General features: G+C 32.4%; 53 protein-coding genes and 1 riboswitch (1 of these 54 cut by a window edge). Of the genes, 31 read left to right on the top strand and 22 right to left on the bottom strand.

Features of this window, described 5'->3' with window-relative positions:
* Window positions 1–79 precede the first annotated feature (79 nt).
* Window positions 80–217: a zinc ribbon-containing protein gene (locus tag ACJDT4_RS19445; protein WP_406789256.1), complete on the bottom strand. Its 138-nt coding sequence runs from the start codon at window positions 215–217 to the stop codon at window positions 80–82.
* 124 nt (window positions 218–341) lie between these two features.
* On the opposite strand from ACJDT4_RS19445, the gene ACJDT4_RS19440 reads away from it, so the two are divergent.
* A complete protein-coding gene (locus ACJDT4_RS19440) occupies window positions 342–1352 on the top strand; it encodes a DUF2971 domain-containing protein (RefSeq protein WP_406789255.1) in 1011 nt (336 codons plus the stop codon).
* Between the two features lie 825 nt (window positions 1353–2177).
* On the opposite strand, the gene ACJDT4_RS19435 is transcribed toward ACJDT4_RS19440, so the two are convergent.
* Window positions 2178–2630, bottom strand: coding sequence for a helix-turn-helix domain-containing protein (locus ACJDT4_RS19435; RefSeq protein ID WP_406789254.1), 453 nt, complete (start codon window positions 2628–2630; stop codon window positions 2178–2180).
* A gap of 722 nt (window positions 2631–3352) precedes the next feature.
* On the opposite strand from ACJDT4_RS19435, the gene ACJDT4_RS19430 reads away from it, so the two are divergent.
* The 19 genes from ACJDT4_RS19430 to ACJDT4_RS19340 all read left to right on the top strand — a co-directional run bounded on the left by ACJDT4_RS19430 (window position 3353) and on the right by ACJDT4_RS19340 (window position 25403).
* Window positions 3353–4834, top strand: coding sequence for a HAMP domain-containing sensor histidine kinase (locus ACJDT4_RS19430; protein ID WP_406789253.1), 1482 nt, complete (start codon window positions 3353–3355; stop codon window positions 4832–4834).
* Window positions 4835–4851: 17 nt separating this feature from the next.
* The gene (locus ACJDT4_RS19425) at window positions 4852–6174 is read left to right on the top strand and encodes an efflux RND transporter periplasmic adaptor subunit (protein WP_406789252.1); all 1323 of its coding nucleotides are present in this window, start codon (window positions 4852–4854) and stop codon (window positions 6172–6174) included.
* 22 nt (window positions 6175–6196) lie between these two features.
* On the top strand, window positions 6197–6886 hold the full coding sequence (locus tag ACJDT4_RS19420; RefSeq protein ID WP_406789251.1) for an ABC transporter ATP-binding protein: 690 nt from the start codon (window positions 6197–6199) through the stop codon (window positions 6884–6886).
* A 209-nt stretch (window positions 6887–7095) separates the two neighbouring features.
* Complete coding sequence (locus ACJDT4_RS19415) at window positions 7096–8265, top strand: ABC transporter permease (protein ID WP_406789250.1); 1170 nt, start codon at window positions 7096–7098, stop codon at window positions 8263–8265.
* Window positions 8266–8728: 463 nt separating this feature from the next.
* Complete coding sequence (locus ACJDT4_RS19410; RefSeq protein WP_406789249.1) at window positions 8729–9421, top strand: response regulator transcription factor; 693 nt, start codon at window positions 8729–8731, stop codon at window positions 9419–9421.
* Window positions 9422–9719: 298 nt separating this feature from the next.
* Window positions 9720–9825: riboswitch (SAM riboswitch) on the top strand.
* Between the two features lie 208 nt (window positions 9826–10033).
* Window positions 10034–10861, top strand: coding sequence for a nitrogenase iron protein (nifH, locus tag ACJDT4_RS19405; protein ID WP_406789248.1), 828 nt, complete (start codon window positions 10034–10036; stop codon window positions 10859–10861).
* A gap of 473 nt (window positions 10862–11334) precedes the next feature.
* Window positions 11335–12852 (top strand): nitrogenase component 1, encoded by a 1518-nt coding sequence (locus ACJDT4_RS19400; protein WP_406789247.1) that lies wholly within the window; start codon window positions 11335–11337, stop codon window positions 12850–12852.
* A 53-nt stretch (window positions 12853–12905) separates the two neighbouring features.
* Complete coding sequence (locus tag ACJDT4_RS19395) at window positions 12906–14186, top strand: nitrogenase component 1 (RefSeq protein ID WP_406789261.1); 1281 nt, start codon at window positions 12906–12908, stop codon at window positions 14184–14186.
* A 93-nt stretch (window positions 14187–14279) separates the two neighbouring features.
* Window positions 14280–14504 (top strand): DUF1659 domain-containing protein, encoded by a 225-nt coding sequence (locus tag ACJDT4_RS19390; RefSeq protein ID WP_406789246.1) that lies wholly within the window; start codon window positions 14280–14282, stop codon window positions 14502–14504.
* A gap of 15 nt (window positions 14505–14519) precedes the next feature.
* Window positions 14520–14732 carry a DUF2922 domain-containing protein gene (locus tag ACJDT4_RS19385; RefSeq protein ID WP_406789245.1) on the top strand — a complete coding sequence of 71 codons (213 nt, stop codon included), beginning with the start codon at window positions 14520–14522 and terminating at the stop codon, window positions 14730–14732.
* Window positions 14733–14910: 178 nt separating this feature from the next.
* Window positions 14911–16149, top strand: coding sequence for an EAL domain-containing protein (locus ACJDT4_RS19380; protein WP_406789260.1), 1239 nt, complete (start codon window positions 14911–14913; stop codon window positions 16147–16149).
* A 189-nt stretch (window positions 16150–16338) separates the two neighbouring features.
* A complete protein-coding gene (locus tag ACJDT4_RS19375) occupies window positions 16339–18381 on the top strand; it encodes a PAS domain-containing sensor histidine kinase (protein WP_406789244.1) in 2043 nt (680 codons plus the stop codon).
* A 115-nt stretch (window positions 18382–18496) separates the two neighbouring features.
* Entirely contained in the window at window positions 18497–19159 is a 663-nt protein-coding gene (locus tag ACJDT4_RS19370; protein WP_406789243.1) for an RDD family protein, read from the top strand.
* A 113-nt stretch (window positions 19160–19272) separates the two neighbouring features.
* A complete protein-coding gene (locus tag ACJDT4_RS19365; protein ID WP_406789241.1) occupies window positions 19273–20142 on the top strand; it encodes a sulfide/dihydroorotate dehydrogenase-like FAD/NAD-binding protein in 870 nt (289 codons plus the stop codon).
* 2 nt (window positions 20143–20144) lie between these two features.
* Entirely contained in the window at window positions 20145–21530 is a 1386-nt protein-coding gene (gene gltA / locus ACJDT4_RS19360) for an NADPH-dependent glutamate synthase (protein ID WP_406789240.1), read from the top strand.
* Between the two features lie 136 nt (window positions 21531–21666).
* Window positions 21667–23490, top strand: a complete 1824-nt coding sequence (locus ACJDT4_RS19355; RefSeq protein WP_406789239.1) for an LTA synthase family protein — start codon at window positions 21667–21669, stop codon at window positions 23488–23490.
* Window positions 23491–23865: 375 nt separating this feature from the next.
* Window positions 23866–24300 (top strand): hypothetical protein, encoded by a 435-nt coding sequence (locus ACJDT4_RS19350; RefSeq protein ID WP_406789238.1) that lies wholly within the window; start codon window positions 23866–23868, stop codon window positions 24298–24300.
* Window positions 24301–24320: 20 nt separating this feature from the next.
* Complete coding sequence (locus ACJDT4_RS19345; RefSeq protein WP_406789237.1) at window positions 24321–24866, top strand: GNAT family N-acetyltransferase; 546 nt, start codon at window positions 24321–24323, stop codon at window positions 24864–24866.
* Window positions 24867–24899: 33 nt separating this feature from the next.
* Window positions 24900–25403 carry a hypothetical protein gene (locus ACJDT4_RS19340; RefSeq protein ID WP_406789236.1) on the top strand — a complete coding sequence of 168 codons (504 nt, stop codon included), beginning with the start codon at window positions 24900–24902 and terminating at the stop codon, window positions 25401–25403.
* A 16-nt stretch (window positions 25404–25419) separates the two neighbouring features.
* Here the strand turns inward: ACJDT4_RS19340 and ACJDT4_RS19335 are convergent, their stop codons facing one another.
* On the bottom strand, window positions 25420–25779 hold the full coding sequence (locus ACJDT4_RS19335; protein WP_479723309.1) for a YibE/F family protein: 360 nt from the start codon (window positions 25777–25779) through the stop codon (window positions 25420–25422).
* 92 nt (window positions 25780–25871) lie between these two features.
* Between ACJDT4_RS19335 and ACJDT4_RS19330 the strand changes: the two genes are divergently transcribed.
* The 4 genes from ACJDT4_RS19330 (at window position 25872) to ACJDT4_RS19315 (ending at window position 29753) form a co-directional block, all read left to right on the top strand.
* A complete protein-coding gene (locus tag ACJDT4_RS19330) occupies window positions 25872–27875 on the top strand; it encodes an alpha/beta hydrolase family protein (protein ID WP_406789234.1) in 2004 nt (667 codons plus the stop codon).
* A gap of 319 nt (window positions 27876–28194) precedes the next feature.
* A complete protein-coding gene (locus ACJDT4_RS19325) occupies window positions 28195–28602 on the top strand; it encodes a GNAT family N-acetyltransferase (RefSeq protein ID WP_406789233.1) in 408 nt (135 codons plus the stop codon).
* Between the two features lie 2 nt (window positions 28603–28604).
* Window positions 28605–28994 (top strand): DUF1284 domain-containing protein, encoded by a 390-nt coding sequence (locus ACJDT4_RS19320; protein ID WP_406789232.1) that lies wholly within the window; start codon window positions 28605–28607, stop codon window positions 28992–28994.
* An 81-nt stretch (window positions 28995–29075) separates the two neighbouring features.
* Window positions 29076–29753 carry a FadR/GntR family transcriptional regulator gene (locus ACJDT4_RS19315; protein ID WP_406789231.1) on the top strand — a complete coding sequence of 226 codons (678 nt, stop codon included), beginning with the start codon at window positions 29076–29078 and terminating at the stop codon, window positions 29751–29753.
* Between the two features lie 31 nt (window positions 29754–29784).
* Here the strand turns inward: ACJDT4_RS19315 and arsA are convergent, their stop codons facing one another.
* The 8 genes from arsA to ACJDT4_RS19275 all read right to left on the bottom strand — a co-directional run bounded on the left by arsA (window position 29785) and on the right by ACJDT4_RS19275 (window position 36041).
* On the bottom strand, window positions 29785–31539 hold the full coding sequence (arsA, locus tag ACJDT4_RS19310) for an arsenical pump-driving ATPase (protein WP_406789230.1): 1755 nt from the start codon (window positions 31537–31539) through the stop codon (window positions 29785–29787).
* A 69-nt stretch (window positions 31540–31608) separates the two neighbouring features.
* Entirely contained in the window at window positions 31609–31971 is a 363-nt protein-coding gene (gene arsD / locus ACJDT4_RS19305; RefSeq protein ID WP_406789229.1) for an arsenite efflux transporter metallochaperone ArsD, read from the bottom strand.
* Window positions 31972–31983: 12 nt separating this feature from the next.
* Window positions 31984–32394: an arsenate reductase/protein-tyrosine-phosphatase family protein gene (locus tag ACJDT4_RS19300; RefSeq protein ID WP_406789228.1), complete on the bottom strand. Its 411-nt coding sequence runs from the start codon at window positions 32392–32394 to the stop codon at window positions 31984–31986.
* Window positions 32395–32497: 103 nt separating this feature from the next.
* Window positions 32498–33547: an ACR3 family arsenite efflux transporter gene (gene arsB, locus ACJDT4_RS19295; protein WP_406789227.1), complete on the bottom strand. Its 1050-nt coding sequence runs from the start codon at window positions 33545–33547 to the stop codon at window positions 32498–32500.
* Window positions 33548–33558: 11 nt separating this feature from the next.
* Window positions 33559–33942 carry an ArsR/SmtB family transcription factor gene (locus ACJDT4_RS19290; RefSeq protein ID WP_406789226.1) on the bottom strand — a complete coding sequence of 128 codons (384 nt, stop codon included), beginning with the start codon at window positions 33940–33942 and terminating at the stop codon, window positions 33559–33561.
* Window positions 33943–34273: 331 nt separating this feature from the next.
* A complete protein-coding gene (locus tag ACJDT4_RS19285) occupies window positions 34274–34771 on the bottom strand; it encodes a GNAT family N-acetyltransferase (protein ID WP_406789225.1) in 498 nt (165 codons plus the stop codon).
* A 16-nt stretch (window positions 34772–34787) separates the two neighbouring features.
* A complete protein-coding gene (gene arsM / locus ACJDT4_RS19280; RefSeq protein ID WP_406789224.1) occupies window positions 34788–35588 on the bottom strand; it encodes an arsenite methyltransferase in 801 nt (266 codons plus the stop codon).
* 12 nt (window positions 35589–35600) lie between these two features.
* Window positions 35601–36041 carry a MarR family winged helix-turn-helix transcriptional regulator gene (locus ACJDT4_RS19275; protein ID WP_406789223.1) on the bottom strand — a complete coding sequence of 147 codons (441 nt, stop codon included), beginning with the start codon at window positions 36039–36041 and terminating at the stop codon, window positions 35601–35603.
* Window positions 36042–36458: 417 nt separating this feature from the next.
* Here ACJDT4_RS19275 and ilvD point away from each other — a divergent pair, with 417 nt between their 5' ends.
* Window positions 36459–38177: a dihydroxy-acid dehydratase gene (gene ilvD, locus ACJDT4_RS19270; RefSeq protein ID WP_406789222.1), complete on the top strand. Its 1719-nt coding sequence runs from the start codon at window positions 36459–36461 to the stop codon at window positions 38175–38177.
* A gap of 189 nt (window positions 38178–38366) precedes the next feature.
* A complete protein-coding gene (locus ACJDT4_RS19265; RefSeq protein WP_406789221.1) occupies window positions 38367–39683 on the top strand; it encodes a gluconate:H+ symporter in 1317 nt (438 codons plus the stop codon).
* A gap of 56 nt (window positions 39684–39739) precedes the next feature.
* Here the strand turns inward: ACJDT4_RS19265 and ACJDT4_RS19260 are convergent, their stop codons facing one another.
* Both ACJDT4_RS19260 and ACJDT4_RS19255 read right to left on the bottom strand, forming a co-directional pair.
* Window positions 39740–41155: a HAMP domain-containing sensor histidine kinase gene (locus tag ACJDT4_RS19260; protein ID WP_406789220.1), complete on the bottom strand. Its 1416-nt coding sequence runs from the start codon at window positions 41153–41155 to the stop codon at window positions 39740–39742.
* Window positions 41145–41825, bottom strand: a complete 681-nt coding sequence (locus ACJDT4_RS19255; RefSeq protein WP_406789219.1) for a response regulator transcription factor — start codon at window positions 41823–41825, stop codon at window positions 41145–41147. Before ACJDT4_RS19255 ends, ACJDT4_RS19260 begins: the two co-directional genes overlap by 11 nt.
* 182 nt (window positions 41826–42007) lie before the next feature.
* Between ACJDT4_RS19255 and ACJDT4_RS19250 the strand changes: the two genes are divergently transcribed.
* Together ACJDT4_RS19250 and ACJDT4_RS19245 are read left to right on the top strand one after the other, a co-directional pair.
* Window positions 42008–42907, top strand: coding sequence for an ABC transporter ATP-binding protein (locus tag ACJDT4_RS19250; RefSeq protein ID WP_406789218.1), 900 nt, complete (start codon window positions 42008–42010; stop codon window positions 42905–42907).
* Window positions 42904–44028: an ABC transporter permease gene (locus ACJDT4_RS19245; RefSeq protein ID WP_406789217.1), complete on the top strand. Its 1125-nt coding sequence runs from the start codon at window positions 42904–42906 to the stop codon at window positions 44026–44028. Before ACJDT4_RS19250 ends, ACJDT4_RS19245 begins: the two co-directional genes overlap by 4 nt.
* Before the next feature lie 33 nt (window positions 44029–44061).
* Here ACJDT4_RS19245 and ACJDT4_RS19240 read toward each other — a convergent pair whose 3' ends face one another.
* Entirely contained in the window at window positions 44062–44997 is a 936-nt protein-coding gene (locus tag ACJDT4_RS19240; protein WP_406789216.1) for an alpha/beta hydrolase, read from the bottom strand.
* A 135-nt stretch (window positions 44998–45132) separates the two neighbouring features.
* Window positions 45133–46035: an ArsR/SmtB family transcription factor gene (locus ACJDT4_RS19235; protein WP_406789215.1), complete on the bottom strand. Its 903-nt coding sequence runs from the start codon at window positions 46033–46035 to the stop codon at window positions 45133–45135.
* A 177-nt stretch (window positions 46036–46212) separates the two neighbouring features.
* On the opposite strand from ACJDT4_RS19235, the gene ACJDT4_RS19230 reads away from it, so the two are divergent.
* Entirely contained in the window at window positions 46213–47691 is a 1479-nt protein-coding gene (locus tag ACJDT4_RS19230) for an alpha-N-arabinofuranosidase (RefSeq protein ID WP_406789214.1), read from the top strand.
* 198 nt (window positions 47692–47889) lie between these two features.
* Window positions 47890–48147: a DUF6171 family protein gene (locus ACJDT4_RS19225; protein WP_406789213.1), complete on the top strand. Its 258-nt coding sequence runs from the start codon at window positions 47890–47892 to the stop codon at window positions 48145–48147.
* 567 nt (window positions 48148–48714) lie between these two features.
* Here the strand turns inward: ACJDT4_RS19225 and ACJDT4_RS19220 are convergent.
* The 5 genes from ACJDT4_RS19220 to ACJDT4_RS19200 are packed head-to-tail and all read right to left on the bottom strand — an operon-like array spanning window position 48715 to window position 53915.
* Window positions 48715–49527, bottom strand: a complete 813-nt coding sequence (locus tag ACJDT4_RS19220) for a hypothetical protein (protein WP_406789212.1) — start codon at window positions 49525–49527, stop codon at window positions 48715–48717.
* The gene (locus tag ACJDT4_RS19215; protein WP_406789211.1) at window positions 49524–50255 is read right to left on the bottom strand and encodes a metallophosphoesterase family protein; all 732 of its coding nucleotides are present in this window, start codon (window positions 50253–50255) and stop codon (window positions 49524–49526) included. The genes ACJDT4_RS19220 and ACJDT4_RS19215 overlap by 4 nt, the downstream gene beginning before the upstream one ends.
* Window positions 50256–50258: 3 nt before the next feature.
* Window positions 50259–51923 carry an ABC transporter permease gene (locus ACJDT4_RS19210; protein ID WP_406789210.1) on the bottom strand — a complete coding sequence of 555 codons (1665 nt, stop codon included), beginning with the start codon at window positions 51921–51923 and terminating at the stop codon, window positions 50259–50261.
* A gap of 17 nt (window positions 51924–51940) precedes the next feature.
* Window positions 51941–52951 (bottom strand): ABC transporter substrate-binding protein, encoded by a 1011-nt coding sequence (locus ACJDT4_RS19205; RefSeq protein WP_406789209.1) that lies wholly within the window; start codon window positions 52949–52951, stop codon window positions 51941–51943.
* Window positions 52944–53915 carry an ABC transporter ATP-binding protein gene (locus ACJDT4_RS19200; protein ID WP_406789208.1) on the bottom strand — a complete coding sequence of 324 codons (972 nt, stop codon included), beginning with the start codon at window positions 53913–53915 and terminating at the stop codon, window positions 52944–52946. Before ACJDT4_RS19200 ends, ACJDT4_RS19205 begins: the two co-directional genes overlap by 8 nt.
* Window positions 53916–54077: 162 nt before the next feature.
* Here ACJDT4_RS19200 and ACJDT4_RS19195 point away from each other — a divergent pair, with 162 nt between their 5' ends.
* Complete coding sequence (locus ACJDT4_RS19195) at window positions 54078–54950, top strand: LysR substrate-binding domain-containing protein (RefSeq protein ID WP_406789207.1); 873 nt, start codon at window positions 54078–54080, stop codon at window positions 54948–54950.
* Between the two features lie 200 nt (window positions 54951–55150).
* On the opposite strand, the gene ACJDT4_RS19190 is transcribed toward ACJDT4_RS19195, so the two are convergent.
* Both ACJDT4_RS19190 and ACJDT4_RS19185 read right to left on the bottom strand, forming a co-directional pair.
* Window positions 55151–55777, bottom strand: coding sequence for a type 1 glutamine amidotransferase family protein (locus ACJDT4_RS19190; protein WP_406789206.1), 627 nt, complete (start codon window positions 55775–55777; stop codon window positions 55151–55153).
* Window positions 55778–55876: 99 nt separating this feature from the next.
* Window positions 55877–56811, bottom strand: the 3' portion of a protein-coding gene (locus ACJDT4_RS19185) for a helix-turn-helix transcriptional regulator (protein WP_406789205.1). The gene runs 28 nt beyond the window's last position; 935 of the gene's 963 nt are visible here — the last part of the coding sequence; its start codon lies off the right edge, out of view — the gene reads right to left on this strand; the stop codon is at window positions 55877–55879.

The raw sequence follows: 56811 nt of genomic DNA, 5'->3' as shown, positions 1-56811 counted from the left end.
CCTTAAGGCATAATGCTGGTAATGTGCCCTTATAGGGCTTAAGGAAAAACCACCAGCTAAGCTGGTGGATATTTATTGCTTATAATTTGTTGTAAGTAGTTTTATGACATTTTGGGCATGGTGGTAAAGTATCAGTATCATCATCAAGAACTACAATTTCACCGCAAGTAGTACACTGGTAAGTACCTTTTCCTGGTTTTTCCCCTGTTTCGTACATAAACATCGCCTCCTTGAATAGTAATTTTCTACAACAAGTGTTAATTTCCTTCAAAAAGTCGAATGATTTAGGATGGATTTTTATTATTTTGTAGAATATGGAATATAAAGTAAGGGGGATAAATATGAGTGATGGAAATTACAATAGAGCTTTTAATATATGCTTATTTTATTTGAAAAATTTGCAAGATATAAACAAAGGCGACAATTTTATATACCACTATACTTCTCCAGAAGGACTTAAATCTATTATAGAAAATTGTTCTTTATGGTTTTCAGATTATCAGTTCTTAAATGACAAAAGTGAATTGACTTATTTTAAAGATATTTTTATAACGCAATTAAATAATAATAAGGAAAAGTTTAATAAAAATTATTTTTACACAGTTATTAACAATTATTTTAATGATGATGATTTTTTTAATAAAATTAAAGATTATTTAATAAGCTTTGATAAAAATAAAAATAAGGCGTATTCTTTAGGTAATGAGGGATATAACTATTATATAGCTTCGTTCTCTACATGTTCTGATGAACTATCAATGTGGAATTATTATTCTAAAACTTATATTAGTGATGGATACAACTTAAAAATTAATTGTAAAAAATTATTAGGTAATGTGAAAAAACAGGTTAGTGATTTTTCTAACAAGTATATAGAATCCAAAGATAGTAGTGGTGAATTAGCTAAAAGAACTGTTTATTATGGCAAAGTTAACTATGAATCTGACAATCAGAAGAATATAGCTATTAATATATTAAATGAATATTTTGAAATAAGCTTGAAAGTTGATCAAGAATATTTTGAAACATATATTCTTCAGTTTATAAGGGAATTATTTTTGGTATTTTCGTTTTACCAAAAATCTGATAAATTTCAGAATGAATCTGAGTACAGAATTGTTTTACAGTTACCTAAAAGTGTTTCTCAATATAGTTCTCCGGAGGAAACGTTAAAAATGCAATTCCCAATTAAAAATGGGTGTTTTTCACCCAAATTAGAAATGAAATTTGATACGTGGAAAAATGTAATTGAGCTTATAAGAATTGGACCTAAGAATAAAACTGATTTTGAAGAATTAGGTCGTAGGAATTTTATAGATTACAATGATTTAAAGGAAGTAAAAATAAAATGATCGGATATACCTGTAAGGTTTTAAATATAATATATGATAGAAAAAGGTCAAAGAGGGATAAACAAGGGTAAAAAGAAAAGGTTCAAGATATGATTAATTATATGTTTAAATATAAAATTACTTATAACTTTCAAAAGTTTATATCATTGAAATTTGAGAATAGGAGTATTTTAACAAATTCATTATCTAAAGTAGCTTTAATGATACAGGCACCTATGTATAAAAAAATGTGATTAATTAAGAAATCAAGTTGTGGTGACAGATATTTAATGGAAGATATTTATAAATAGATAAATATATATTATTTTAGTATTATTCCCTTAGTATTCTTCCTGCGCTCAGCATGTCTAATCTCATAAGGTACTTTTGGCGCTTCTAATGCGACACTATCTTCGTCAGGTTATGGTTTATAATACTGACGCTTAGGATTTAATTCAATATGGCAAAAAAATAGCATGCCTCCATCCATAATTTTAAGAATGGAGGCATGATTTATAGATAAGCAACTTGGAATATTAAAATTAGCTGAATTCTATTTTGGAACATGTTGGTTATATGAACATATATCAGTTGACAATGGACAATTGACAGAGGACAGTTAAGGTTGACTTTCTTCCGTTTTACTACAGAAAGTCTTAAACTTAATGCTAAAGCCAATTTTTTTAGCTTATAGATAAACCATTTCAACTATTGAAATTCATATGCACCATAATGCCCAGAAGACGGCATTTTGGTACAAATAAATTTAAAGTTTCAAGGTGGTTTATCTTTAAAACTTCTGTACTACTTACTCTCTACTCTGCTTTTTACGTTGTTTATCCATATTCATTTTAGACAATCTTCATAAGACATGTTTCTATTATTACCTAGAAGCATGTCCTCTAATTTTTTATAATCATAATTTCTCTGGTAATATGCGTTAAAATTTGATGCTTTTTTACCAAATTTAGCTTCAGCCTTATGAGGTTTCAGCTTTTCTTTAAAAAATCCCTTTAGCTTTGAAACAGTGTTTTTGCTAGTTTTATCAACTATCTCGTATTCATTGCTTATGGAGCCTCTTCTCCTTTTTCTTATAAGTCCCTTTGATATGAGTTCTACTAAATATCTTTGAATGGTTCTTACACTTTTTTTAAGCTTAGCTGCAAGGGTATTTTGTGAGGGAAAGCAAATAGACTTGTCCCCAAAACAGTAGCTAGAAAGAGTTATGTATAATCTTACGGCTCCATCACTTACATCTGCCTCAAGTATATCATTATCCACCATAGTAAAATTTTTCATGTTTATCACCCTCCTAAATAGTTAATATGCAATTTTTTCAAAAATGCTAAGAAAAATTTAAATTTTTTTCTTGCACCACTGTGGGAGTGAAGTAATAATGCTGAAGGAGCAATTTAAAAAAATTCTAATAAATCTTGGCTCAAAAATTGTAAAATACTTAGATATTTCAATTGTCTGAGCGTATGCGAGTAAACATACACGGGGCATGGGCTAATATATAGATGACTAATACAAGTTAAAGAAGGATAATGGGATTACATCCCAAACCCCGTATACGATCGTTATCCTTCTATAACCAAAAGCAAGCACTCGCTTAGAATCACCACTTAGATTTATAAAATTTATTATCAAAAGTGCCTTTATATAGTTCTAGAAGGGCAATGGGATTACATCAAAATTCCGTAGGAACGGAGGAATTTTTTCCTTGCACCACTGTGGGAGTGAAGTAACAATGCTGAAGGAGCGATTTAAAAAAATTCTAATAAATCTTGGCTCAAAAATTGTAAAATACTTAGATATTTCAATTGTTTGAGCGTATGCGAGTTATTGAAATATCTTAGTATTTTATGATTTTTGAACCTTAGATTTATAGAACTTTTTTAACGCGACGAAGCATTGTTACTTCACTCTTTTTTTATAGAATTTTTAGATTTAGTTTATTTCAAATTTATAAGGTAAGGTTAATATATAAATATACTCTTCAATAAGGGAGGAGAAGATAATTGTCAATAAAGGGAAAGCTGATTTTATCTAATATAGCCATGTTTCTTGTACCGCTGTTTTTATGTATTGTAGTATTTTTAGGAATTCAAAACTTGTATTTAAAAAAAATTCACAGTGAATATGATGTAAGTACAAACTTAAAAAAAAGAAGTTTTATTATGAATCCATATGGAGAACTTAGATTTATAAATTTAAAGAAAATTAATAATGTTGCAGCTAAGCTTGAAAGATCACCTGAAAAGCTTGAAGACATTAATTTTCTTAAAAATGTAAACAGCGAGTTCTCAAAGAAGAATTCCTATATTATTGTGAAAAAAGAAAAGAAGACAATATTTGATGGCGGCAAAAATGAAAGCGGCAGCACAGATGTAAATTTAAAGTTGTCACAATCGAATGACAGGATTACAAAAATGCCGGAGTTCTTTATGTCAAGTGGTGAACTTATAGGAAGAGAATTTTCCATTCACCTTTCTGATGGAACTCAGGCAAGTATGTTTTTTATAGTAAATACCAGCAAACTTTTTAGTATATATAGGGAGTTTATAACAGCACTCATAGCTTCTGCAATATTAATAATAATTTTTATAAGTGGTCTTCTTACTTTCTTTGTATCAAGGTCAATATTAATACCATTAAAATCATTAAAAAAAGGAACGGAGAATATAAAAAATGGAGATTTAGATTTTGAAGTCAAATCTAATTCAAAGGATGAAATAGGGGACTTGTGTGAAGCTTTTAACGACATGAGAAAGAAGCTTAAAGAATCTATTGAACTTCAAAATCAATATGAAAATAACAGGAAGGAGCTTATATCAAACATTTCCCATGATTTGAAAACACCTATAACCTCGATAAAGGGCTATGTAGAGGGAATAAGGGATGGTGTGGCAGATACACCAGAAAAAATGGAGAAATATATAAATACAATTTATACAAAATCCCAAAGCATGGATTACCTAATAGATGAGCTTCTTACCTATTCTAAACTTGATATGAATAAAATGCACTTTGATTTTCAAAGAATTGATATTAAAAGCTATATGGAAGATTTGATGGAAGAGATAAGATTTGATGTTGAAAAGAAAAAAATAAACTTTAGTTATACAAACAATATCAAGGAAAAGGCGTATGTAAAGGTAGATGTCCAAAATATAAATAGAGTTATTATGAACATAATTTCAAATTCTATAAAGTATATGGATAAAAAGGAAGGCAGCATAGCTGTAAGCATGAGCTTGAAGGAGGGAGAGGTGATTATTGCCATAAAAGATAATGGAAAAGGAATCTCCAAGGAAGCTCTAAACTATATTTTTGATAGATTTTATAGAGAAGATTATTCAAGAAACAGCTTAACAGGTGGAAGCGGCTTAGGTCTTGCAATATGTAAAAAAATAATAGAAGAGCATGGAGGTAGAATATGGGCTGAAAGTGAGGAAAACGTTGGTACAAATATGTGCTTGGCTATAAAAATTTGTGATTAAAATTGGAGGATAAAAATATGAAAAGTAAAGTTGTAAAAATTGTAAGTGCAGTTGTAATTGTATGTTTAATAGGTGGCGGAGGATATTATTTTTATAATAAATCATCAAAAGCAAAAGCAGCTAGCAATACAGCTAAATATTATACGGTAACAGCTGAAAAGTCTAATATTGATGTTACAGTTTCTGCCACAGGAACAGTTGAGGCAACGCAGACTAAAGATGTAGTTGCAAATAACAGCGGAACAGTTCAAAACTTAAATGTAAAGCTTGGAGATACAGTGAAAGAGGGAGATACTATTGCAAAGGTTCAAAGTGATGATATAGATGCAGCAGTGAACAAGGCTAATTTAACGGTACAGCAGCAGCAGCTTCAAGTTAATAACGCAAAGAATGCTAATGATCAGGCAATGCAAAGTTTATCGCTTCAATCAGCTCAAAATGATTTAAGTAATAAAATAGAACAGCAAAACAAAATGACATTAACAGCACCTATAGGTGGAGTTGTAGTAGCTAAAAATGATAACAATGGAGATAGTGTTCAAGCAGGAAAAGCTCTAATTACAATTGCAGATTTAAGCTCTATGAAGATAGATGTTCAAGTTGATGAGCTTGATATATCTAAAGTAAAAACAGGACAAACAGCAGATATTACTTTTGATGCCATAAGCGGAAAAACATATACAGGTACTGTAGACAGCATATCTCAAATGGGAACAACAACAAATAATGTGACAACTTATGATGTAATTGTAGATATAAATAATCCGGATGGAGTAAAAATAGGAATGAACGGAAATGTAAGCATAAAAGTAACTTCAAAGTCTGATGCACTTACAATTCCTGTAGAAGCTCTTATTGAGAGAAACAATAAAAAATATGTAATGCTTAAAACAAGCGGCAGCACTGCAGACTCTAATACTCAAGGGTCTTGGAAAAGAAAGAGCAGTGGGACTAACAGCGGCTATCAAGGTAATGGTTCAAATAGAAGAGGTGGAAACGGTAGTTTAAGAATGTCAGCATTAGGAGGGAAACTTGTAGAGGTTGAAACAGGTCTTGAAAATGAAACAACAGTTGAAATAACTTCAGGAATTAAAGAGGGCGATGAAGTTATGATACAGTTACCTCAGACAACTAGCACAAATTCACAAAAATCAAGTGGCTTTGGAGGTTTCGGCGGCGGCAGCTTTGGTGGACTTGGCGGTGGAAGTAGACAAAGTGGTTCTGGTAGCAAGAATAACAGTTCAAATGGAAATAATGCAGGGAATTCAGGTAATAATACATCAAATAGTGGTACAAGTTCATCAGGTAATTCAGGAAATGGTGCTGGAGTAGGTAAATAAAATGTAAAGGAAGGGAAAAGATATGGCTTTAGTTATTAAAATGAGGAATATAAACAAAGTATATAAAATGGGTAAAAATGAGTACAAAGCCTTATTTGATATAAACCTCGATATAAAAAAAGGTGAATTTGTATCGATAGTAGGACCTTCTGGAGCAGGAAAGTCAACTCTTATGAATATCATAGGTTGTCTTGATAATGCTACCTCTGGAGAGTATTTTTTAGATGATGTGAATACAAATTGCAATGATAACAAGCTTGCGGAAATAAGAAATAATAAAATTGGTTTTATATTTCAAAACTACAATTTGCTTTCAAAGTTAAGTGTTATTGAGAATGTAGAATTGCCTCTTGTATATCAGGGGATTAAGAGCAGCGAAATAAAGAAAAGATCTATGGAAGCCTTAGATAAGGTTGGGTTAACATCTCATATAAAGCATAAACCTGCTGAATTATCAGGGGGACAAAAGCAAAGGGTCGCTATTGCTAGAGCGCTTGTTACTAAACCGGAAATAATATTGGCGGACGAGCCTACTGGAGCTTTAGACAGTAAGACAGGAAAAGAAGTAATGGAAATGATTAAGGAATTAAACAAAGAAGGAAATACAATAATACTTATAACTCATGATATGAGTATTGCAAAGCAGGCAAAAAGGGTAGTAACAGTAAAGGATGGAAGAATAACCTCGGATGAAATAAATGAAGCTGTGTAAGAATTAGATAAAGATAAACCACTTTAATTAAGGAAATTTATTTGTACCATAAAGCCTAGAGTAAGGCATTTTGGCTTTGTATAAATATAGTGAAGCCTAAACTATTTATGTTCCCAAAAACCAATCTTCAAGGAATTATGGTGCATATATAGTTTGTAGTTGGACTAGTTTTACTTATAGGTGGTTTATCCATAAAAGGAGGCTAAAATATGCAATTTACAAGACTTGTGAAGATGGCAGTACAGTCGGTATGGTCAAATAAGATAAGATCATTCCTCACTATGCTTGGCATAATAATCGGTATATCTTCTGTTATTGTACTTGTGGGAATGGGACAAGGAACAAAGGAGAGTGTATCACAGCAAATAGAAAGTCTGGGAACAAATTTAATAACAGTTAGTATAACAGGCAATAGAAGTAAGTCATTTTCATCTAAGGAACTTAATCAAATAAAGGCAAAGCCTGGTATAAAGGATATAGCACCGGAGCTTTCATCTACTGCTAATGTAAAAGCTGGAGATAATACGGCAAGTACTAGTATGGAAGCAAGCACTCCAAGCTATGCAGAAATAAGAAATTTAACTGTAAGTTCTGGAAGATTTATAAATCAAAGAGATCAGGATAACAGATATAAGGTTGCTGTAGTTGGAATTGATGTTGCAAATGAACTTTACAGTTCAACTGATGTTGTAGGTCAAATAATAAATGTAAATGGTGTTGATTTTAAAATTGTTGGTGTACTTGCAGCTCAGGGCAGCTCTTCTACGGGCTCTGGTGATGATAGAATTATAGTGCCATTAAGTACTGCTCAAAGGCTTACAAAAACTACAAGTGTAAGAACCTTTTATGTTGAAGCAAAGAGCAAAGATACAGTAGACGAGGCAATGGGATATTTGCAGCTTTTTCTAAATACCAAGTTTGGAGCAGCCTCAAACAGCTATAGAATTTTTGATCAAACAAGTATATTAGATACAGTAAACAAAACTACAAGCAGCTTAACCACAATGCTTTCAGGTATAGCAGCAATATCCTTGCTTGTAGGAGGAATAGGTATTATGAATATAATGCTTGTTTCTGTAATTGAAAGGACAAAAGAAATAGGTATAAGAAAGGCCATAGGTGCAAAAAGAAGAACAATACTTTTTCAATTCCTTTTAGAGTCTGCGGGAATAAGTGCTATTGGGGGAATGCTTGGCGTAGCTTTGGGATATGGCCTAGCATATATTGCACAAAGACTTCTTAAAATGAATGTATCAATATCCTTAAATGTAGTTTTAGGAGCAGTTGCGTTTTCAGTTGCAGTTGGAGTTATTTTTGGAATGTATCCAGCAAATAAAGCTTCAAAGCTTAGCCCAATGGAAGCACTTAGGTTTGAGTAATTAAAAATATACATTTAAATTTTAGGTTGGTGTATAATATAAAGATATTGCGAATTAACATCATCTTGGAATATTAAATAAAATTAATAAATCTAAGCGTCAAATTGTTAAAATCTTAAGAGCTTTCAATAACTCGCTGAAAAAATGCTCAAACAAATTGAAATCTCTAAAGCTTTTAACAATTTGCCACTAAGATTTACAAAATTTTATTTAAACTATTCCTTCAATGACGTTACTTCGCAGGGCGGAAAATCAAGGAATATTTTTCTCCGCTTCTCTACGAAAAATGCGCTGTAAAAATGGTTAATCAATGTAAACTGGTGTTGGTATACATATATTACAAAAAATTAATTGATTAACAAATATTCACGCCTAAAATTCCGTAGGTACGGAGGAATTTTTTCATTGCACAACCGTGGGAGCGAAGCATTGTTCCTTCGCAATTTTTATATGGGGTGAGTTTATGAAAAAGATTTTAATTATAGAGGATGAAATAAGCATAGCGGAGCTTGAAAAGGATTATCTTGAGCTTAGTAATTTTGATGTAGACATAGAAACTTCGGGAAAAAGCGGTCTTGAATACGCAAAGTCAAGGGATTATGACCTCATAGTATTGGATTTAATGCTTCCGGAAATAAGTGGATTTGATATTTGCAGGGAAGTCAGAAAGGTTAAAGATATACCAATTTTAATGGTTTCTGCAAGAAAAGAGGATATAGATAAGATAAGAGGACTTGGTCTTGGAGCGGATGATTATATGACAAAGCCATTTAGTCCCAGTGAACTTGTTGCAAGAGTGAAGGCACACATAAATAGATATGAAAGATTAACACAGGGAAATAAAAACTTTGATGATGAAGATATACAAATCAGAGGTCTTAATATAAATAAAGCATCTAGAAAGGTGTTTGTAAATGGAAAAGAAGTAGTGTTTACTACTAAGGAATTTGATTTGCTGCTATTTTTGGCTCAAAATCCAAATAGAGTTTTTAGTAAGGGAGAACTTTTCGATAGAATATGGCATATGGATTCTATAGGTGAGATAGCTACCGTAACCGTACATATAAAAAAGATAAGAGAAAAGATAGAGAAAGATACCTCCAATCCAGAATATATAGAAACCGTATGGGGAGTTGGCTACAGGTTTAGGGGATAATATAGATAAATAAGCTGAAAGCTTAAAATAGCTGGTGTTATAATTTTACAAGTAATATTTTGTATGCCTTAATCAGTTGACAATGGACAGTTGACAATTGATAGTTAAGGATGATTTACCTTTTGCTTTGCTCAGGTAAATCTTAGAACTTGATGGTGTCAGCTGTGCTCGACACTTTATTTAGATTGAAACAATTAAAAATATATTGACATGAAGAGTATAGGTGGTATAATTAATATTATAAATTAGAATACTAATCCTATCTGAGTGATAGGTAATAACTTAATAGTTGTTTAGAGTCTTATCAAGAGAGATGGAGGGATTGGCCCGATGAAATCCAACAACCTGAATAATTGTTTTATTTAAGGTGTTAATTCCAGCAGGAGTAACCTGAGAGATAAGAGACGGTAGAGTTTAACTTTCTGTAGCTTATTACGGAAAGTTTTTTTATATGAACAACTTAGTTTATAAAAAATATTATATAGATATTCTGTTGATTGACTGGATAAACCAGAGGTCAAGTTTTATATCGCATGGAAATGCTTCCTGAGATATGAAACTTGGCCTTTTTAATTTTAATAAAAGCAAATAAATTTAGGAGGAGTATATATTATGAGGCAAATAGCTATTTATGGAAAAGGTGGAATAGGTAAATCTACAACAACTCAAAATTTGACTGCAGGTTTATCTGAAAGAGGAAAAAATGTTATGGTAGTTGGCTGCGATCCAAAGGCTGATTCTACAAGATTGCTTTTAGGAGGACTTGCACAGAGAACAGTATTAGATACCTTGAGAGAAGAAGGAGAGGATGTAGATTTAAATTATCTAATGAAAAAAGGCTTTAAAGGAATAAGATGTGTAGAATCCGGTGGACCTGAACCGGGTGTAGGATGTGCTGGCAGAGGTATTATAACTTCTATAAGCATGCTTGAAAGGCTTGGAGCATATACAGAAGATTTGGATTATGTTTTTTATGATGTTTTAGGTGATGTTGTTTGTGGTGGCTTTGCTATGCCAATTCGTGAAGGTAAGGCAAAAGAAATATATATTGTAGCTAGTGGGGAAATGATGGCACTTTATGCAGCAAATAATATATCAAAGGGAGTACAAAAATATGCCAATAAGGGCGGAGTTAGATTGGGTGGAATTATATGTAACAGCAGAAAAGTAGACAACGAGAAGAAACTGCTGGAGGCATTTGCAGAGGAATTAGGTACACAACTTATTTATTTTGTACCAAGAGATAATGTAGTTCAAAGGGCAGAAATTAATAAACAAACTGTAATACAATTTGCTCCAGAATCAAATCAAGCAAATGAGTATAGATCGTTGGCAGAAGCAATAGAAAAAAATAAAAATTTTGTGATTCCAAAGCCAATGACACAAAAAAGACTTGAAGAAATAATTTTGACACATGGCTTAATAGAACAGGCAATATAAGCTACTGTAGATAAACAAGCGGAAAGCTTTAAATTACTAATACCAAATTTATCCTTATAAACTTGAATTTGAAGAATAGTAGAGAGCAAGGAGTAGAGAGTAGAGTGAATGTGGATTTGCCTTTCGCTTCTCTCAGGTAAATCTTAGAACTTAATAGTGTCAGCTTTGCTGGACACTATATTTTAAGTGCCTTGGGCGCAATAAGTTTTAGATTTTTCGAAGCATAGCAGAGAAAAATCATCCTTAACTGTCCTCTGTACTCTAAGCAAAATCTTAGGTTTACGGGATAAACTTGATATTAGTCATTTGAAACTTTCATGTTGTCTATCTATATAGATAAACCGCTTCAACTATTTAAATTCATGTGCACCATAATGCCCAGAAGATGGCATTTTAGTACAAATAAATTTCAAGTTTCAGAGTGGTTTATCTTTATTAAGATTTTTATTTAAGTTTAGGAGGAGGTAAATTCAATGAGATTTGATCTTAAAACTTCAGTGGTAAAAACCCGTGAAAAGCGCCTTGGAACTATAATTGGCTGGAGAACTGGAAAAGCTTCAGAGTTGTCTAAGGATTCCGCATTTACCTGTGCTGGTTGTAAGGGAAACGGAGGAAAGAAACTTTGTGAAGCTGTAGGTCCATTTACACAAGGTTCAACCTGCAGTGAGCAGATGGTTGAGTGTCAGGCTGGAAATGTGAGAGATGCAGTTTTAATTCAGCATTCACCAATAGGCTGTGGAGCTGGTCAAGTATCATATAACTCCATATATAGAAATGGTTTAGCTATTAGAAACTTACCAATTGAAAATATAAAGATAATAAATACTAATATGAAGGAAACAGATACGGTGTTTGGAGCACTTGATAAATTAGAACAATCTATAAGAGATGCGTGGGATAGACATCATCCAAAAGCAATTTTCGTTGGAACCTCTTGTGCTGCAGGAATAATTGGAGAGGATATAGATAGTATAACAACTAAAATGCAGGAAGAACTTAAAATACCAATCATTCCAATACCCTGCGAAGGATTTATGTCAAAACATTGGAGTACAGGTTTTGATGCAACACAGCATGGAATTTTAAGGCAGATAGTTAATAAACATCCCAAGAAACAAGAAGATTTGGTTAATGTAATCAATCTCTGGGGAAGTGATGTTTTTACACCAATACTTAAAGAACTAGGTCTTAGGGTAAATTATGCTGTAGACCTGGCAAGGGTGGAGGATCTTGAAAAGCTTTCAGAAGCAGCAGCTACTGTTACATTTTGTCATACTTTATCATCTTATATTGCAGCTGTTTTAGAAGAACAATTTGGAGTACCAGAGGTTAAAGCACCACAGCCATATGGAATTGCGGGTACAGACGCCTGGATACGAGAACTTGCTAAGGTCACACATAGGGAGGAAAAGGCAGAGGCTTATATAGAAAGAGAACACCAAAGAATAGCTCCAAAATTGGGAGAACTTAGAACGCTTTTAAAGGGTAAAAAAGGTTATGTTGCAACAGGTTCTGCATATGCGCATGGGCTTATTGCAGTGCTTAAAGAGCTTGGAATTCAGGTTGATGGCTCCCTTGTATTTCATCATGATCCTGTGTATGACAATAATGATGAAAGTAAGGATTCTTTAGCTTTTTTGGTAAAGCACTACGATGATGTTCCCAATTTTAGTGTAAGCAACAAACAGCAATATCAATTTTATGGATTGCTTAAAAAAGTAAAGCCCGATTTTATACTTATAAGACATAATGGGCTTGCTCCACTTGCTTCGCGTATGGGAATTCCAGCAGCGCCACTTGGTGATGAACATCATGCTGTAGGTTATCAGGGGATTTTAAATTTAGGTGAAACAATTCTTGAAATACTTGCACATAAAAAATTTCATGAAGATTTATCTAAGCATGTAAAACTACCATATACAAAGTGGTGGCTTGAGCAAACAGATCCATATATACTTGAAAAGCAAAATTATGCTGTGGGGAAGGAGTGAGGATAGTGTCTAATTCAATTGAGCAGGTTAGGTATGGCTGTGCTATTGGGGCAATGCATAGTGCTTTTGCAATTCCAAGAGTAATTCCAATTACTCACTGTGGACCAGGTTGTGCGGATAAGCAAACTGCAAATATAAGCTTTTATAATGGATTTCAAGGTGGAGGATACGGAGGAGGTTCTGTTGTACCTAGCACTAATATACATGAAAAAGAAGTTGTATTTGGAGGTGCCAATAGACTTAGAGAACTAATTGAAGCTTCCTTCAAGGTTTTGGATGCAGATTTATTTGTGGTTATGACGGGCTGCATTCCAGATATTGTAGGAGATGATGTTGGCGCTGTAGTTAGTGAATTTCAAGACAAGAATTTTCCGGTAGTATATGCGGAAACGGGAGGATTTAAAGGAAATAATTTTATAGGTCATGAACTGGTAACAGAAGCTATTATTGATCAATATGTAGGTGATTATGATGGCCCTAAGCAAAAGGGACTTGTAAATGTGTGGTCACTTCTTCCGTATCACAATACTTTTTGGAGAGGTGATCTTACAGAAATTAAGAGGATTTTAGAGGGTGTAGGCTTTGAGGTAAATATTTTATTTGGGCATGAAAGCAAAGGCATTTCGGAGTGGAAAAATATCAAGAAAGCACAATTCAATTTAGTTTTATCTCCATGGCTTGGACTTAAAACTGCAGAGCATCTAAAAAGCAAATATAATCAGCCATATTTGCATATTCCTGTGATACCAATAGGGGCTAAGGAAACCAGTGAGTTTTTAAGAAAAGTGGTTGATTTTGCGGGGATTGATAAAAGTAGGGCTGAGAAATTTATTGAAGCTGAGGAAAAAAGATATTATCAGTACTTAGAGGATTTTTCAGATTTTTATGCAGAGTACTGGTGGGGGCTTCCAGCTAAGTTTGCCATTGTAGGGGATAGTGCATATAACTTAGCTATAACAAAGTTTTTAGTGAATCAGCTTGGATTGATACCTGCAAAACAAATTATAACTGAAAATCCGCCTCAAAAATATAGAGATATCATTAAAGAAGAATATAAACATATAGCAGAGGATGTTTCATTAGACGTGGAATTTGAAGAAGATAGCTACACAATTCATGACAAAATAAGAAAAACTGATTTTGGACATAAACCACCAATTATATTTGGAACTACGTGGGAAAGGGATTTGGCAAAAGAATTGAAGGGTTCTATAGTTGAAATAGGGTTCCCAGCATCCTATGAGGTTGTTATATCAAAATCCTATATAGGATATAAAGGAGCACTTACTTTGCTTGAAAAAATATATACTACTATAGTTAGCGCAAGCGCTTAAAGCATATGCTGAGTAATTTATAATTGATTTTTTAAAAGTTTTTTAGCATTTTTAAAATTTAATCATATATACAAGGTGAAAGGGGTTGATAATATGGCAGCAAATGCTACTAAATTTCAAACAGCAATTCAGCTTGTATATTCATTAGGTAAGGGAGCAGACGGAAAGGATAAAGAAAAAGCAGTTAAGTTTTCTAATGTAGATGTTTCGGCTTCAGATGATGATATTTATTCAGTAGGTAATGTTTTGGCATCACTTATGTCTGTAACAGTAACAGGAATAGAAAAAATAGATCACAGTAAAATTGTGAATCAATAATAGGGAGGGATTTAAATGGCTAAGAGTTTAACTATGACTTTTTTAACTGATGGAGGAAAAAAAGCAACTTTAAATGTTCCAAATGTAAAGGACAGTCTTACAAAGGATGAAATTTCGGCAGCGGCAAATACTATAATAACTAAAGGTGTATTTAATACAGCAAATGGCAAGTTTGTAAAAATAGATTCTGCTAAAATAGAGGAAAGAAATTCTACAGCGTTAATATAGGTTAGGGTAAAAGTATTCTTTAGCGTAAGATTAAGTAAAATTTTTGTTAAAATAATTACATCCTTAATTTCCATTAGAATAAGTCGGATTACATCGCAAGGTGTAGCCCGACTTTTATTGTTTTATTTATGAATATACTGTATAATAAGATATAAGATTAAGGGAAGGTGATCTATTGATGAAGGCAAGTGCAGTTGATATAAAAAAAATAGTAGCTGATAAGAATCTAAACATAGGATTTCAACCAGTAGTATCTGTAATACAGAAGTCAGTAATAGGCCTTGAGGCGACTTTTTTAGGAGTTAATGATGAAAGTGGTAAGAATATACCTGCCTCTAAACTCTTTAAGCTTGCTGAAAAGGAAGGCATTGCAATAGAACTCGATAGGCTTTACAGGGAAAAAGCTATTGAGAAGTTTCAGAATCTTTGCAAAGATAACAAGGAACTGCTTTTGTTTATAAACATAAATATAGCTATAATTGATAAGTATATTGGTTCAGGAATAATAATGAATCAAATATCAGATAGCAGTATATCAGCTAAAAATGTTGTTCTTGAAATTGTAGAAGAGAAAATAGACAATATTGAAGCTCTAAAACAATTTATATACCTATATAGGAGTAAAGGATTTCTTATATCGCTTAAAAATCTCGGAGCTGGCTTTGTAAATATGGATAAGATATCATATGTAGAACCAGATATAATAAAAATAAATAAAGCTATAACAAAGGGAATAGAGCTTGATTATTACAAGCAAGAAATATTTAAATCTCTTGTTAATCTTTCTAAAAAAATAGGAGCTCTTGTAGTATGTGAGGAGATAGAAACCGAGCAGGAAGCCATGATAATAATGGAACTTGGAGCTGATATGCTTGAAGGAGAATATTTTAAAAATGGCAAAGAAATTGATGCAGAGCATATGAGAGAACTCAAGGAGTTCATAGGCAAAACAGCAATAAATTATAAAGATTATATGCAAGAAGAAATACATGCTAGAGAAGATATCCATAAAAGTTATGATGATATAATTAACAAGGTACTTGAAAAACTTTCAAAAGCTAAAGAAGACAAATTTCAAAAAATTATCGATGAAGTTATAGAAAAATATAGTGAATTAGAGTGTGTATATATACTAGATAAGAGTGGAATTCAAATTGGTAACACATCTACAAAATGCATTAATATGCGTGAACAAAGGGCACTCATATTTCAGCCTGCCAAAAATGGAACTGATCATTCCTTGAAAAAGTATTACTATTACTTAAAGAGTATGAGTCTTGAAAAATATGTTACCGAGCCATATATATCTCTTGCAACAGGTAACTTATGCATAACAATATCAGCCACATTTAAAAATGTAGACAATAATGAATATATATTATGTATAGATTTTAATCCGGATTATATAAATATGTAAATTATATCGGTATTTAAGTACAAAAGAGATAGGCATAATACGGAATACAATAAAAGGTGCTCATTTTGTGCACTTTTTATTGTATTGTTATGTAAAGTTATATGCACAGTGTACTAAGAATGAAATTTTAGTTAGGGATCTTCTAAAATTATGTGTGATATTATATATTTTTGATTGTGGGGGATTTAAATGAATATCAGCGACAATATTTATGAAGGAAATGAGGGTGAACGTAAAAAAAGTTTATATAGAAGAAACTTAATACTTTTATTTCTGTCGGGGATTGTTTTATTGTATGTAGCACTGCCGACTACTTTTACGGATAACAAAACATATGTCAATATTGTAGAAATGATTAATTTATTACTTAAACTAAGTATGTTTATATCTGTTATAATTGCGTATAAAATTTATCACAAAACAGTATTTATATATTTAGAAATAATTTTAGGAGTTATTTCGGTAATAAATATTGTTTTTTTGATTGCATTGGTTAAAGGTGGAGGAGCTTTAAACAATATTCCTAATGTTTGCTATATGTTCAAATTTATAATAGACTGCATTGCCTACACATCAGCAATTACATTTAGCATATTGTTAAAAAGTACAGTTACAAATAAAGTTTTAAAAAGAGTTCAGATTATATATGGTGTAATACCATTAATGCTTGTTGTAATAATACAATTCAAAGGAAGATATTTTAATTCCTATAATACTATAAAATTAGAAAATATAATGTATTATGGTCAATTAGCATTTTTAGCTATGCTTTTTGTATGCCTGGTTATAATATACAAAAATTCAAATAAGCTTCAAAATAAAGGCTTTTTTAAAAAGCTTATAGTGGCAGATGTCTTGTTTATGATTTCGCATATATTATCTCTAAACTTTATACCATTGATTCATTATTTACATAGATGTAATTATATTTTTTCCTTGCTAGGCACCGCTATTATTTGCCAGGTTGTTATTGAGGCTACACTTCAAAATCAATTGGAAAAGTTGTATAGAAGCATAAGTGAGAAAAATTGTGAAATTGAGAATTTAAAATATTTGTATCGAAGTGTTTTTGAGTTTATGTCCGATGGAATTATTATAAGAGATGGTGGAAACATAATTTTTGCTAATAATTCTATGGTAGAAATGACAAGGGCAGTTTCAGATGAAAAATTTAAGGGCTTTAATGTAGTAAAACTTATAGGAAGTAAATACATTGAAAGATTTAACCAGTATAACAAGTTAGTTTTGGAAGGCAAAAAAGTAAATGGAATTACAGAAGAAATAGTTTGTTTTGATGGCAATAAGATTATGGTAGAGGTTAGCTGCACAAAAATTGTTATGGCTGGAAAGAGCATGATTTTAAGTATTGTAAAAAATATTTCGAATCAAATGAAGGCAGAACAAAATGAAAAAGAGCTTATAGCGGCAAGAAATAAGGATAAGCTGAGAGGAGAATTTTTTGCTAATATATCGCATGAACTTAGAACACCAATAAACGTTATATACAGTTCACTGCAAGTTATGCAAATGCATATGGAAAAAGACAACATAAATAATGATAAAATTGACTGCTATATGAAGGTTATAAAACAAAATTGCTATAGACTTTTAAGAATTATAAGCAATTTAATTGATATAACTAAAATCGAAGCTGGATTCTTGAAGCCTAATATGTCCAGACGGGAAATTGTAAGTTTGATTGAAAATATATCTATGTCTATAGTTACATATCTTCATCAAAAGGATATGGAGCTTGTATTTGATACTGATATAGAAGAAAAATATGTTGAATGTGATGCTGATATGATGGAAAGGGTTATGCTTAACTTATTCTCAAATGCTGTGAAATTTAGAAAAAGTAATGGACATGTATGGGTCAATATACATGACACTAAAGATGGTAGTGTAACTATAGAAGTAAAGGATGATGGCATAGGAATTCCTGAAGAAAAGCAGAAGTTAATTTTTAAGAGATTTACTCAGGTGGATAGTTCCCTAATAAGAAGGTCTAAAGGAAGCGGAATAGGATTATCTCTTGTAAAATCTATAATTGAGATGAACTCTGGAAGCATAAGATTTGAAAGTAAAGAGGATGTGGGAACTAAGTTTATAATAAAGCTTCCATCAGAGAGGAATGAGATAATGCATGAGTACAGTGATGTTAAATCTATATCTGACAGTGGTATCGATAATACAAAAGAAAAAGTGAATATAGAATTTGCAGATATATGAAATGGGCTAATTAAAACATAGTTTTATTGTAAAGAAATATATAGAAAAATAACCAACTTTATGATAAAATTATGATAGCAATTATATAACAATTAGATATTAGGGGGTATAATTTATGTATTGTCCAACATGTGGATCAGAGAATCCAGAAGGAGCGAAGGTTTGTGAGAAATGTGGTGCAAGCCTAACAGAAGATAATAATATAGGTAACAGTACAATAAGTGATGAATATGAGGTTGAGTACGCAGGATTATTTAAAAGATTTTTGGCCTATGTAGTTGATGGTATTATTTTAGCTATAATTGGGGCTATTGTAGGAAAAATAGTAGGATACAGTTCCTTTACAGCAATGCTTAATGCAGCGACTGGTAAAGCTATTGACGTTAATGCATTTAGAACTTATTATACAATAGTATTAATAATAGGAATTGCGTACTATGTACTTTTAGAAAGTTCACCAAAACAAGGTTCGCTTGGTAAGATGCTGCTTGGAATAAAAATAACTAATGAAAATGGTGGAAGAATATCCATAGTAACTGCTTTAGAGAGATATGTGATATTAGGAGTTTTTGGAATAATTAGTTCTGTTTTATCTATAATTCAAGGACCACCTAAGGTAAGTACAACTGGAGTTGGAGCTGCAGCTTTTAGTTCATCAACAATATTAGCATTTGTAAGCCTTGTATACTATATTATAATACTTATAACTATGCTTTCATCACAGTATAAGCAAGGACTTCATGATAAACTAGCAAAAACTTATGTTGTAAGTAAGTAGAAGTGGAAAAATCCATGGGATATTAATCCTGTGGGTTTTTTATTTATAATTATTTATTTTTATGATAAAATATATGATTATAGTGTTATTCTTATAAAATAGGAGAGATGAAAATGCATAAGATTATAAAAATGCTTAAAGCTGCTGATGATGTGTATAGCATGGAATTTGAGGCTGCAAGGATAGCTAAGGCTTTTAAACCAGGGCAGTTTGTTATACTTAGGGCACATGAAAAAGGAGAGAGGGTACCTTTTTCGATTTGCAATGTCAACAGGGACAAAGGAACTATAACTATAGTTTTCAGAAAAGTTGGAAAAACTACTGAATATATGTCAAAACTTGAAAATGGTCAGTTTATTTTGGATGCAACTGGACCTTTAGGGCAGCCATCTCAGCTATTGAATATAAAAAGCGGATCAAGTGAAAGGGTTCTTTTTGTATCTGAAAATTCAGCAGCTATAAGAATTTATGCTGAATTAAAATACCTTCATGATAATAATGTACATGCTGATGCTTTATTAAGCTTCGAAGATGAAAATAGATTGATGTTTAAAGAAGAAATCGAGAAATTATCAAATAAAACATATATCTCCTTTAAGAATGGAGAAGGAGAATTTGATGGCAGCACAGATAAGGCTGTTAAACATATATTAGAAAACGGTAATTATACATTAGTCGTTTGTATGGGTTCTGTTAAAATGATGAAGGAAGTTTCTGCGGTAACAAAGACTAAAGGAATAAAAACTATAGTTAGTCTCAATGTTTTAATGCTTGATGGAACGGGAATGTGTGGAGCATGCAGAGTAAATGTAGGAAACGAAATAAAGTTTGCCTGCGAGGATGGTCCGGAATTTGATGGTCATCTTGTGGATTTTGATGAAGTTATGATAAGGCAGAGCATATACTCAAGTGTTGAGGCAAAAAAGAAATACAGAGAACAACATGCAGGCACAGAGGCTGCGGTTGAGAAAGAGGGGTGCTAATCTTGGATAGAATGAAAAGAATACCTATGAAGGAGCAGGAAGTTAAAGCTAGAATAAAAAATTTCAATGAGGTTTGTCTTGGATACACCCCAGAAGAAGCTAAAATGGAAGCGGAGAGATGCCTTCAATGTAAAAATCCAAGATGCGTAAAAAATTGCCCCGTTTCAAATAATATTCCAGAGTTTATAAAGTGCATAAAAGAGGGCGAATACGCAAAAGCAGGAGAGATAATATCAAGGACAAGTACCCTTCCAGCAGTGTGCGGCAGAGTTTGTCCACAAGAACTTCAGTGTGAGGGAGGATGTGTCCTTGGCATAAAGGGAGAGCCTACATCCATAGGAAGGCTTGAGAGATTTGTGGCAGATTGGTGCAGAAATAATGATGTTAAATTTGTAGATAAGGCACCAGCGGTAGGGAAAAAAGTAGCCGTTGTTGGAAGTGGACCAGCAGGACTTGCTTGTGCAGGAGATTTAGCTAAGCTTGGATATGATGTTACAATTTTTGAAGCCCTTCATGAGCTTGGAGGAGTGCTTGCCTGGGGAATACCAGAATTTGTACTTCCAAAAGAAATAGTTAAGCATGAAGTAGAAAATTTAAAAGAGCTTGGAGTTAAAATAGAAAAGAATGTGCTGGTTGGAAGAACCATAAGTGTAGATGATTTATTAGGTGAAGAGGGCTTTAGTGCTGTGTTTTTAGGAACAGGTGCAGCAGTTCCAAACTTTATGGGCATATCAGGAGAAAGCTTAAATGGAGTGTGCTCTGCAAATGAATTTTTAACTAAAAATAACCTGATGAAGGACTATGATTCTGGATACGATACACCTCTTATAGCTGGTAAAAAAGTTGTAGTAGTTGGAGGCGGAAACGTAGCAATCGATGCTGTGCGTGCAGCAATTAGAGTTGGGGCTGAAGCACATATTGTATATAGAAGAACTGAAAAAGAAATGCCAGCAAGAGTTGAAGAAGTGAAATTTGCGAAGGCAGAGGGAATACAGTTTCATTTACTTACAAACCCAATTGAGATTATTGGTGATGAATATGGATTTGTAAAAGGGGTTAAGTGTATAAAGATGGAACTTGGAGAACCAGATGAATCTGGAAGAAGAAGACCTGTAGAAATAGAAGGATCAGAATTTGTAATACCTTCAGATATGGTTATAATGGCAATTGGTACAAGAGCAAGCAGTTTGATTTCATCTACTACGGACAACATAGAAGTAAATAGAAAGAATTGCTTTATTATAGATGAGGAAACAGGCAAGACAACAAAACCTCATGTTTATGCTGGCGGAGATAATGTTACAGGACCTCAAACTGTAATTTTAGCTATGGCGGCTGGAAGAAGAGCAGCAAAAGCTATAGATATGGAGCTTAAGGGAGAAAAATAATTTTTGTAAACAAAATGAAACCTTTTATGTATAGATTCTTAAAATGTAATTTGATATAATTTAACGTTGTGTAGTATATATAAAATGCAGCTTGTTTTAAGCTGCATTTTATAATTTGCTATGAGAGGAGGAAAAAATGGACAAGTTTATTGGGAAAATTAAAAATATAAGACCAGATTTGTTTTTCATATATACATATTTAATTTTATTATTGAAATTTACAATTTTTACAGGGTTTATTAATTTAAATAATCCAAGTTTTTTAGAGCTTTTTAAAGGATTTTATCACATACAATCATACGTTATTTTTATACTCTTTACTTTAGCTTATTTATCTATAGCATTTTTGTTTAAGGGTAGAGCAAGAGGGTATGCATTAATAATCCTAAACTTGTTAATATCAGTATTGCTTTTAGCAGATCTTTGGTACTTTAGGGGGTACAATACCTTCATATCACCAAATCTTTTAAAGGAAACGGGAAATTTAGATGATTTGCAGGATAGTATATTTGCAATGATGCATAAAGAGGATATTGTATTTATATTTGATATAGTAATTGTAACTGCAGCCTATATTTATTTTAAAAAAATATATGTAGGATGTAAGAGAAATATAAAGCTTTTGGCAGCTTTTATGCTTATAGCCATTTGTTATATGCCAGTTTCTATACATGTTTTCCATCATTATATATATCAGTATTGGCTTGGTTCTAAGTGGAACCCTATATACACTATGTCAAGGATATCTCCAATAGGTTATCATGTTTATGATACTATGGATTTTATTGAAAATTTAAAACCAAAAGCTCTTAAGGTTTCAGACAAGGATGAAATAAAAAAATGGTACAAAGATAATAAGGAAAATGTTCAGGATAATAATTACAATGGAATGTTTAAAGGTAAAAATCTACTTGTAATTCAGGTTGAATCGCTGGAGAATTTTGTAATAGGTCAAAAAATTGATGGACAAGAAATAACTCCAAATTTAAATAGGCTTTTAAAAAATAGTGTATACTTTTCAAATTATCACGAAAATATTAAGCAAGGTACAAGCTCTGATGCAGATCTAATGACTAATACATCTATATACCCTGTTACTAAAGGAAGTACATTTTTTAGATTTCCAGAGAATAAATATAATTCACTTCCCAGTGTGATGAAAAAGTATGATTATTATACAATGGCAGTACATCCGGATAAGGCAATGTATTGGAATTGGATGCCTGCACTTACAGCCATGGGTGGATTTGATAAAAGGGTAGATTCATCTCACTTTAATGAATATGAGAAGATAAACCTAGGAATATCTGATGGAGCCTATTTAAAGCAGGTTGAGCCAATGATTGAAAAGGAGAAAAAGCCTTTTTATAATTTTGTTGTGACACTTACAAGCCACACTCCATTTGAGTTACCAAACAAGTATAAAGAACTTAAGTTAAGCAACAGTGGTATGGCAAGCAGCGAACTTGGTGCATACTTTCAGTGTATTCATTACACAGATAAGCAGCTTGGAATATTTTTAGATAAACTTCAAAAGGATGGAGTACTTAAGGATACACTTGTTGCAATTTATGGAGATCACACAAGCATTCATAAATACTTTCCAGATGATGTGCCTAAAACACCAGGGGTACAATCATGGATGGTAGATGATGAACTTAAAATACCGCTTATAATATACGATGGAAGCGAAAAAATGCAAGGAAAGGAAAACAAAATTACAGGTGGACAAATAGATTTAATGCCTACACTTTTGTATTTGATGGGTGTGGATAAAAAGTATTATGAAAATACAGTGATGGGTAGAAACCTTTTAAACACAAAGAGAGATTACGATCTTTTAACTAATGGGAAAATTATAGGTAATCCAACTAAGGAAGATTTAAATCATTTATCAAATGCTTTTGATGTATCGGATAAAATTATCGAAGGCCAGTATTACGGAACTACCGTGAAGTGATAGCACTCCAGAACATTAAAAAAAGTCCATAAATCTAAGGATTTTAAGATTTTTCCCCTAAGATTTATTGGACTTTTTTTAAATTGTTCTGGAACACTATCACTTCACTCCGGGAGTAAAGCAAGGAAAATTTTCCTCCGTGATCTACGGAAAATGGGGATTAAATAATTGGTGTACAGAAATTTTTAGTAAGATATTATTACATTTATATTCTTGTAAAGATATAGTAAGAAAGAACATATTAAAAACTGTAAAATTATTTAATATATATACATATTTTACAATAAAGCTATAAAATTTAGTGGGTGTGATATATAATAAAATAAGGGAAAAATATATGACTATATTTTAATTAAAATTATAAGAAGGTTAATTATGAATAATAAAAAAATACTTTTTCTATGTGTGTTAATCAGTAGCTTAATAATGTTAAATGGTTGTAGTGTAACAAAAAATACATCATCAATTGCAAGTACAGAAAATATTATAAAGATGCAAATAAGCAACATAGCAAACGTTACAAAAATAGAAATTAAAGCGTATCCAGGCAGGCTTAAAATTGCTCAGAGTAAAAAAGAGATAACAGAAATAATAAATTACATTAATAGTTTAGACTTAAAGAAGGCAACTAAAACAAGGGTTAGTGGAATGGGATATGTGATAACTGTATATTTTAAAGATAATACAAGTAAAAAATATGAGCATATAGGAAATATTTACTTTGTTGACTCGGAAAAAAAGTGGTATAAAATGACCTATAAACAAGCTGAAAAGTTTGAAGGTATTTACAATAGTTTGGGCGAAAAATAATAAAAATTGTGAGGGAAAATATGAATGGAATTGGAACTCAAAAAATAGAGACGGATAGATTAATACTAAGAAGATTTGGAATAGAGGATAGTGCCAAGGTGTATAAAAATTGGACTTCAGATAGTTTGACTACACGCTATTTAAGCTGGGACACTCATGAAAATGAGGCAGTAACAAGAGAATACATCAAATCAAAATTGAGCTTGTATGATAACGAATTTTTCTTTGATTGGATTGTGATTAGAAAAGAAGATTATGAACCAATAGGAGAAATTAGTTGTGTTAAATTTTCAAAATTTCACAGGCTTTGTGAGATGGGTGACTGCTATGGTTCGAAATATTGGAATTTAGGTTATGGAACAGAAGCTTTAAAAGCTTTTATTAAATATATGCTTAAGAAAGTTGAAGTTGACATAGTAATTGCTTGTCATACAGAAAGCAATGCAGCATCTGGACGCATCATGGAAAAGGCAGGTATGAGAAAGGATGCAGTACTACCTAATTATTTTGTTAATAAGGAAACAGGTAAGAGAGAAGCACAGGTGTATTATTCAATAGAACGTTAAATTTTAATGAAAAAACATAAAAGAGGGATAACTATGTTAATGCAAGAACTAACGCCCAAAATGATTGAAGAGTATAAAGAGATATGGAACGAATATAAGGACAAATTATATCCAAATAGAAAGTCTGGAAAAGAAGTTGTGGAATATTTAAAAAATAAATATCTTTTAAAGGAATTACATGATGATAATGCAAGGCTGACAGTAATTGATAATGTATTGCACAACAAGCCCTATGCGGAGAAGTTATCTATCGGAGCAAAACCGCATGCAGTTAACTTTTTTATAGAAGATGAAGGAAATGGAAAGTTCCTTTATGAAAACCAAGATGAAATTTTTAAGGAAGGCAATATTTTTGTTGGAGTTGAACTAGAATCAGGATTTTTCTGCGTTGAAGGTAGTAGTTTACTTTGGGATGAATTATATGCATTTAGAGGCTTGGATGAAAAGGACATTCAGAATTACTTTTGTGTTGGAGAGTATATTTCATGTTTGAAGAAATATAAGTATCATAAAGCTTCATATGTATGTAAAAAGTAGGGTGTTTGCCATTGTGCTAATATATCCTTTCCAATCTCAAATCCACTTTTAATAAGTAGTTTTTTTTAATGTCTGGATTTTTATTGAATATCTCATTTATTGATGAGGAAATAGAAATTTCAATGTCCATTATTGCACCTAAGGTTCCTATAAGTAGTTCAATATAGAATGATTTCTCTGGTGGATGAGTAAGAAATTCTAATTCCTTAAAATGAACACCGCTGGAGTTATCAAATTTTATGACGATTAAAGCTATTAACATGGTTTCAAAGGTAGATTCGAGTTGAACTGTTTCGCCTTTATGTTTTTTATTTAAATTTATTAATAAAGAAATAATAAAGTATATTTTATGATAACATATATTATAGAAGAACAATAAATAATAATTAAACAGTATCTGTTAAAATCATTGATAAAGTGTTATTATAATTAGTAAAATCTTATTAAATTTAAAGCGGAGGTATTAAAATGGAAAATTTCAAATTAGATGATTTAGCAAAGTATAAGTATTTATCGGGAATAAAACACTCACCAGATGAAAAAAATGCGTGTTTTGTTGTACATGAAAGTGATTTAGAAGAAAACAAATATTTATCCAATTTGTACATAGTAAATCTTGAAAGTGAAAAAGTTTATAGGTTAACTAGCTTTAACACTGAGACAAGCTTCCTATGGCTAGATAATGAGAATATAATTTTCCCAGATATAAGAGATGAAAAGGATAAAGCTAAAAAGAAGGCTGGAGAGGAATTTACACAGTATTATAAAATCAATATTAATGGTGGAGAAGCAGAAAAGTTTTTAAGAATAAATAAGAATGTAAATTCAATAAAAATAATAGACAAGGACACATATGTTTTTACTTCGGATCATGATTTAAATAGAAAAGAACTTTATCTTTTAAAGGATGATGAAAAATCAGAGGAAATTAAGGCAAGAAAAGAAGATAAAGACTATGAAGTGCTTGAGGAAATTCCTTTTTGGGAAAATGGAGGTACTTTTACAAGTAGAAAGAGAAATAAGCTGTATTTGTATCATGCAGATGATGATAAAATTGAGCCAATTGTAGGCGACGAGTACGAGAATGTTGGAAACTTTGAAGTAAGCCCAGAAAAAACAAAGGTTTTAATTATAAGTAATACCTTCAAGGATAAAGTGGAGCTTATAGAGGATATGAGTATTTTAGACCTTAAAACTAAAGAAGTGGTTAAAATCAATGAGCAGAATAAACTTGTATATCATTATGCTGCTTTTATGTCGGAAAATAGCGTCATATTTGCAGCTACGGATATGAAAAAGCTTGGACTTAATGAAAATCCAAAATTTTATTTAATTGATTTAAATTCAAAGGAAGCAAGATGCATAACACCAGATTTTGATCGTTCAATTGGAAGCTCTGTTGGTTCAGATTGTAGGTATGGTGGTTCAAGTTCAGTGCAGGTTTACAGAAATTACTTGTATTTTACCACTACAGAGGATGACAGCTCTTTCTTAAATAGAATTGATGAAAATGGTGAAATATCTAAGGTTACTTTTGGTAAAGGCTCTGTAGATGGCATAAGTGTAGCAGCAGAAAATACATTAATTATAAGCATGAAACCAAATAAGCTTGAAGAGTTATTTAAATTACAAAATGGAGCTGAAACTAAATTAACTAGCTTTAATGATTGGGTTTATGCTGAGAGGAAAATATCAGAACCTATAGAAATGACCGTTGAAACAGCACCTGGAGTTACAATAAAGGGCTGGGTAATGAAGCCAGATGATTTCGATGAAAATAAAAAATATCCTGCAATTCTCGATATACACGGTGGCCCTAAGACAGTTTATGGAACAGTGTTCTTTAATGAAATGCAGTATTGGACAAGTCATGGATATGCTGTATTCTTCTGCAATCCAAGAGGAAGCGATGGAAAAGGAAATGAATTCTCTGATATAAGAGGGAAATATGGCACTATAGATTATGATGATATAATGAAGTTTATGGATGCAGTTTTGGAAAAGTTCACTTTTATTGATAAAGATAGAGTAGGAGTTACAGGCGGTTCTTATGGTGGCTTCATGACAAACTGGATAATAGGACATACTGATAGATTTAAAGCAGCAGCATCCCAAAGAAGCATAGCTAACTGGGTATCTAAATTTGGTACAACTGATATAGGATATTTCTTTGTGGAAGACCAAAACCTTGCAACCCCATGGGACAATCAAGAAAAGCTTTGGGAGCATTCACCACTTAAATATGCTGATAAAGCAAAGACTCCAACTCTTTTCCTTCATTCAGAAGAGGATTATAGATGCTGGATCGCTGAAGGTTTTCAAATGTTCACAGCTCTTAAATATCATGGCGTAGATTCAAGACTTATAATGTTTAGAGGAGAAAACCACGAGCTTAGCAGAAGTGGAAAGCCAAAGCACAAGATAAGGAGACTTAACGAAATAACAGAGTGGTTTGATAAATACTTGAAGTAAAAAATACAGATAAACGAACTGGAATTTAGCGAGGTGATATTGATTTGGGATATTAAATAAAGCTTTATTTAAACCATCCCAAGTCAACATCGCTTCGCTTTGGCTTAAAGGCAAGGAATATACACATATACGGGGTTTGGGCTTTGCCCATTATCCTTCTATACCTTAGGCAAGCACTCGCTTAAAGTCACCACTTAGATTTATAGGATTTTTTTAACGCGACGAAGCATTGTTACTTCACAACTTCCAAGTTGTCTATTTATAAGTAGCCTTGAATAAATTTAAAGTATATTATTTTAATTGAAGGAGGTAAGTATATATGATTAAGTACGTAAACTCAATTGAAAATATAAACGAGGATAATATTAAAGGCTTTTTTGTTGGGTGGGCAAATCCGCCGTCATCTAAAAAACATCTGGAAATTTTAAAGGGCAGCACCTATTTTTGGCTGGCAGTAGATGAAGGCAAAGGAAAGGTAGTAGGATTTATAACTGCTATTTCTGATAAGATAGTAAGTTCATATATTACATTTTTAGAGGTGCTTCCTGAGTATAGAAATATAGGCATTGGCACAGAGCTTTTTAAACGTATGAAGGGGACTCTTGAAAATTATTACATGATTGACTTGATTTGTGACGAAAAGCTAGTGGGCTTCTATAGAAAGTTTGATATGTTCAAATCTCAAGGGATGATTATAAGAAATTTAAAAAAGCAGAGTGGTGAATGAATATGTTAAAAATAAGAGCACATCATTTTTTATGCATGCAGGGGTTCCAAGGTTATGGTTACAATGAAGAATTTGTTGAAAACATGGGTAAAGTGATAAAATATATAAATTCTAAAGAAAACTTGAATATAACTCTTTTAGATAGCTGTGATGATATATGCACTCCGTGTACTAATAACAAAGGTGGTAAGTGTGTTGATTCAAATAAGGTTAACGTTATGGATGAAAAGGTTCTTAAAAAGCTTAACTTGAAGAGTGGAGAAGTTGTTAGTGCAGCAAAGTTATTTAGTTTAGTTAATAAAAAAATAAACACTAAAAATTCAGCAGCGGAGATTTGTGGCACTTGCTCTTGGCATAAGGAATGCTTATGGTTTTCAAAGCTTAAAGACTAGAATTTACAAAATCATAGCATTGTAAAAGTTCACAGTAAATAATATAATTATATTTAAACCAATTTAGGAGAGATTGATAGTATGGAAGACGGTAGAACAAGTGACAAGGTTTTAAATAAAATCCAGGAGAAGATTTTAAATGGAGAGTGGAAATCTGGCGAAAAAATTATGTCTGAAACAAAGCTTGCTGAAGAGTTAAATGTCAGCAGGGTATCCGTGAGAGAGGCTATTGAGAAACTGGCAGCTTTTAATATTGTAAGCAAGAAAAAAGGTGGAGGCACATTTGTCAATGATTTAGGACCTTCCGTATATTTAAACAGCTTGCTTCCAATGCTGATTTTAGATAGAGATAGCTATATGGAGATACTGGAATTTAGATTGATAATGGAGCCAGAAGCAGCTAAGCTTTGCACTGAGAGGTGTGATGATAAGCTTATAGAAGAACTTCAGATAACTTATGAGAATATGTTAAAATATAAAAATGATATAAAAAAGTTTACAGAGGAAGATTTGAATTTTCACACTAAGATTGCAGAGGGAACCAATAATTCCTTGATAATAAAAGTAAATGAGCTTCTTTCAAATGTTCTTGAATGTCACCAAAGAGGCTTGTATGAAAATCTTGGACCAGAAGGTGGAGTTCATGAACATAAATTTATTTTAGATTCCATAAGAAATAGAGATTCAGAGTTAGCCTTCATTTATGCAAGGCGGCATGCTGTTAGAACTATAAACGACTTAAAAAGATTAAAGAAATAAAGAACAGAAAGCTTATGATACTTTCTGTTCTTTATTTTATCAGTTTTTTAAGATTAACTCCCTTAAGCTCACCACTATTCCAGGGGATAACTGCAAAGTTTCCAAGTGAAATTTGATTAACCTTGTTTATCCACTGAATTTCGCTTTTAGCTTTTAACTTCAAAAAATCACTTTTAGTATTGGCGGCAAGCAAACTTGAGTTAACTATCCACCATTTATTATTAATTCCAGATCTTTTTAAATCCTTTTGAAGCCTTTCTGCCTCATAAACTGGAGTGGCCTCTGGAAGAGTTACTATTATAACCTCTGTTTCTTTTTCATTTTTAAGTCTTGGAAGAAGTTTTAAAACTGATTGTGGAATGTCTCCCTCAGACCTTGAAATTTCTTTGTTATAGCTTTGAGTTGAAGCTAAAAGTAATAAGGTATGACCAGTAGGTGCTGTATCTATAACTACCACTTCATTTTCTGCTTTAGCTACTATATCTGCAAAAGCTCTAAATACAGCAATTTCCTGAGTACAGGGTGAACGTAAGTCTTCTTCAATATAGGCAATATCATCCTCACTCATGTTTTCTCCGGCCTTTTTTAAAACTTCTTCTCTATATTTTTTAAGCTCGATTCTTTCATCTATTTTACTTAAGGTTAAGTTATTGTTTTCTTCATTAATAACAAATTTTAAATGAGCAGCTGGATCAGTGGTGGCTAAGTGTACCTTAGTTCCCTTTTCTGAAAGTCCCATAGCGATGGTTGCAGCTAAAGTGGTTTTTCCAACACCGCCTTTGCCCATAAGAAAAATCACTTTCTTTTTGCTTAAGTATAAATCTTCAATAAGGCTTTTAACTCCCTTTAGAGGTTCTTTTTTTAGCTTATTATTATCCTCTTTTTTAATATCTTTCTTAAGCAGCAGTCTTACGTTGTCTATTCCTGTAACATTATATGATCTTAATGGTATGGCGTAAGCTTCAAGGTTTTTTAAATGTTCAGGAAGGTTTTTAAGTGCTGACTGCTGTCTATAATATAGTGAACTTGAGATTTCATCATTTTCATTATCTTCTTTAAGTACTCCGTTAATAACCAGTATTTGATTGCTAATACCTATATCCTTCAACTCAAGAGAAGCTCTTTCTGCCTCTTTAAGAGGAGAATACTCAGGCCTTGAAACTAATATTAACGTAGTTATTTCCTTATTTGATAAGGTGTGGACAGCTTCCTTATACATTTCTTTTTTATCCTCTAAACCGGACAATTGTCCCAAGCAAGAAGCTCCATGAGTACTTTCGCTTATGAAATTGCTCCAGGCGGAAGGTAATTGAAGCATTCTTAAAGTATGCCCTGTGGGAGCTGTATCGAATATAATGTGATCGTATTTTTTCTTTATGCTTTTATCGGTTATAAAGCTTGAAAATTCATTAAAAGCTGCTATTTCAACAGTGCAGGAACCGGACAGCTGTTCTTCCATATTGTCTATTACTGATTTAGGAAGCTTACCTTTATAAGGTGCCAAAACGTATTCTCTATATTCCCTGGCTGCTTCTTCAGGATCAAGATTTACTATCTCAAGGTTAGGAACTTCTTTTATGGAAGTCCCCTTATTATTAAGTTCAACGCCAAACACATCCTGCAAATTAGAGGCTGGATCTGTACTTACGAGGAGTACTTTTTTGCCATTGTCTGCAAGGGTAACTGCTGTTGCACAAGCTGTTGAAGTTTTTCCAACGCCACCTTTACCTGTAAAGAAAATATACTGCGTTAGGTTGATTATTTCTGGGTTAAATAATTTATCCATATAATACCCCTTTCAAAATATAAACATCTTAAAATATACTTGTAAAATTGGTAATTTAACATATCTATATCAGCCTTTATGCCCACAGCTTTTAGGTTTTTTTATTGTTATATTTGATATATCATCCTTGGAGAAGCCAGACCACTGAGCAAATTCTTCATTTGTTGGGTATTTCTTAAGCTTTTTAACTTCACCATCAACAAGGGTTATTGGAAGTATTTCAGCCCCCCTTGAGTTTAAGTATTCATTAACCTTCTTGTTATCAATAAATGCCTGCGGTTCACTGGAAAGATTATGACGTGTTACCTTAGCACCTTTTTTAACCATGTTATTTATAGCGGTTGCAACTCTCAAAAGCTCTTTATTTATACTTGGTCCGCAAACGCCTGTTGAACAGCACATAGCTGGATCAAAAATCTCTATTTTACTCATTTACATTACTCCCTATAATTCAATTTCTTTGTTTTTAATTCTTTTAGCCAAATCTTTAACCTTTTTTTCAATGTTTTTTGCTGTTTTTATAAACTCTTCATCACTTTTTCCTGTAGGATCTTCTAATCCCCAGTCCTCTATATGCTTTGCAGGTAGAAAGGGACATACTACATTACAGCCCATTTTTACTACTATATCAACGCTAGGGATATCCTTCAAAAGCTTTGATTTATGCTCTTTATTCATATCAACCTTATACAAATCTTTTATAATTCTAACTGCATCTTGATTTATTGTATCTCTTAATTCTGTTCCTGCGGAGTAAGCTTCAAATACATCACTTTCAAATAATTTAGAAAGTGCTTCTGCCATTTGGGATCTGCAGGAATTGTGGACACATATAAATGCTACTTTAGGTTTCATAGTTACTTTCCTCCGTTATTGTATAATTTTCATTAGTAAATCGCTATTTGATTTCGTAAAATCTCCATGTTTCTACGAATTTTACGAAAATCAAATGGCAGATTTACTTTGAAATTTTCATAAAATATTTTTTTCTCCAGTGGAGAGCTACATTTACAAGACCTATCATAACAGGAACCTCAACTAATGGACCTATAACAGCTGTAAATGCTTCTTTTGATTCTATTCCAAATACTGCAACTGCGACGGCTATTGCAAGCTCGAAATTATTACTTGCAGCAGTAAAGGAGAGAGTAGTTGTTTTTTTATAATCTATTCCAGATTTATAACTTATAAAGAAGGAGACAGAAAACATTATTATAAAATATACCAAAAGAGGAACTGCAATTCTTACAACGTCCATTGGAAGCTCAACTATATATTTTCCTTTATAAGTAAACATAATTACTATAGTAAAAAGCAAAGCAATTAAGGCTAACGGACTTATCTTAGGTACAAACTTTTTAGTGTACCATTCAGTTCCCATTTTGGGTTCTAAAATTAGCCTTGTAAGCAGTCCTGCTGCAAATGGAATGCCAAGATAAATTGCCACAGAACCAGCTACCTTACCCATAGAAATATCAACCTTATATCCATTAAGACCAAACACTGTTGGTAAAATAGTTATAAATATATAGCAATATATTGAATAAAAAATGACCTGAAAAATTGAATTAAAAGCCACAAGAGCAGCTGCATATTCCGTATCACCATCAGCTAAACTATTCCAAACAATTACCATTGCAATACATCTTGCAAGACCAATTAGTATAAGCCCAGTCATAAATGCTGGATATGACTTTAAGAAAACAACTGCAATTGTAAACATTAAAATTGGTCCTATAATCCAATTTTGCAAAAGTGACAGCCCCAAAACTCTAGGATTTCTAAAAACCTTGCCAAGCTCCTTATAATTTACTTTAGCAAGCGGTGGATATAGCATAACTATAAGTCCTACAGCCATAGGGATAGAGGTTGTTCCAACGGATAAGCTTGATAGTGTACTTGCAAGACTTGGTGCAAACCATCCTAGAAAAATTCCTAATGCCATCGCTGTAAAAATCCATACCGTTAAATAGCGGTCAAGCCATGATAATTTTGATTTTTTATCCATTTAGTTTCCTCCTAATGTGTACAATTATTGTTAAAACATACTTTGCCATCTTTTAAATTATCACAAGTCAATCCACTTTCTCTGTATTTTTTTAATCTTTGTAAATCTTTTTTACATTGCTCTAATTTAACTGCATGAGATATTAAAATTTCATTTATAAATGGAAATTCTTTAATTGTCTCTTGATCCATCTTGTAGTAAACATATTTATTCACCTTGTAGTAATCAACAATTTTTGCGGTTGTAAGCTTTGTTAAATGCCTTGAAGCATTAGATTGACTTATATTTAATACAGTTTCTATCTCGCAAACGCACATTTCACCATTTTGAAGCAAATTTAATATTCTCATGCGTGTTTCATCAGACAGCGCTTTCATCACTTGTATTAAATCCACGTTATCACCTCTTATATGAACATATTCAATTATAATCATATGACTTTTGAATGGAATTTGCAACACTTTTATAGATAGACAACTTAAAATATAGAAATTGGATATATTAAATGCATCATTCTAAACTCAAATTTGAAGAAGAGTAGAGAGTAGAGTGAATATGGATTTGCCTTTCGCTTCTCTCAGGTAAATCTTAGAACTTAATAGTATCAGCTCTGCTGAACACTATATTTTGAGGGCTTTACGCGCATTAAGTTTAAGATTTTTTGTAGCGATAGCGGAGAAAAATCATCCTTCACTGTCCTCTGTCAATTGTACTCTGTACTCTGATTCAGATTCCTACTACCTTGCTCCTGCGTTCCATTAAAACTGTATCATGCCATATACCATTCGGCATTTTTGCAACTTTCTCTCGTATTCCTATTTCTCTAAAGCCGCAGTTTTTATGCAGTGCTATACTTGAACTATTTTCTCTTATAATAGCAGAATATAAACTCCAAATTCCGTTTTCTTCTGATACATTTATTAAACTAGTTAATATATTTTTTCCTACACCCTTGCCGCGATATGCTTCTCCTATATATATGCTAACCTCTGCAACACCTCTATAAACACATCTGCTAGAAGTAGGGCTCAATACTGCCCATCCTAATATGGTATTTCCATCACAAGCCACTAGTCTGCATATTTTCATATGCCCTTTGTCCCATTCTTCAAAGCTTGGAATTTCTGCTTGAAAGGTAGCTTTGCCTGTATCGATTCCTTCCTTGTATATTTTAGCTACAGTTTCCCAATCTTCTGGTTTCATTTCTCTAATACTATAATCCATATAAATAGCATCCTTTCTAATATTTATATGCCTTTACATGTGCTCCTGCAAAAGCTCCGTCAATAATATTTGAATCAATATTACTGTATATGTGGCTTAAATTTTTTTGCTTAGCTAGATCCTCCATAATTTCTTTAGTATATATATTTACTGGTGTAATCTCAATATCACTAAAGCCTACCTTTTTAAGTATTTCTTTATATTTTTCAACGGGTAAAGCTCCAGCTATACATCCAACCCACATCTCTACACTTTCTTTTATTTCTTTAGGCATATTCTTTAACATAACAACATCTGCAATTGCTAGTCTTCCGCCTTTTTTTAATACTCTGTAAGCTTCTTCTAGGGCTTTTTCTTTACTTTCACAAAGATTTATCACACAATTTGATGTGATAACATCTATTTTTTCATTACATAAAGGGATGTTTTCAATGTATCCTTTTATAAATTCTACATTTTTAATACCCATTTTTTCTTTATTTTTATTTGCTAGTTCAAGCATTTCATCTGTCATATCAAGTCCGTATACTTTTCCACTATCTCCTACATATTTAGCTGAAATAAATACATCTATTCCACCACCGCTTCCTAAATCTAATACAATTTCACCCTTCTTGGGATTTGCAAGTGCCACTGGGTTTGCACAGCCAAGTGATGCATTTACAGCCTCATCTGGTAAGTCGTAAAGAAACTTTTTTGTATAGAGATTTAAATTACTTGATGCTTTGCAGCTGCAATTTTTCTTCGATTTTTTTAGTACATCGGCAGCTATTTTTCCATAGTAATTTTTTACTTCTTTTTTAATATTGCCTTCCATAAAAAATACCTCCTAACAACAGTTATTTTTGTGTATTGTTTCAGTGAGTACCTTTAAGCTATCTAATATTTGTTCTCTTTTATCTTCTGAAATAGACATAAATATATTTTCATAGTAATCATGCATGTTTCCTTCTATAGTTTTAAATACATTTATTCCTTTTTCAGTTAATTTTATAGATACATAGCGTCTATCCTTGGAATGTAACTCTCTAGTCACTAAATTATTGTCTACCAATTTGTTTATAGTTCTGCTCATAGTGCTTTTATCCAGTGTTAATAATTCTGCAAGTTCATTTAAAGAAATTTCTTTAGCCCTACCAATTTCTACAATGGCATGACATTGTGATATAGTAACGCCACAGCAGCTTGCATCTGATTTTTCTAAAATACCTAAATTTCTTACCAGTACTCTGATTAGTTCACGTAAGCAGTCGCTTCCTCTTTTATCCATTAAATCACCTCAATGCAATTGTATCATAAAACTGTTGCACTATACAACAATTTCATGATATATATAGTGAAACTAGCTCAACTATCAAAATCAATTTCCATCAAAATGCCCAGAAGCTGGCTTTTGATACAAATTAATTTCGAAGCTTCAAGCGGTTTATCTCTGTTGTTTTTAATTCAAAGCTGTAGTACAGCATTAGACTGTTTAAAAATATATATTTTATAACCGCGTTATTCATAAAAGAATAAAATTTAAAAATTTATCAAAAAGCTATTGACTGAAAAACGTTTTCAGAGTATTATATTCTTAAAGTTGTAATACAACTTTAAGAATATAATAGAATAATCGATATAAAAAGGCATCTTTGCGATAAAAAACAACAAAGCTGTAATACAAATTTTTCGAGAGGTGATTTAATTGTTAAAAAGTCAGGAGATAAGAAAAAAGGCTCCAGAAATTGATTCTCTTAGATTGGGATCAGGGTGGAAGGTCGAGGAGCTTGAGAAGCCCCAAATAATAATTGAAAGTAGTTTTGGACATAGTCATCCTGGTAGTGCACATCTTGATACATTAGTTAACGAAGTATTTGATTCCATAAACAAGAGTGGAGGCAGAGGTGCTAAATATTTTGTTACAGATATATGTGATGGTGAAACTCAAGGTCACGATGGTATGAATTATTCTCTTGCTTCAAGGGATATTATGGCTAACCTTATGGAAATACATGTACAAGCAACTCCCTTTGATGCAGGAGTGTTTATAGCAAGTTGTGATAAGGCAGTGCCTGCCCATTTTATGGCAATAGCTAGACTAAATATGCCTGCTATAATGCTTCCTGGTGGAATTATGAACGCAGGACCTAATATGCTTACGCTTGAACAAATTGGTACTTACAGTGCTCAGTATGAAAGAGGAGAAATAACAAAAGAGCAGTATGAGCATTATAAACGAAATGCATGCCCAAGCTGTGGCGCTTGCTCTTTCATGGGAACAGCATCTACTATGCAGGTTATGGCAGAAGCTCTTGGAATAGCTCTTCCAGGTACAGCCTTAATACCAGTAACCTCAAAAGAATTAAAGGAGGCAGCTAAGAAGGCGGCAAAACAAGCACTTAAACTTGTAGAGTTAGACATAAAACCATCTGATATAATGACTAAAAAAGCTTTTGAAAATGCAATAATGGTGCACGCAGCTATTGCAGGGTCAAGCAATGGACTACTTCATATTCCAGCTATAGCACATGAGCTTGGTATAGATATAGCTCCTGAATTATTTGATGAAATTCATAGAAAGATTCCATATATACTTAATATAAGACCAAGTGGCTTTTATCCTGGTTCATATTTTTGGAATGCAGGTGGAGTTCCTGCCATAATGGAGGAAATTAAGGAATTTTTGAATTTAGATGTTATGACGGTTACAGGAAAGACTTTAGGAGAAAATTTAGAGGACATAAGAAAAAGTGGATATTATGAAGAACATAAAAAGCTTATAGCTGCCCTTGGAGTAAAAAAAGAAGATGTAATAAAACCGAAGGAAAATCCAATTCAAAAGCAGGGAGCTATAGCTATATTAAAGGGAAATTTAGCACCAGGTGGAGCAGTTGTAAAACACTCAGCAGTGTCTAAAAAGTTGATGCAGGTAGTTTTAAAAGCTAGAGTATTTAACTGTGAAGAAGCTGCAATTAAAGCGGTACTAACTAAAGATATAAAGCCTGGAGATGCTGTATTTGTAAGATATGAAGGACCAAAAGGTTCTGGAATGCCTGAGATGTTTTATACAACGGAAGCAATTGCATCAGATCCAGAATTAGTAGAATCCATAGCACTTATAACTGACGGAAGATTTTCTGGAGCAACCAGAGGACCAGCAATAGGACATGTTTCGCCAGAAGCAAGTGAGGGCGGACCAATAGCTTTAGTTTGCGAAGGAGACCTAATTAAGATAGATATACCAGCAAGAAGGCTTGATATAATAGGCATAGCTGGAGTGAAGAAAACAGAAAATGAAATTGCAGACATATTAGAGGAAAGAAAGAAAAATTGGGTAAAGCCTGCACCAAGGTATACTAAGGGAGTTTTAGGACTTTACACTAAATGTGCTGCATCACCTATGAAGGGTGGATATATGGAGTAGAATAGGCTTTTTAATTTACAGTTTATTAATACACAAAAATTAATGATTTTCTGAGGCAACAGAAAATATTAAGAGTAAATGTGTATTATAAACTGTAATCAAAATAAAATTATTTTATCTATATTATACTGCAAATTTAGAATACATATAATAATTGTCGGAATTTTGAGATAAATAGGAGGAATGGTTATGCCATTATTAATTGTTTTTATTGGCGTTATGTTATTATTGCTACTTATGATAAAGTTTAAGGTAAACGGTTTTATATCATTGATTTTTGTTTCTTTGGTAGTAGGCGTAGCAGAAGGTATGAACCCATCAAAGACGATTACATCAGTACAAAATGGTGTTGGCGGCACACTTGGTAGCCTTGCATTAATTTTAGGCTTTGGAGCTATGTTTGGAAAATTGATAGCAGACTCAGGAGCAGCCCAAAGAATTTCTAGAAGTTTAATTAATAAATTTGGTGTGAAAAAAATTCAATGGGCAGTTGTACTTACAGGATTTCTTGTTGGTATAGCAATGTTTTATGAAGTCGGATTTGTATTACTTATACCTCTTGTTTTTACAATAGCTGAATTTGCTGAACTTCCTCTTTTATATGTTGGAGTTCCTATGGCAGCAGCACTTTCCGTTACTCATGCTTTTTTACCACCGCATCCAGGACCTGTAGCTATAGCTACAATATATAAAGCTAATATCAGCATGACTTTGGTTTATGGAATAATAATAGCAATACCAACAGTTATAGTAGCAGGACCAGTTCTAACAAAATTTTTAAAAAAGATTGACCGCGAGCCTTCTAAAAATTTATTTAAAGCTAAAATATTTACAGAAGAAGAAATGCCGAGTTTTTCAGCAAGTGTATTAACGGCAGTTGTACCGCCAATACTTATGGCATTTTCTGCTATTTGTGAGATTACTTTGCCAAAAACAGCAAGCATAAGACAGTTTTCAGAGTTTATTGGGAGTCCATTAATGGCAATGTTCCTATCACTTCTTATTGCAATTTATACTCTTGGAATAAGAAGAAAAAAGACAATGGAAGAAATAATGAAAGTTTTAGCTGAAGCAGCTAGTGAAATTGCAATGATACTTTTAATAGTAGCAGGAGGCGGAGCATTTAAACAAGTATTAATAGACAGTGGTGTTGGAAAGTACATAGCTACAATAATGACTGGAAGTAATATGTCTCCACTAATTTTGGCATGGGCAGTTGCAGCTATACTTAGGTTGTCTCTTGGCTCAGCAACAGTTGCAGCTATGACTGCTGCAGGTTTAGTGCTTCCTATTATTTCTTCAACAAATGCAAATCCAGCATTAATGGTTTTGGCAACAGGAGCAGGAAGTGTTATATTCTCTCATGTAAATGATCCTGGATTCTGGATGTTTAAAGAATATTTTGGTCTTACAATTGGGGAGACAATGAAATCATGGTCAACCCTAGAAACTATAATCTCTGTTATGGGATTGATTGGAGTTCTGGTTTTAAATATGTTTGTCTAAATATTTTAAGAGGATTTTATAAGAAATGCAATAAAATTTAAGAGGAAATGATTCTCTTAAATTTTATTTGTTTTCATGGTTACAGAAAAGCATATAATTCCGTCATTATACTTTACATCAATAGTCCCTTTGTGTTTTGTGATTATATTTTGAGTTATTGAAAGACCAAGTCCAGAGCTATTATCAGGATTGAAGCGGGATTCATCCGCTCTATAAAATCTTTCAAAAAGCATGTTTATATTGCTTTCATTTATATTTTCGCACATATTGCTTATAGAAAAAATAGCATTGTTATTTTCCTTTGTAAGAGATACTTTAACTTCACTAGGCTGCAGGCTATATTTTAGTGCATTTGAAAACAAGTTTTGTATGGCACGCATAAACATAGCAATATCCACATTTACAAATAGCTTTTCAGATATAATATCAGAAGAAAATTTAAGAAAATGTTCATCAAAATCTGGCTCAAACTCATCTATCATTTGATAAATGAAATCATTAAAACAAATAGTAGTAAAATTAAACTTTAAATCCTTGCTATTTAGTTTTGTAAACATAAATAAATCATTTGTAAGGCTTTTCATAGTTTCGGCTTTTCTTAGAGAAATTTCCACATAACGATTCATTTCTTCCTCAGATTTATAATTTTTACTTTGAACAAGCTCTAGAAAACCAATAATACTAGTGAGTGGCGAACGTATATCATGAGCTACATTTGTTATAAGCTGCTGCTTGGAATCTTCAAGTTCCCTCTCTTTATAAATTTTATTTTGAAGTTCAGCTGACATATGGTTTATGTATTCAGCTATATTAGAAAGTTCATCCCTTCCTTTTTTCTCTATTTTAAAATCTAAATTACCTTTAGCAATGGTGTTCAAGCCTTTACATATTTTATTGATATATGCCATCCTAGGCAGGGTTAATAAATAAAATATAATAATTACAAAGATAAGAAATATAACTGCACTTGTTAAATCAGATAGTGTGGAAGCATCTTGTTTATAATTTATTGGAACAGCAGTAAGTCTTATTTCCATAATTTTATTTCCTATCTCTAAAGGGATTTTATATGCAAAATTATAGTAACCATTTAAATTCTGAGTTCTAAAATTTTTAAGGGTATCTCCATAAGCTTTATTAAAATTAAAGCTAACATTTTGTGGATATGAATTATATATAATATTATTTCCATCTAGTATAGTAAAATGTAAGTTATATTTAGAATTATTTAGTTCATACTTAATTAAAACCTTTTTATAGTCATCTAAATTTTTCGAAGTATTGTTTAGATCACTAATAAGTTCGGCTGTTATATTTTGTAGATAATATGTACTTGCCCTATAATTTTGAACATTTGGTTTTGAAATGATACATATTTTGTTAATAACAACAACCAACAAAAAACTCAATATAAAAGAAATTACGAGTGTAAGAAAAAATTTAAGCTGCATTCCTAGTACTTTAACTTTCAATTTTATATCCAACTCCCCAAACGGTTTTTATGTAATCTTTTTTTAATTTTTGTCTAAGTCTACGTATGTGAACAGTTACTGTTCTGTCGGCTTCAAGGTAAGGGTCCTTCCACACACCTTCATATATTTGTTTAATACTTAAAACCTTGTTTACATTTTGAGCAAGCAAGCTTAAAATATCAAATTCATGAGGGGTTAAGCTTAGAATATTAGAATTTACTCGAACTTCATGCTTTTCTAGATCTATAAGCATATCCTGAACCTTAATTAAGCTTGAGTTCCCTGATGAATTCAGATTAAAATCTTTATATCTTCTAATATGAGATTTAACCTTGGCAATAAGAAGCATAGAGTTAAAAGGCTTGGCTATATAGTCATCGGCACCAATAGTTAAGCCTAGTATTTGATCTGCATCTTCAGCTTTTGCAGACAGTATAATAATTGGTATATTCAAGGTTTTGCGTATTTGCATACATGTGACCATGCCATCCATTTTGGGCATCATTACATCTAATATAATCAAATCAACTTTATTCTTTTTTAGCAGTTCAAGAGCTTCTAGACCATCCTTTGCACATAGTACATCTATATTTTGATTAGTAAGCAGTATAGTCAAAAGCTCTCTTATAGTTTTATCATCATCAACAACTAAAACAAGATCATTTTTCATTGTAAAACACCTTTCCAAGTTATAGAACATTTTATCTATAATTATATAACATTTTAATACATTTTATATAATCGTAATGAAATCTTAATAAATGGTGTCTAAATTGTAACACTTTAAGAGGCTGGTTTGTAATAATGAATTGCTATTATATAGGTAAATTGCAGATTGAAGGAGATATAATTATGAGAATTTTAAGCTTAAAGAATGTGACAAAGAAAATAAAAGATAAGACAATTCTTAAAGCTGTATCCTTTGATGTTAATGAAGGAGAAATTGTTGGTTTTTTGGGACCTAATGGAGCAGGTAAAACTACCACCATTAAACTTATACTTGGAATTCTAACGCCAGATGAAGGAAACATTTTTGTTAGAGGTAAAAACATAAAAAACAGAAAGGCACTTATAAATGAGCTTAGAAATATAAGTTCTATAGTTGAAGCTCCGGGGCTGTATGAATATTTAACTGGTTTTGAAAATCTGGAGCAAGTTGCAAGGCTTGATGATAGGATAAAGGTTAGCGCTATAAATAAACTGGTGGAAGAGGTTGGTCTAGAAAAAAGCATTTTTAATAAGGTTAAAACCTACTCTTTAGGAATGAAACAAAAGTTAGCACTTGTACAGGCATTAATTACTAAACCTAAGCTTTTAATATTGGATGAACCCACAAATGGCTTAGATCCTCTTGCAGCAGTACAAATAAGGGAATTACTTAAAAAAGCTTCTACAGAAAATAATGTTTCTATCTTAATATCATCACATATACTCGGTGAGCTTGAAAGGCTTTGTGACAGAGTTATTTTTATAAATAATGGTCAGATAGTTAAAAATGAAAAGCTTACGCCTAGTGATGAGAATAGATTTGTGGTTGTAACTAAAAAAATGGCAGAATGTACTAAGATACTTAAAAATGAGGATTTTGTTTATGAGATTTTGCCTTTAAAAAATAAGCTTTTAGTAACTATTAAAGCAGGCTCGGCACAAAAAATAATAAATGTGTTAACTAGAAATAACATTGATATAGAAGAGATATATAAATATCATGAAACCCTTGAAGAAAAATATATGGGAGTGTATGCTAAATGAATTATTCAATTGCAAGTTTAATGAAAAATGAAATCATTAAATTATATAGAAAAAAGAAGATACTTATTTGCGTTATAGTAGCAGTCATAGCTTCAATTTGGCTAATTGTAAGTGGCATTGGAAATAACATTGAAAATGATAGATTTCAACTGAAAAATGCTCAGGGTGATTTATCGAAGGCTGCAAGTGTGGAAGAGAAAAAAAGCCTAGAGGATGCAGTAAGCGGACTTAAGAAATCCATAGCACAATACGAATTGTCTGTAAATGCACCAATGAAAGAAGTAAAAGAAAATTACAATAAACAGATAATGGATTTGAATAGTGAGAAGGAAAAGAGCAGCAATCATTATAAAACCTTGATTATAGACAGCAATATTAATTTTATAAAATATTTAGATGAAAATAATCTTAGACCTACCAATGAAATTCAATTGGATAGTAATGGACGCATGAAGAATGCTATAGGAGTATTTTCTATTTTGGCAATTATAATAACTTTAATAATTGCATCGGATATGGTATCCTCGGAGTTTGCAAGTGGGACAATAAAGGTTTTAATCACAAGGCCGGTTTCTCGATTTAAAATTATATTGTCAAAGTTTATTATATCAACAGTAATATGCAGCCTCTTTGTTTTGACAGCTGAAATAATAGTATATTTGTTAACCGGATTAATTAAGGGCTTCGCCACGCTAAATTACCCTGAAAAGGTATATCCGGTTTTGGGAGATAGCAATATTAGTCCAATGATACCGGAGTGGAAGCTTTTTATTTATTCTTTTATACTTCAAGTGCTTTTTATAGCTTGTTTATCTGCATTTTTTATAATGATGTCTTCTTTAATTAAAAATAATCTTTATATAGCAGTATTATCGGTTTTTATTATTGCAGTGGGATTTTCCTTTAGAATTTTTGAAGGTTTAAAATTTTGTTCGGGATTACTTTTTACGGGTTATTTTGATTGTATAAATATAGTCAATAGAAAAATGCAAATGGATTCTGGTGCAAGTTACGTAAGCGTTGGTGAAGCCATTATTGTACTTGTTTTATATACAGCAGCATTTTTATTTGTGAGCAAGAGGAAAATAGAGGCTAGGGACGTCGAAGTAACAGCAGCTTGAAATATCTAAAGCTGATGTTACTTAGTAATTATTTTAAATTTTAAAGTTATCAGTCCAATTGCCTATAACTTCAATAAGCTCTGGATCAATTGGCTTCTTTAATGACTTAACACATACAGTATTTGCATTTAAGAAAGTAAGAGGTTCCGGTTGATTTCTAAGAAAGTGATTCATATTCTCTATAATGTGATATTCAAATGGACAGTTAATTATGTCCTTCATTAGCTTTGTTTCTTCTGGAGAAACCTGTATATCCTTAGAACCAACAATTGCTAAGGTTGGACATTTTATTTTTGATAGAGAGGCTGGAATATCAAATGCCTTGTGCTGCTTAAACCATTCGGAATTTAACTTTCCTCCATTAATTGTTACAATAGCTTCGTCTGAGGCCAGTATTCTATCAAGCATTTTTTTATTTTTATTCTTTAATTTTTCTCCATTTGTGAAAATTCTAGATAATGCTCCTTTTAGACCTTTCATATTATGTATTTCCTTAATTACACCATCTAGCTCATAGGTAGAGGAGTTTAAAAGGCAGCTTGTAAATCCAGAAATAAGAACTATACCTTGAACATTAATTTTTTCATTAATGGCAGAAGCTAGTATACAGCCTTCATTATGGCCTACTAGAAGTATTTTATCCGAATCAACCTGTGGGTGGCTTTTTAAAGCGTTTAATGCAGAAAAAGCATCATCTATGAGAGCTTGCAAATTTGTTTTAAGAAAGTCTCCTTCACTTTCCCCACAGCCTCTTTTATCATAGCGAAGAGTTATAAAGCCAAGCTTTGTAAATTCGTCAGATAAATATTTAAAGTTATCAGTTACAAATTGTTTCCCATTTTCATTTCTATCAGCCTTTCCAGCACCATGTAAAAACAATACGGCAGGAAGCTTATCTTCTTCATTATCAGGAAGGCTTAAAATGCCCTTAAGATTATATTGTGATTTTATAGTTACTTTTTTATCCATTGGTGTTCTCCTCAATATCATTCTTCACTGTACTCTGTCAATTGTACTCTGTACTCTAAGTGAAATATTAGTTTTATAAGATAAATTTAGTATTAGCCATTTCAAACTTTCAAGTTGTTCATCTATAATAAAATGTTAATTGTAGTATAATCTAAAGACTAAATCTTGATTGTAATTGCCAAAGCCCTTGCCATATATAGTTAGTCCTCCTACATGTGCAGCATCTTTTAAAACTGCAATTCTAAAAGTTAGTTGTTTCCTTGTTATATCAATATCCTTTAAGGCTACATTGGATATTTTATCACCATCAATGAACGTACCATTATTTCTAATATGCAGTTGTTTTAATACACCATGCTGGTTGACATTTCTGCCCCACCATTCTGGAGTAAGTGTACCCCTTGTTTCTCCAAAATCCCCGGGACTAGTCCAGGTGCCTAAATTAATATCGTTTATGAAAAATGATATATCTGAAGGCCAATTATCATTATAGCCAGGAGCTTCGGAACCAATTTCCATTGATATTTCAAGTTCCTCTGGGGTTTGATTTGCAAGTAGAAAATTTGAGATTTTGTATTCAACAAAGCCTTGACCAAGCCATAATATTGCTGCATTGACTCTCTCAGGATCTAAAAAGTATCTTGGATCATCAAAATATCCTATTATCTTTTTAGTAGTTGCAATGCCGCAGGTGGGATTTACATTAAAATCAGTATACAGACCTATAGGTAAATTAAACTCGTGAAATTTTCTTTCCTTGGTTATGTTTTTTGGAAATTTTATTTCTATAGAGTCTAAAGCAATTGAGCATAGTTTTTGGACGCCGCCTTTACTTCGGGTTCTTTTGGATTTTATGATGCCGGCTTTTTCAAGCTTGTTAATATGCATAGTAACTATTGCACTGCTTAATTCAAGTTTTTCAGCAAGTTCTTTAACATTCATAGGCTGCTGTGATAAGAAATTTATTATTTTTAAGCGCACATTGCTGGCTAAAGCCTCATAAACTGGGAGCCATTTTTCCTGTATATCTATTTGCATATATCATATCCCTCTTCATCTTGTAGTAATTAATATAATTATAAATAAGTTGATTATAAATGTAAAGAATCACAATTTTATATGTGCAAAATTACATATTGTATGTAGGTATTATGGGTGATATAATCAACATAAACATTAATATATTAATATAAATATTAATTAGGAGGGTTAAACATGGTTAAAATAGTTGTTGATGCTGATATTAAAAGGGGAAAGATTAATAAAAATATTTATGGTAACTTTGCAGAACACTTAGGAAGATGTATATATGGAGGCTTCTGGGTAGGTAAAGATTCAGAAATACCAAATGTAGATGGAATTCGAAAGGATGTAATCGATGCCTTAAAAGAAATAAAAATTCCAGTTTTAAGATGGCCGGGTGGATGTTTTGCAGATGAATATCACTGGAAGGATGGTATAGGACCTTATGAAACTCGTCCTAAAATGGTAAACGCACATTGGGGTGGTACTGTAGAGAACAATCATTTTGGTACTCATGAATTTTTTAGACTTTGCGAGCTTTTGGGGACTGAACCATATATATGTGGAAATGTAGGAAGTGGAACAGTTCAAGAGATGAGACAGTGGATAGAATACATGACCTTTGATGGAGAATCGCCAATGGCAAATTTAAGAGCTGAAAATGGAAGAAAAGAACCTTGGAAGTTAACTTATTTTGGCGTTGGAAATGAAAACTGGGGCTGCGGTGGAAACATGCGTCCGGAATACTATGCAGATTTATATAGAAGATATTCAAGCTATGTAAGAAACTTTAGTGGAAATACTGTATTTAAAATAGCATGTGGTCCTAATAGCGATGATTATAATTGGACAGAAGTGTTAATGAAGCAGGCAGGAAAATTTATGGATGGTCTTAGTCTTCACTATTATACTGTACCAGGTGAAAATTGGAATAGTAAAGGCTCAGCTACTGAATTCACAGAAAAAGATTGGTTTATTACCATGAAAAAGACACTTAGAATGGACGAGCTTCTTACAAGACATTCATCTATTATGGATGCATATGATCCTGAAAAGAGAGTAGCTTTAATTGTAGACGAATGGGGAACTTGGTTTGATGTTGAGCCAGGTACAAATCCAGGCTTTTTATATCAGCAGAATACAATGAGAGATGCTCTTGTTGCAGCAGTTAATTTTAATATATTCCATGAGCATTGTGACAGAGTTCGTATGGCTAACATAGCTCAAACAATCAATGTACTTCAAGCAGTTATACTCACTGAAGGTTCAAAGCTGGTACTTACACCAACTTATCATGTATTTAATATGTATAAGGTTCATCAGGAGGCTGAACTTTTAAATTTAGATATTAAATCACCAGAATATAAATATGAAGATGAAAGCATACCTCAAGTAACTGCAACAGCTTCAGTAGATAGCGAAGGAAAAATGCATATTTCATTATGTAATTTAAATCCTAAAGTAGCAGCAGAGGTTAAGTGCGATATAAGGGGCTTAAAAAAGACAAAAGTTACAGGTACTGTATTAGCATCAGATAAAATGAATGCTCATAATACTTTTGAAGAAAAAGATAATGTTACAATTAAAGCCTTTAATGGAGCAGCTATTAATGATGGAGTACTTACAGCTTCACTTCCACCTATGTCAGTAGTTACTTTAGAAATTATATAGATTTAAAGGCAGAGTACAGTGAAGGTGGATTTACCTTTTTTTTCACTTTGGTAAATCTTATAACTTATATGTTGTTAGCTGCGATGAGCACAATATATTACGCCATTGCGTGAACATTAAATTCTTAGATTTTTAGCAGCGATAGCGGAAAAGAATCATCCTTCATTGTACTTTGTACTCTATTTCGGGGGTGAGTTTATGTCTGATAATAAAAAGTGTAAGGCGTGTAGTGCATCTGTTAGGCTTCAGGATAAGGACGTTCAAAGGATGATTGATGCTATAAAGAAAAACAAAAGCTTTAAATTAGCATCAGAAGAGCTTTATAATAGTCGCCTTGAAAAATGCAGTGATTGCGAGCATCTTGAATATGATACGACCTGTATGCAGTGTGGGTGTATAGTTCAAGTTAGAGCGCTATTAAAAGATAAAAGATGCCCTATATCTGGAAAGTGGTAAGGAAATGCAACGTAAGAGTATTTAATGGGGCATCTTGAAAACTACAGGTTTCATAACCATCTCAAATCAATATTACTTCGCTTAGGCCTAAAGGCAAGGAATATACACATATACGAGGTTTGGGCTAATATATAGATGACTAATACAAGTTAAAGAAGGATAATATGATTACATCCCAAACCCCGTATATGATTGTTATTCTTCTTGAACAAAATATTATTTACACTCTATAATCCTATTCTCTACGAAAAATACCATAATAACGAGATTTTAGGATAAAAATAGTGATAAAATGTTCAAATAATGTACTATGAAGATTTACACCAAAATTCCGTAGGTACGGAGGAATTTTTTCCTTGTACTACCGTGGGAGTGAAGTAACAATGCTGAAGGAACGATTTAAAAAAATTCTAATAAATCTTGGCTCAAAAATTGTAAAATGCTTAGATATTTCAATCTGTCTGAGCGATGGCGAGTTATTGAAATATCTTAGTATTTTATGATTTTTGAACCTTAGATTTATAGGATTTTTTTAATGCGACGAAGCATTGTTACTTCACATTATTATTACTCACCAAGCATAATTCCTGTTTTAGATTCGTCGGATTTAACTAACCAACCATTAGAGTCTAAAAGGTTTAATAGCTGCTGTCTTTGGTTACTTGCATCTTCATATTTGTCGGTTTTAAAGGAGATTTCCGCAATATAATTGTTGTTTACATTGTAAGTTTCAAGTTCTATTTTAAGGCCATTCAACTGTCCAATATATCTTTTGCCTGAATATGGACCGTAAAGTACAGCAGAATTTAATTGTTCCTGCGCCCAGCCGTGATAAAGCCATTTGTTAAGCTTTCCAGGAATATTGTATATGGCTTCTTTTATTGCATCTTCATTATTAGGAAGCTCAATGCCAGAATAATTGTAAAGAGAAAACTGTTTGTTATCTGAAAAACTTAGAGTTTGAGTTTCATATCCCCAATCAATTTGAGCGGAATAGTTGTCGTTATCCCCGTCAAAGCCATCATCGGCAGCAGTTTCTAATGCAGTGTCTATATTCCCATTTGATATAGTATAACGTTTTTTATAAGTTAATTTGGTAGAGTCATCTCCATCAAATTTTCTTAGTCTTACAATCCAACCCTCCTTGTTAAGATCAAGATTATTTGTATCTAAATATTCAACATTTAAATTTTTATATGATGATATATTGAAGGTTGATATGACTTTGTTTGAAAGATTTCCGCTGCTATCTAAAATGCTACTCGTGTTCATTAAAAATTTTACTTCATAATTTGGAACTGCAAGACTGCTTGCATGTGCAGTAGTTGAAAATAAGAAAACTAAAGCTATAGTTAACAGAGGTTTAAATAATTTTTTCATAATTTTAATTCCTTTCTATAATTCTTTGCTTCCTTGATTAAATTTGCATATGCCTCGAGGTTGGGAAAGTTTTCTTTTTTAGCATTAGCTATGAGTTTTGTTATAGGGTAGTTCAGTCTTTTTATAGAAAAATCAATGCTAGCTTGAGTTATGTCTATGATACCGTAGGAAGTATCAGCTTCACCATCATAGGAGCAGCCAACACTTCCGGGATTAAATAGAATTTTATTTCCTATTTTTTGTTTGAAGGGGATATGGGAATGACCACATAAAATTACGTCTTCTTTTACACTCTCAATTGTGTCTTTAAAATTGTTATTTGGATATAAAGCTTCGGTAATACTTCTTGGAGAACCATGAACACAAAGAAAAGTTTTGTTTTCAATTGTTAATGACTTTTTTTCGGGGCAGCCTAGCATAAAATTTATACTGTCTATTGATAGTCTTTCTATGGCGAAGTTTCTGTAAAGCTCAATTTCCTTTAAGGTAGAATTGATACTTTCATTTTGCGTTCTTTTATCAGAGAGCCACAATTCGGTATTACCTTTTATCCAGCATATGGGATTAAGCTTCTTTAAGGTTTCAAATACCTCTTTTGGTTCAGGACCCTTCATAACTAAATCACCTAAGAAAATTACGGAATCTATATTGCTCTTTTTAAAGTCGCAAACAATTTCTTGTAGTGCTTCATAATTTCCATGTATGTCCGATAAAATTGCAAGTCTCATTTTTTATGGTTTCTCCTTCTTTAAGCTTGTTATAAATTGCAAAGCTATTAATAAAACTATTGTTAAAAAAATTGTTACCACAGCCATTGCCATTCCAGAGGATTCACTTCCTTGTTCAAACTCTGAATATATGTAAGAAGCTGAGTTTTGAACAGAAGGAGGTAAAATCATTAAAGAGGCAACAAGCTCTCTTATAGAAACTATAAAGGTCATTATAAAACCAGCTATAATAGCTTTGGAGTTTAGAGGAAGTATTATTTTAAAAAGAAGGTATGAAAATTTACTTCCAGATATCTCTGCAGCTTCCTCAAGATTATGGTTTATCTGACCATAGGAATTTGAAATATACTGTACTGTATAGGGTAAAAATAAAATAACATAAGTTAGAATAACCATTCCATAGGTATTGTAAATAGGAATCGGCATGTAAGGGCTATTAAAGAATAGCATTAAGCCAATTATTATAACAATCCCGGGGACAGTGTTTGGTAATAAACTAAATATATCAATTAATTTATAAATGATGCCTTTCTTTTTTCTGCCTATTAAAAGACCATAAAAGGTTCCCAAAATTACAGTCAATATGCTTGCAAAAATTGATATGCTAAAGGTAGTTATAAGTGCAGAAAAAGCATCAGAGCCAGGTGAAATTAAATCTTTATAAAAGCTTAAGGTAAAGTTGTTTGAAGAGATTCCAAGACCTTTTACTTTTATAATAGAAGTAAGTATTACTGAAAAAAATGGAATTACCGTGGAAAAAATAAATACTGCAATTAGGTATATCCAAGCTATAATTTTCTTTGTGATACTCAATTTATATAAATTAACCTTTGCTCCTTTTGAGCCTAAAAGAGAATAAGCATGTTTTGATGAAATTGAATTTTGAAAATACCATAGGATTAAGCAGCTTAAAACAAGCAGCAGTGACAGAGAAGAGGCTTTTCCAAAATCAATTGGCCAGTTTGAAACATATTTAAAAATCTCAGTAGTTAAAACATAATAGCCAATTTTTCTTCCAAAGGTTGCAGGAACTCCAAATTCTGCTGTGGTTCTAAGAAAAACTAAAAGTGCACCAACGGCATAGCTTGAAAGTAGCAGCGGCAGCGTTATTCTTCTAGTGGTGTAAAAGAAGTTCCCTCCATGCACGAAAGCTGCATCTTCTAGGTTTGAATTTATTTTAAGAAGACAATTTCTTATACTCAAATACATAAAAGGAAAAACATGCAGACTCATAATAATAACGAGCCCGCTAAAGGTAAAAAAACATGGGCGAATGAAGGATAAAGCTGGGAGGAGGCTTTCTAGGTAGCCTTTTTTTTGCATAAATAGCGTCCAACCCATTGCTTCTATATAAGGCGGAGTCATAAATGGAATGAGTATGGCAATATCAATAACTTTTTTAAAGCCTATATTTGTTTTAGCGGTTAAAAAGGCTAGAGGAATTGCCACAAGGCTTGATATTATAACTACCCAAAAGCCAAGTTTAAGGGTGTTAAAAAATACTAAGCCTATTTCTCCGCTCATAAGCGATTTTAAATCAAGACTTCCATTATTATATAGATTGTAGGTACAAATAAGTAAAAGAGGAATTACTATAAGAAATAAAAGTGATACTATGGCAATTAATTTAACTATTTTTCTTGTATATATGCTGCAATTTGAATTCAATTTTTACCACCAACCTATTATTTAAACATGCTTACAAATTTACTACTTATGTCTTTGCCATTATTAGCCATCCAATTCCAGTCTACAGTTAAGGCTTTAATGTCATTTGCATTGCTTTTTCCGGCTATTTTAATATCTTTTCTTCCAGGAAGCAGGTATGCATTGGAAACCATTTTTTGAGCTTCATCAGACAATAAGTAATCTATAAATTTTTCAGCATTATCTTTATTTTTAGTTCCTTTTAATATGAGGGCAGGTCTTGGACTTATTACAGTACCACTGGAGGGGTAAACTAAATCTACGGGCTCACCCTTTGCTTTTGCGGAATAAGTCATGTAATCAACTCCGGCTAAAACTATGCTTTTTTCTCCTGTTATAACGGGATCTAAAGCTTCATTGTTTGCTCCAACCATTTGAGCTCCGTTTTTCTTTACAGCGTTAAAATAATCCCAACCCTTTTCTCCATTTACATTTACGTAGCCGCTTACAAAGTCAAGGCAGGAGCCAGATAAACTTGGATCAGATACGTTTATTTTATTTTTATATTCTGGAGAAGTTAAGTCGGACCAGTCTTTTGGCGGATTTTTTATGGATTTAGTATTATAAACTATAGCCAGAGCGGAGCCGCTGTAGGAAAAATAATTATTGTCTTTATCCTTCCAATCATCAAAAAGTTTATCTGCATTTTTGGCATTGGCATAGGGCTCGGTCATTCCGTCTTTTTTTAGCCCAATAGCAGAAGAAAGGGAAGCTAAAATTGCAACATCCGCTTCAGGCTTGGATTTTTCAGCCTTGATTCTGCTGAGAACTTTTCCGGTAGTACTACTGAACACTTTAACCTTTATTCCACTTTTTTTCTCAAAACCTTTAGTTATTTTTTTTATTAAGTTATCTGGGCCAGCACTGTAAACAACAACTTCCTTTGAAGTTCTGGTGCCTATAGCAGCGCTGGTGCAGCCGGACATAAGCCCTCCTGTAATGCATGCAGCAACTAAAGAGCAAAGAATCTTTTTATTTAATTTAAACATTTGCGATACCTCCTAAAATATGAATATCTGAATTTCTTATATAAAGTTTAAGTTTTTCGCCTGCTGCTTTTCTTTCGTTTGAGTATATTTTCCAAAGCCCCAAGCTGGAAATTTTAACAGAGAGTTCGTAAAAGCTGCCCATATAGGATACACTTTCTACGCTGCCTTCGTATTCTGTGCTGTTTTCTAATTTTGTAAGGCTTATGTTTTCTGGTCTTATGATTCCATCTTTAAGAACATTAGATTTTCCAACAAATTGTGCAACGAAAGTATTTATGGGATTTTTGTATATAACTTCAGGAGAGTCGCTTTGAAGTATATTCCCTTTATTCATTACAATTACCTTATTTGACATGGACATTGCTTCAATTTGATCATGAGTTACATAAATAACGGTTATACCTATGTCCTTCACAAGCGTTGTCAGTTCAAACCTCATTTCATCTCTCAAATTAGCATCAAGTGCACTTAAGGGCTCATCGAATAAGATGACTTCTGGATTATCTATTATGGCTCTTGCAAATGCAACCCTCTGCTGTTGTCCTCCTGAAAGCTCGGAGGGATATCTTGCATAAAGATTTTCTAGCCTTACTGTTTTTAGTGCTGAAAAAACTTTTTCTTTTATATTTTCTTTTTTACCCTTAGCTTTTAATGGAAAAGCTATATTTTCAAATACCGTCATGTGAGGCCAAAGTGCAAAATCTTGAAAAACCATTCCAAGTTTTCTTTTATTTGATGCTACGTTAATTTTTTTCTCTTTTGAAAAAACACACTTGTCTCCAAAGTATATTTCACCGGCATCTGGAGTTTCAAGACCAGCTATAATTCTAAGAAGAGTTGTTTTACCACAGCCTGAGGGACCAAGTAAGGTTGAAAAATCTTTATCCTTAAATTCTATATTAATTCTATTTAGAACCTTTAAATTTCCGTAGGTTTTCTGTATATCTTTTATAAATATGTTCATTTTTTCTCTCCCCCTATGCTTTAAATATTACATGGTTTTCTTTGCATTAATGTTTAATTTATGTAAAGGTAAGGTTAAATAAAGTATTAAAATATATTGTTTTTTATAGAATTTATCTATAATGGTGTTAAATTTAAATTGTCTATCTATAGGAGGGAAGTTATGAATTTTATAAAGCTTGAAGTTTTGGTGCTAATATCAAAATACAACAAGGTCACTACAGTAGCTGAGAAGCTTGGAATAAAGCAGCCTACGGTTACCTTTCACATGAAAAGCCTTGAAAAATTGCTTGGAATAACTCTTTTTGAAGTTCATGGAGGGTATACTGTATTAACAGAGCCGGGGGAGGTTTTGCTCCATTATGCAAATAAGATATTAAAGCTTAGAGATGAGGCAGAAAGAGCCACTAGTGAATTTAGTTTACTTAAGAGAGGAAGCTTTAAACTGGGAGCAAGCTATGTGCCTTCAACATATTTAATTCCAGAGGTTTTAAAAGCTATGAAAAAGGACTATCCTAGACTTGAAATATCTGTTACTTCAAGCCCGTCTTCAAGCATAATTCAAATGGTATTAGATCACGAATTGGATGCAGGTATAATTTGCTCTATGGAGGTACATAACCCAGGTATTATATATAAAAAGATATATCAGGATGAACTTGGACTGGTGTTTTCACCCAATAATCCGTTAGTAGGATGCGAAGTATTGGAAAAGCAAGATTTGATAAATAAGACTTTTGTTCATCATAGTAAGGTTTCATCCACAAGAAGATTAGTTGAAAAGTGGCTTGAAAAAAATAAAGTTTATTTTGCTTCTATAATTCAGCTCGACTCCTTGGAATCAATAAAGCACATTTTAATGTCTACGGACTGGATTTCCATTATTTCAAAGAAAGCAGTTGAAGAAGAGATTAAAAGGGGAAAACTAATTTATAGAGAACTTCCAGAAGAACCTATAGAAAGGGACATTTATGTTGTTTATAACAAGGATAGGTGGCTTTCGCCAGTTATGAAGAAATTTTTTGAGGCATTTTAACAGAGTACAGTTTTAGATTTTAGGCGGCACGGTAACGATTCGTGTAAAAAACAGCTACAATACATTATCTGTCATTTAAATGTCTTGTGGCTGTTGATAGTTCACAAAATAAGCTGAATGTGTACTAATAATTATACTTATTAACTTTAGTTATTGCATCTTCTCCTCCAAGCAGTTCAAAAGATTAATGGATTCTTCCTTTATTGAATTGAATTCATAAGCTCAAAGAAATATTTTGACTCTTGGGTTTTATAAAGATTGTACCAGGAATCTAGAGTTTGCGGTAAGAATACATCTAGAATTTTTAATATATGCAAAGCAAATTCAAGAGGAGCTATTCCAGAAGCAGTAATCAAGTTTCCATCAGTTACTGCACATTCTTGCTTATAATATTTTTCTCCATCATAGTTTGGGCAGACCATTTTAAGATACCCCAAATCATTGCTTGTATGAGCTCGCTTATTCAGTACTCCACCCATAGCAAGTCCTATTGTAGCACCACAAATTGCCCCTACAACAATGCCTTTCTCTAAATATTTTTCAGCCATTCTTATAATTGGAGCATGAATTGCTTCTGTCCATGTATTCCCGCCAGGTAGAATCAAAGCAGCAGTATCATGAGCATTACACTCCTTAAGTTCAACTTCTGGCAAAACTTTCAGACCTCCCATTGTAGTAATAGGGGTCTTGGTAAGTCCTACAGTTACTACTTTTAGCGGCATTAATCCCTTTTTATAGTACCTTCCAGAATTGATTTCGGTGCTTAAATAACCTATTTCCCAGTCTGCCATTGTATCAAATACATAAAGATATACTGTATTCTTCATTTTTTATTCCTCCAGATTAATTTTATTGTTGCTATTTGTTACAGGATGGTCTCAAAGTTCATCTAGATTATTATATATTATCTTCACTGACAAACTCCGTCAGTGAAGATAATAGTCCATCAAATCTTTAAGAATCCCTACCATAGCATCTTTAAAACTATTTGGTTCAAGCACCTTTATTGATTTGCCATATTGAAGTAGAATATGAGGAACATAGGTATGGATTGAGTTTTCATCCATTAAAAATTTTGCTCTGCATTTAGTTCGTTCTATAAGATAATGTCCTAAAAACCAATGTGAACAAAGGTCATTCAATGCTTCTGACTTGCCTTCAATTACTAAAGTTGAAAGTTCTACTTTGCTTTCCAACTTCGGTAATAAGCTTTTTGTAAAAAACTCACGTGCCGAAAAAGCTTCAGGACGCTTAAACGCATTTTTAGTGCTTATAATATTTACTATTCTATCTACCCTAAAGCTGCGAATTTCATTTCTAAGATGGCAAAATGCAATAACATACCATTTATCATTCCAGTAAAGCATCCCATAAGGATCAACAACCCTATGCTTAGGCTGCCCTTCATAACCTGTAGCGTATTCAATTTCAATAGAGCATTCACTCGCAACAGCTTGCTCAATTTCTATTAATATAGGTTTGATGGCTGGATCACAAATACGGCTCACTACTTCAAATCCCACTAAATGACGATTGAGAACTTTTTCTTGTTCTTGATTCGAGAACAGCTTTAACTTTGATGTTGCTCTATTTAGTGCTTCCATAAAAGGATATCCTGCTTCCATTGCAAAAGTGGCAGCATGCAAAAGTGATTTTTTTTCTTCAATATCAAAAAACAAGGATGCTTGGATAAAGTTATTAAGCAAACTATATCCGCCATTATGGCCAGGCTCCGATATTATTGGAACTCCACTAACACATAATGCATCTATATAACGATAAACTGACCTTATGTTTATTTCTAACCTTTCGGATATTTGCTTTGCAGTTATTTTTTTACCTGAATTCAGCATCCATAAAA

Source organism: Clostridium neuense (assembly GCF_045310695.1).
Taxonomy (GTDB): domain Bacteria; phylum Bacillota; class Clostridia; order Clostridiales; family Clostridiaceae; genus Clostridium_S; species Clostridium_S neuense.
Note: the sequence above shows the minus strand (reverse complement) of the source record. Positions and strands in the feature narration are given on the sequence as shown.

Excerpts from the sequence above, each read along its gene's own strand:
- ACJDT4_RS19445 (WP_406789256.1), bottom strand. The coding sequence starts at position 217 with ATGTACGAAACAGGGGAAAAACCAGGAAAAGGTACTTACCAGTGTACT.
- ACJDT4_RS19225 (WP_406789213.1), top strand. The coding sequence starts at position 47,890 with ATGTCTGATAATAAAAAGTGTAAGGCGTGTAGTGCATCTGTTAGGCTT.
- ACJDT4_RS19215 (WP_406789211.1), bottom strand. The coding sequence starts at position 50,255 with ATGAGACTTGCAATTTTATCGGACATACATGGAAATTATGAAGCACTA.
- ACJDT4_RS19365 (WP_406789241.1), top strand. The coding sequence starts at position 19,273 with ATGCATAAGATTATAAAAATGCTTAAAGCTGCTGATGATGTGTATAGC.
- ACJDT4_RS19320 (WP_406789232.1), top strand. The coding sequence starts at position 28,605 with ATGTTAAAAATAAGAGCACATCATTTTTTATGCATGCAGGGGTTCCAA.
- ACJDT4_RS19340 (WP_406789236.1), top strand. The coding sequence starts at position 24,900 with ATGTTAATGCAAGAACTAACGCCCAAAATGATTGAAGAGTATAAAGAG.
- arsA (WP_406789230.1), bottom strand. The coding sequence starts at position 31,539 with ATGGATAAATTATTTAACCCAGAAATAATCAACCTAACGCAGTATATT.
- ACJDT4_RS19230 (WP_406789214.1), top strand. The coding sequence starts at position 46,213 with ATGGTTAAAATAGTTGTTGATGCTGATATTAAAAGGGGAAAGATTAAT.
- ACJDT4_RS19350 (WP_406789238.1), top strand. The coding sequence starts at position 23,866 with ATGAATAATAAAAAAATACTTTTTCTATGTGTGTTAATCAGTAGCTTA.
- ACJDT4_RS19325 (WP_406789233.1), top strand. The coding sequence starts at position 28,195 with ATGATTAAGTACGTAAACTCAATTGAAAATATAAACGAGGATAATATT.
- ACJDT4_RS19395 (WP_406789261.1), top strand. The coding sequence starts at position 12,906 with ATGCATAGTGCTTTTGCAATTCCAAGAGTAATTCCAATTACTCACTGT.
- arsB (WP_406789227.1), bottom strand. The coding sequence starts at position 33,547 with ATGGATAAAAAATCAAAATTATCATGGCTTGACCGCTATTTAACGGTA.
- ACJDT4_RS19235 (WP_406789215.1), bottom strand. The coding sequence starts at position 46,035 with ATGCAAATAGATATACAGGAAAAATGGCTCCCAGTTTATGAGGCTTTA.
- ACJDT4_RS19245 (WP_406789217.1), top strand. The coding sequence starts at position 42,904 with ATGAATTATTCAATTGCAAGTTTAATGAAAAATGAAATCATTAAATTA.
- ACJDT4_RS19400 (WP_406789247.1), top strand. The coding sequence starts at position 11,335 with ATGAGATTTGATCTTAAAACTTCAGTGGTAAAAACCCGTGAAAAGCGC.
- ACJDT4_RS19195 (WP_406789207.1), top strand. The coding sequence starts at position 54,078 with ATGAATTTTATAAAGCTTGAAGTTTTGGTGCTAATATCAAAATACAAC.
- ACJDT4_RS19315 (WP_406789231.1), top strand. The coding sequence starts at position 29,076 with ATGGAAGACGGTAGAACAAGTGACAAGGTTTTAAATAAAATCCAGGAG.
- ACJDT4_RS19425 (WP_406789252.1), top strand. The coding sequence starts at position 4,852 with ATGAAAAGTAAAGTTGTAAAAATTGTAAGTGCAGTTGTAATTGTATGT.
- ACJDT4_RS19375 (WP_406789244.1), top strand. The coding sequence starts at position 16,339 with ATGAATATCAGCGACAATATTTATGAAGGAAATGAGGGTGAACGTAAA.
- ACJDT4_RS19345 (WP_406789237.1), top strand. The coding sequence starts at position 24,321 with ATGAATGGAATTGGAACTCAAAAAATAGAGACGGATAGATTAATACTA.
- ACJDT4_RS19435 (WP_406789254.1), bottom strand. The coding sequence starts at position 2,630 with ATGAAAAATTTTACTATGGTGGATAATGATATACTTGAGGCAGATGTA.
- ACJDT4_RS19220 (WP_406789212.1), bottom strand. The coding sequence starts at position 49,527 with ATGAAAAAATTATTTAAACCTCTGTTAACTATAGCTTTAGTTTTCTTA.
- ACJDT4_RS19330 (WP_406789234.1), top strand. The coding sequence starts at position 25,872 with ATGGAAAATTTCAAATTAGATGATTTAGCAAAGTATAAGTATTTATCG.
- ACJDT4_RS19415 (WP_406789250.1), top strand. The coding sequence starts at position 7,096 with ATGCAATTTACAAGACTTGTGAAGATGGCAGTACAGTCGGTATGGTCA.
- ACJDT4_RS19200 (WP_406789208.1), bottom strand. The coding sequence starts at position 53,915 with ATGAACATATTTATAAAAGATATACAGAAAACCTACGGAAATTTAAAG.
- ACJDT4_RS19370 (WP_406789243.1), top strand. The coding sequence starts at position 18,497 with ATGTATTGTCCAACATGTGGATCAGAGAATCCAGAAGGAGCGAAGGTT.
- ACJDT4_RS19285 (WP_406789225.1), bottom strand. The coding sequence starts at position 34,771 with ATGGATTATAGTATTAGAGAAATGAAACCAGAAGATTGGGAAACTGTA.
- arsD (WP_406789229.1), bottom strand. The coding sequence starts at position 31,971 with ATGAGTAAAATAGAGATTTTTGATCCAGCTATGTGCTGTTCAACAGGC.
- ACJDT4_RS19275 (WP_406789223.1), bottom strand. The coding sequence starts at position 36,041 with ATGGATAAAAGAGGAAGCGACTGCTTACGTGAACTAATCAGAGTACTG.
- ACJDT4_RS19205 (WP_406789209.1), bottom strand. The coding sequence starts at position 52,951 with ATGTTTAAATTAAATAAAAAGATTCTTTGCTCTTTAGTTGCTGCATGC.
- ACJDT4_RS19190 (WP_406789206.1), bottom strand. The coding sequence starts at position 55,777 with ATGAAGAATACAGTATATCTTTATGTATTTGATACAATGGCAGACTGG.
- arsM (WP_406789224.1), bottom strand. The coding sequence starts at position 35,588 with ATGGAAGGCAATATTAAAAAAGAAGTAAAAAATTACTATGGAAAAATA.
- ACJDT4_RS19410 (WP_406789249.1), top strand. The coding sequence starts at position 8,729 with ATGAAAAAGATTTTAATTATAGAGGATGAAATAAGCATAGCGGAGCTT.
- ACJDT4_RS19250 (WP_406789218.1), top strand. The coding sequence starts at position 42,008 with ATGAGAATTTTAAGCTTAAAGAATGTGACAAAGAAAATAAAAGATAAG.
- ACJDT4_RS19420 (WP_406789251.1), top strand. The coding sequence starts at position 6,197 with ATGGCTTTAGTTATTAAAATGAGGAATATAAACAAAGTATATAAAATG.
- ACJDT4_RS19355 (WP_406789239.1), top strand. The coding sequence starts at position 21,667 with ATGGACAAGTTTATTGGGAAAATTAAAAATATAAGACCAGATTTGTTT.
- ACJDT4_RS19265 (WP_406789221.1), top strand. The coding sequence starts at position 38,367 with ATGCCATTATTAATTGTTTTTATTGGCGTTATGTTATTATTGCTACTT.
- ACJDT4_RS19240 (WP_406789216.1), bottom strand. The coding sequence starts at position 44,997 with ATGGATAAAAAAGTAACTATAAAATCACAATATAATCTTAAGGGCATT.
- ACJDT4_RS19300 (WP_406789228.1), bottom strand. The coding sequence starts at position 32,394 with ATGAAACCTAAAGTAGCATTTATATGTGTCCACAATTCCTGCAGATCC.
- ACJDT4_RS19390 (WP_406789246.1), top strand. The coding sequence starts at position 14,280 with ATGGCAGCAAATGCTACTAAATTTCAAACAGCAATTCAGCTTGTATAT.
- ACJDT4_RS19255 (WP_406789219.1), bottom strand. The coding sequence starts at position 41,825 with ATGAAAAATGATCTTGTTTTAGTTGTTGATGATGATAAAACTATAAGA.
- ACJDT4_RS19385 (WP_406789245.1), top strand. The coding sequence starts at position 14,520 with ATGGCTAAGAGTTTAACTATGACTTTTTTAACTGATGGAGGAAAAAAA.
- ACJDT4_RS19440 (WP_406789255.1), top strand. The coding sequence starts at position 342 with ATGAGTGATGGAAATTACAATAGAGCTTTTAATATATGCTTATTTTAT.
- ACJDT4_RS19380 (WP_406789260.1), top strand. The coding sequence starts at position 14,911 with ATGAAGGCAAGTGCAGTTGATATAAAAAAAATAGTAGCTGATAAGAAT.
- nifH (WP_406789248.1), top strand. The coding sequence starts at position 10,034 with ATGAGGCAAATAGCTATTTATGGAAAAGGTGGAATAGGTAAATCTACA.